52 protein-coding genes, 1 other RNA gene and 2 pseudogenes (1 of these 55 only partly in view) are annotated in these 55,457 nt (G+C 70.1%); 29 read left to right on the top strand and 26 right to left on the bottom strand.

The window, feature by feature from the left end; genetic code table 11:
- From ACWEPL_RS19585 to ACWEPL_RS19570, 4 genes are all read right to left on the bottom strand, one after another.
- Positions 1-698: the 5' portion of a cytochrome P450 gene (locus ACWEPL_RS19585; protein WP_452437008.1), read on the bottom strand. Its footprint begins 502 nt before the window's first position; the window shows 698 of its 1,200 coding nt (coding positions 1-698); the start codon lies at positions 696-698; its stop codon lies beyond the left edge, outside the window.
- A gap of 764 nt (positions 699-1,462) precedes the next feature.
- Positions 1,463-2,533 (bottom strand): M20 family metallopeptidase, encoded by a 1,071-nt coding sequence (locus ACWEPL_RS19580; protein ID WP_452437007.1) that lies wholly within the window; start codon positions 2,531-2,533, stop codon positions 1,463-1,465.
- 635 nt (positions 2,534-3,168) lie between these two features.
- Entirely contained in the window at positions 3,169-4,197 is a 1,029-nt protein-coding gene (locus tag ACWEPL_RS19575; protein WP_452437006.1) for a dipeptidase, read from the bottom strand.
- A gap of 464 nt (positions 4,198-4,661) precedes the next feature.
- Positions 4,662-5,240: a TetR/AcrR family transcriptional regulator gene (locus ACWEPL_RS19570; protein WP_452437018.1), complete on the bottom strand. Its 579-nt coding sequence runs from the start codon at positions 5,238-5,240 to the stop codon at positions 4,662-4,664.
- Between the two features lie 99 nt (positions 5,241-5,339).
- On the opposite strand from ACWEPL_RS19570, the gene ACWEPL_RS19565 reads away from it, so the two are divergent.
- Positions 5,340-6,278: an SDR family NAD(P)-dependent oxidoreductase gene (locus tag ACWEPL_RS19565; protein ID WP_452437005.1), complete on the top strand. Its 939-nt coding sequence runs from the start codon at positions 5,340-5,342 to the stop codon at positions 6,276-6,278.
- Between the two features lie 123 nt (positions 6,279-6,401).
- Positions 6,402-6,863 (top strand): DUF2871 domain-containing protein, encoded by a 462-nt coding sequence (locus tag ACWEPL_RS19560; RefSeq protein WP_452437004.1) that lies wholly within the window; start codon positions 6,402-6,404, stop codon positions 6,861-6,863.
- Positions 6,864-6,870: 7 nt separating this feature from the next.
- Here ACWEPL_RS19560 and ACWEPL_RS19555 read toward each other — a convergent pair whose 3' ends face one another.
- Complete coding sequence (locus ACWEPL_RS19555) at positions 6,871-7,815, bottom strand: TetR/AcrR family transcriptional regulator C-terminal domain-containing protein (protein ID WP_452437003.1); 945 nt, start codon at positions 7,813-7,815, stop codon at positions 6,871-6,873.
- Between the two features lie 108 nt (positions 7,816-7,923).
- Here ACWEPL_RS19555 and ACWEPL_RS19550 point away from each other — a divergent pair, with 108 nt between their 5' ends.
- Positions 7,924-8,520 carry a GNAT family N-acetyltransferase gene (locus tag ACWEPL_RS19550; protein WP_452437002.1) on the top strand — a complete coding sequence of 199 codons (597 nt, stop codon included), beginning with the start codon at positions 7,924-7,926 and terminating at the stop codon, positions 8,518-8,520.
- Between the two features lie 68 nt (positions 8,521-8,588).
- Positions 8,589-9,458 (top strand): alpha/beta fold hydrolase, encoded by an 870-nt coding sequence (locus ACWEPL_RS19545; RefSeq protein ID WP_452437001.1) that lies wholly within the window; start codon positions 8,589-8,591, stop codon positions 9,456-9,458.
- Positions 9,459-9,476: 18 nt separating this feature from the next.
- On the opposite strand, the gene ACWEPL_RS19540 is transcribed toward ACWEPL_RS19545, so the two are convergent.
- From ACWEPL_RS19540 to ACWEPL_RS19530, 3 genes are all read right to left on the bottom strand, one after another.
- The gene (locus ACWEPL_RS19540) at positions 9,477-10,397 is read right to left on the bottom strand and encodes an RNA polymerase sigma-70 factor (RefSeq protein ID WP_397365068.1); all 921 of its coding nucleotides are present in this window, start codon (positions 10,395-10,397) and stop codon (positions 9,477-9,479) included.
- Positions 10,394-11,566: an NAD(P)/FAD-dependent oxidoreductase gene (locus ACWEPL_RS19535; protein ID WP_452437000.1), complete on the bottom strand. Its 1,173-nt coding sequence runs from the start codon at positions 11,564-11,566 to the stop codon at positions 10,394-10,396. Before ACWEPL_RS19535 ends, ACWEPL_RS19540 begins: the two co-directional genes overlap by 4 nt.
- A gap of 157 nt (positions 11,567-11,723) precedes the next feature.
- Positions 11,724-12,446 carry a VOC family protein gene (locus ACWEPL_RS19530; protein WP_452436999.1) on the bottom strand — a complete coding sequence of 241 codons (723 nt, stop codon included), beginning with the start codon at positions 12,444-12,446 and terminating at the stop codon, positions 11,724-11,726.
- 289 nt (positions 12,447-12,735) lie between these two features.
- Here ACWEPL_RS19530 and ACWEPL_RS19525 point away from each other — a divergent pair, with 289 nt between their 5' ends.
- The 3 genes from ACWEPL_RS19525 to ACWEPL_RS19515 all read left to right on the top strand — a co-directional run bounded on the left by ACWEPL_RS19525 (position 12,736) and on the right by ACWEPL_RS19515 (position 15,296).
- On the top strand, positions 12,736-13,140 hold the full coding sequence (locus ACWEPL_RS19525) for a hypothetical protein (protein ID WP_452436998.1): 405 nt from the start codon (positions 12,736-12,738) through the stop codon (positions 13,138-13,140).
- 213 nt (positions 13,141-13,353) lie between these two features.
- Complete coding sequence (locus tag ACWEPL_RS19520) at positions 13,354-13,986, top strand: hypothetical protein (protein WP_452436997.1); 633 nt, start codon at positions 13,354-13,356, stop codon at positions 13,984-13,986.
- A gap of 521 nt (positions 13,987-14,507) precedes the next feature.
- Positions 14,508-15,296 carry a hypothetical protein gene (locus tag ACWEPL_RS19515; RefSeq protein WP_452436996.1) on the top strand — a complete coding sequence of 263 codons (789 nt, stop codon included), beginning with the start codon at positions 14,508-14,510 and terminating at the stop codon, positions 15,294-15,296.
- A 702-nt stretch (positions 15,297-15,998) separates the two neighbouring features.
- On the opposite strand, the gene rnpB is transcribed toward ACWEPL_RS19515, so the two are convergent.
- From rnpB to ACWEPL_RS19495, 4 genes are all read right to left on the bottom strand, one after another.
- Positions 15,999-16,386, bottom strand: an RNA gene (rnpB, locus tag ACWEPL_RS19510) — RNase P RNA component class A.
- A gap of 36 nt (positions 16,387-16,422) precedes the next feature.
- Complete coding sequence (locus ACWEPL_RS19505) at positions 16,423-17,730, bottom strand: bifunctional RNase H/acid phosphatase (protein WP_452436995.1); 1,308 nt, start codon at positions 17,728-17,730, stop codon at positions 16,423-16,425.
- The gene (locus ACWEPL_RS19500; protein WP_363966010.1) at positions 17,727-18,467 is read right to left on the bottom strand and encodes a zinc ribbon domain-containing protein; all 741 of its coding nucleotides are present in this window, start codon (positions 18,465-18,467) and stop codon (positions 17,727-17,729) included. The genes ACWEPL_RS19505 and ACWEPL_RS19500 overlap by 4 nt, the downstream gene beginning before the upstream one ends.
- Positions 18,468-18,469: 2 nt before the next feature.
- Positions 18,470-19,270: a Nif3-like dinuclear metal center hexameric protein gene (locus tag ACWEPL_RS19495; RefSeq protein WP_363966012.1), complete on the bottom strand. Its 801-nt coding sequence runs from the start codon at positions 19,268-19,270 to the stop codon at positions 18,470-18,472.
- A 94-nt stretch (positions 19,271-19,364) separates the two neighbouring features.
- Here ACWEPL_RS19495 and ACWEPL_RS19490 point away from each other — a divergent pair, with 94 nt between their 5' ends.
- From ACWEPL_RS19490 to ACWEPL_RS19460, 7 genes and pseudogenes are all read left to right on the top strand, one after another.
- A complete protein-coding gene (locus ACWEPL_RS19490; protein ID WP_452436994.1) occupies positions 19,365-20,810 on the top strand; it encodes a flavin-containing monooxygenase in 1,446 nt (481 codons plus the stop codon).
- Positions 20,811-20,980: 170 nt separating this feature from the next.
- Entirely contained in the window at positions 20,981-21,730 is a 750-nt protein-coding gene (locus ACWEPL_RS19485; RefSeq protein ID WP_452436993.1) for a GNAT family N-acetyltransferase, read from the top strand.
- Between the two features lie 66 nt (positions 21,731-21,796).
- Positions 21,797-23,227 carry an Nramp family divalent metal transporter gene (locus ACWEPL_RS19480; protein ID WP_363966016.1) on the top strand — a complete coding sequence of 477 codons (1,431 nt, stop codon included), beginning with the start codon at positions 21,797-21,799 and terminating at the stop codon, positions 23,225-23,227.
- Positions 23,228-23,292: 65 nt separating this feature from the next.
- Positions 23,293-24,186, top strand: a pseudogene (locus ACWEPL_RS19475) (zinc-binding dehydrogenase); the annotation flags it as partial.
- A gap of 12 nt (positions 24,187-24,198) precedes the next feature.
- Positions 24,199-25,092, top strand: coding sequence for an NADP-dependent oxidoreductase (locus ACWEPL_RS19470; RefSeq protein ID WP_350723247.1), 894 nt, complete (start codon positions 24,199-24,201; stop codon positions 25,090-25,092).
- 17 nt (positions 25,093-25,109) lie between these two features.
- Complete coding sequence (locus ACWEPL_RS19465; protein WP_452436992.1) at positions 25,110-26,078, top strand: helix-turn-helix transcriptional regulator; 969 nt, start codon at positions 25,110-25,112, stop codon at positions 26,076-26,078.
- 35 nt (positions 26,079-26,113) lie between these two features.
- Entirely contained in the window at positions 26,114-27,235 is a 1,122-nt protein-coding gene (locus ACWEPL_RS19460; RefSeq protein WP_452436991.1) for a C45 family autoproteolytic acyltransferase/hydolase, read from the top strand.
- On the opposite strand, the gene ACWEPL_RS19455 is transcribed toward ACWEPL_RS19460, so the two are convergent.
- Genes ACWEPL_RS19455 through ACWEPL_RS19445 form a run of 3 tightly spaced genes read right to left on the bottom strand, consistent with a single transcriptional unit; the run spans position 27,217 to position 30,884 of the window.
- Positions 27,217-28,704 (bottom strand): AMP-binding protein, encoded by a 1,488-nt coding sequence (locus tag ACWEPL_RS19455; protein ID WP_452436990.1) that lies wholly within the window; start codon positions 28,702-28,704, stop codon positions 27,217-27,219. The genes ACWEPL_RS19460 and ACWEPL_RS19455 overlap by 19 nt on opposite strands.
- Positions 28,705-29,721 carry an acyl-CoA dehydrogenase family protein gene (locus tag ACWEPL_RS19450; protein WP_452436989.1) on the bottom strand — a complete coding sequence of 339 codons (1,017 nt, stop codon included), beginning with the start codon at positions 29,719-29,721 and terminating at the stop codon, positions 28,705-28,707. It abuts the gene before it with no gap.
- Positions 29,718-30,884, bottom strand: a complete 1,167-nt coding sequence (locus tag ACWEPL_RS19445; RefSeq protein ID WP_355194287.1) for an acyl-CoA dehydrogenase family protein — start codon at positions 30,882-30,884, stop codon at positions 29,718-29,720. Before ACWEPL_RS19445 ends, ACWEPL_RS19450 begins: the two co-directional genes overlap by 4 nt.
- A gap of 159 nt (positions 30,885-31,043) precedes the next feature.
- Between ACWEPL_RS19445 and ACWEPL_RS19440 the strand changes: the two genes are divergently transcribed.
- The 3 genes from ACWEPL_RS19440 to ACWEPL_RS19430 all read left to right on the top strand — a co-directional run bounded on the left by ACWEPL_RS19440 (position 31,044) and on the right by ACWEPL_RS19430 (position 34,086).
- Complete coding sequence (locus tag ACWEPL_RS19440) at positions 31,044-32,381, top strand: sensor histidine kinase (RefSeq protein ID WP_363966026.1); 1,338 nt, start codon at positions 31,044-31,046, stop codon at positions 32,379-32,381.
- Positions 32,382-32,463: 82 nt separating this feature from the next.
- On the top strand, positions 32,464-33,063 hold the full coding sequence (locus ACWEPL_RS19435) for a TetR/AcrR family transcriptional regulator (RefSeq protein ID WP_452436988.1): 600 nt from the start codon (positions 32,464-32,466) through the stop codon (positions 33,061-33,063).
- A 63-nt stretch (positions 33,064-33,126) separates the two neighbouring features.
- A complete protein-coding gene (locus ACWEPL_RS19430; RefSeq protein ID WP_355194281.1) occupies positions 33,127-34,086 on the top strand; it encodes an AurF N-oxygenase family protein in 960 nt (319 codons plus the stop codon).
- Here the strand turns inward: ACWEPL_RS19430 and ACWEPL_RS19425 are convergent.
- The gene (locus ACWEPL_RS19425) at positions 34,083-34,847 is read right to left on the bottom strand and encodes a class I SAM-dependent methyltransferase (protein WP_452436987.1); all 765 of its coding nucleotides are present in this window, start codon (positions 34,845-34,847) and stop codon (positions 34,083-34,085) included. The genes ACWEPL_RS19430 and ACWEPL_RS19425 overlap by 4 nt on opposite strands.
- A 51-nt stretch (positions 34,848-34,898) precedes the next feature.
- Here ACWEPL_RS19425 and ACWEPL_RS19420 point away from each other — a divergent pair, with 51 nt between their 5' ends.
- Positions 34,899-35,522, top strand: coding sequence for a copper resistance CopC family protein (locus ACWEPL_RS19420; protein WP_452436986.1), 624 nt, complete (start codon positions 34,899-34,901; stop codon positions 35,520-35,522).
- Positions 35,519-36,550 (top strand): CopD family protein, encoded by a 1,032-nt coding sequence (locus tag ACWEPL_RS19415; protein ID WP_452436985.1) that lies wholly within the window; start codon positions 35,519-35,521, stop codon positions 36,548-36,550. Before ACWEPL_RS19420 ends, ACWEPL_RS19415 begins: the two co-directional genes overlap by 4 nt.
- Here ACWEPL_RS19415 and ACWEPL_RS19410 read toward each other — a convergent pair.
- The 3 genes and pseudogenes from ACWEPL_RS19410 to ACWEPL_RS19400 all read right to left on the bottom strand — a co-directional run.
- Positions 36,508-37,698 (bottom strand): hypothetical protein, encoded by a 1,191-nt coding sequence (locus ACWEPL_RS19410; RefSeq protein ID WP_452436984.1) that lies wholly within the window; start codon positions 37,696-37,698, stop codon positions 36,508-36,510. The two genes, ACWEPL_RS19415 and ACWEPL_RS19410, sit on opposite strands and share 43 nt — an antisense overlap.
- Positions 37,699-37,766: 68 nt before the next feature.
- A complete protein-coding gene (locus ACWEPL_RS19405) occupies positions 37,767-38,561 on the bottom strand; it encodes a class I SAM-dependent methyltransferase (protein WP_452436983.1) in 795 nt (264 codons plus the stop codon).
- A 61-nt stretch (positions 38,562-38,622) separates the two neighbouring features.
- Positions 38,623-38,841, bottom strand: a pseudogene (locus ACWEPL_RS19400) (cytochrome P450); the annotation flags it as partial.
- A gap of 43 nt (positions 38,842-38,884) precedes the next feature.
- Between ACWEPL_RS19400 and ACWEPL_RS19395 the strand changes: the two are divergent.
- Genes ACWEPL_RS19395 through ACWEPL_RS19385 form a run of 3 tightly spaced genes read left to right on the top strand, consistent with a single transcriptional unit; the run spans position 38,885 to position 42,795 of the window.
- Positions 38,885-39,292, top strand: coding sequence for a PaaI family thioesterase (locus ACWEPL_RS19395; RefSeq protein WP_452436982.1), 408 nt, complete (start codon positions 38,885-38,887; stop codon positions 39,290-39,292).
- Between the two features lie 60 nt (positions 39,293-39,352).
- On the top strand, positions 39,353-41,947 hold the full coding sequence (locus ACWEPL_RS19390) for a CocE/NonD family hydrolase (RefSeq protein ID WP_452436981.1): 2,595 nt from the start codon (positions 39,353-39,355) through the stop codon (positions 41,945-41,947).
- Positions 41,944-42,795, top strand: coding sequence for an ABC transporter permease (locus ACWEPL_RS19385; RefSeq protein WP_192786611.1), 852 nt, complete (start codon positions 41,944-41,946; stop codon positions 42,793-42,795). Before ACWEPL_RS19390 ends, ACWEPL_RS19385 begins: the two co-directional genes overlap by 4 nt.
- On the opposite strand, the gene glpK is transcribed toward ACWEPL_RS19385, so the two are convergent.
- The 5 genes from glpK to ACWEPL_RS19360 all read right to left on the bottom strand — a co-directional run bounded on the left by glpK (position 42,792) and on the right by ACWEPL_RS19360 (position 46,821).
- On the bottom strand, positions 42,792-44,300 hold the full coding sequence (gene glpK, locus ACWEPL_RS19380; RefSeq protein WP_363966046.1) for a glycerol kinase GlpK: 1,509 nt from the start codon (positions 44,298-44,300) through the stop codon (positions 42,792-42,794). The two genes, ACWEPL_RS19385 and glpK, sit on opposite strands and share 4 nt — an antisense overlap.
- Positions 44,301-44,324: 24 nt before the next feature.
- Positions 44,325-45,134, bottom strand: a complete 810-nt coding sequence (locus tag ACWEPL_RS19375) for an MIP/aquaporin family protein (protein ID WP_363966048.1) — start codon at positions 45,132-45,134, stop codon at positions 44,325-44,327.
- Positions 45,135-45,261: 127 nt separating this feature from the next.
- Positions 45,262-45,726: a GNAT family N-acetyltransferase gene (locus ACWEPL_RS19370; protein WP_363966050.1), complete on the bottom strand. Its 465-nt coding sequence runs from the start codon at positions 45,724-45,726 to the stop codon at positions 45,262-45,264.
- Between the two features lie 8 nt (positions 45,727-45,734).
- Positions 45,735-46,268 carry a chloramphenicol phosphotransferase CPT gene (cpt, locus tag ACWEPL_RS19365; protein ID WP_452436980.1) on the bottom strand — a complete coding sequence of 178 codons (534 nt, stop codon included), beginning with the start codon at positions 46,266-46,268 and terminating at the stop codon, positions 45,735-45,737.
- A 79-nt stretch (positions 46,269-46,347) separates the two neighbouring features.
- On the bottom strand, positions 46,348-46,821 hold the full coding sequence (locus tag ACWEPL_RS19360) for a MarR family winged helix-turn-helix transcriptional regulator (RefSeq protein WP_452436979.1): 474 nt from the start codon (positions 46,819-46,821) through the stop codon (positions 46,348-46,350).
- A gap of 105 nt (positions 46,822-46,926) precedes the next feature.
- Between ACWEPL_RS19360 and ACWEPL_RS19355 the strand changes: the two genes are divergently transcribed.
- Both ACWEPL_RS19355 and ACWEPL_RS19350 read left to right on the top strand, forming a co-directional pair.
- A complete protein-coding gene (locus ACWEPL_RS19355; RefSeq protein ID WP_452436978.1) occupies positions 46,927-47,769 on the top strand; it encodes an NAD(P)H-binding protein in 843 nt (280 codons plus the stop codon).
- 70 nt (positions 47,770-47,839) lie between these two features.
- A complete protein-coding gene (locus ACWEPL_RS19350) occupies positions 47,840-49,201 on the top strand; it encodes an MFS transporter (RefSeq protein WP_452436977.1) in 1,362 nt (453 codons plus the stop codon).
- Between the two features lie 419 nt (positions 49,202-49,620).
- Here the strand turns inward: ACWEPL_RS19350 and ACWEPL_RS19345 are convergent, their stop codons facing one another.
- Positions 49,621-50,265: a TetR/AcrR family transcriptional regulator gene (locus ACWEPL_RS19345; protein ID WP_452436976.1), complete on the bottom strand. Its 645-nt coding sequence runs from the start codon at positions 50,263-50,265 to the stop codon at positions 49,621-49,623.
- A gap of 60 nt (positions 50,266-50,325) precedes the next feature.
- Here ACWEPL_RS19345 and ACWEPL_RS19340 point away from each other — a divergent pair, with 60 nt between their 5' ends.
- From ACWEPL_RS19340 to ACWEPL_RS19320, 5 genes are all read left to right on the top strand, one after another.
- Positions 50,326-50,616 carry an antibiotic biosynthesis monooxygenase gene (locus ACWEPL_RS19340; RefSeq protein WP_452436975.1) on the top strand — a complete coding sequence of 97 codons (291 nt, stop codon included), beginning with the start codon at positions 50,326-50,328 and terminating at the stop codon, positions 50,614-50,616.
- Positions 50,617-50,684: 68 nt separating this feature from the next.
- Positions 50,685-51,602: an ABC transporter ATP-binding protein gene (locus ACWEPL_RS19335; protein ID WP_350723000.1), complete on the top strand. Its 918-nt coding sequence runs from the start codon at positions 50,685-50,687 to the stop codon at positions 51,600-51,602.
- Entirely contained in the window at positions 51,592-52,362 is a 771-nt protein-coding gene (locus ACWEPL_RS19330; RefSeq protein WP_363966064.1) for an ABC transporter permease, read from the top strand. The genes ACWEPL_RS19335 and ACWEPL_RS19330 overlap by 11 nt, the downstream gene beginning before the upstream one ends.
- On the top strand, positions 52,359-53,156 hold the full coding sequence (locus ACWEPL_RS19325) for an ABC transporter permease (protein ID WP_363966065.1): 798 nt from the start codon (positions 52,359-52,361) through the stop codon (positions 53,154-53,156). The genes ACWEPL_RS19330 and ACWEPL_RS19325 overlap by 4 nt, the downstream gene beginning before the upstream one ends.
- Before the next feature lie 29 nt (positions 53,157-53,185).
- On the top strand, positions 53,186-53,542 hold the full coding sequence (locus tag ACWEPL_RS19320; protein WP_452436974.1) for a DoxX family protein: 357 nt from the start codon (positions 53,186-53,188) through the stop codon (positions 53,540-53,542).
- A gap of 158 nt (positions 53,543-53,700) precedes the next feature.
- Here the strand turns inward: ACWEPL_RS19320 and ACWEPL_RS19315 are convergent, their stop codons facing one another.
- Positions 53,701-55,386: a hypothetical protein gene (locus ACWEPL_RS19315; protein WP_452436973.1), complete on the bottom strand. Its 1,686-nt coding sequence runs from the start codon at positions 55,384-55,386 to the stop codon at positions 53,701-53,703.
- Positions 55,387-55,457 lie beyond the last annotated feature (71 nt).

The raw sequence follows: 55,457 nt of genomic DNA, 5'->3' as shown, positions 1-55,457 counted from the left end.
AGCAGGATCAGGGCCATCCCCCGCAGCTCCTCATCGGTCAGGTCGCCGTCCATGAGGTCGCTGAGCACGTCGTCGGTGGGATTGGCGCGCTTGGCGACCACCAGCTCCGCGAGGTACTGCTGGACCGCGGTGTAGGCGGCGATCAGTTCCTCGTCGCTGACCTCCCCGCCGAGGAACTTGTCGATGTTGTCCTGAAAGCGGCCCCGGTCCTCGTACGGCACGCCCAGCAGCTCGCAGATGATGATGGCGGGGATGGGCTTGGCGAACGCGGTCACCAGGTCCGCCGACGGTCCGGCCTTCTCCATGGCGTCCAGGTGCTCGGCGGTGACCTGCTCGACGCGCTCGGTGAGCAGCCGCATCCGCCGGACGGTGAACTTGCCCACCAGCGGTTTGCGGTAGCGGCTGTGCTGGGGCTCGTCCATGAGCAGGAACTCGCCGGGCGGCGCCGGAGGGACCTCGATGTCGCCGTAGTCGATGGTCGGGTGGTGGCGCATGAGCTCCTTGCGCGAGCTGAACCGCGGGTCGGCCAGGACCGATCGGGCCAGGTCGTATCCGGTGATCAGCCAGCCCTGGTGTCCGCTGGGGAAGGGGTAGGGGGTGATCGGGCTGTGCTCGCGGGTCCGGATCAGCTCCTTGGGCGGGTCGAAGGGGCAGCCGGGCTGACGCGCGGTCGGCATCTTGGTGAGGGGGATTTCCATGGTCATTCCTCTCATCGGCCTAGGTTCAAGTCGGGACATCGCGATCAGGGCTGAACGGAAGCGATGACGCTGGGTGCCATCAGCAGCCGGTTTTCCTCGCCGGTGAGCCGGTCGTGTGGGCGCAGCGGCGCGGGTCAACACGTTCGCTGCCGCGGACTTCCCAGCGCCGTCGGATCCGAGCCGTGCCGGTCCGGGCATCGGGGTCGATGCCGTCGAGGACGGGGCCGTGATGGCTGAGCCGTTCATGGGACCCACCATCGCCGACCGCGCTGATATCGGACCGTCGCCGAGCTGACACGGTCTCTGAACACGTCACCGCATCAGACCTGATCGCCGCCGGGACCTCCACTGCGGCACATGCGCGTACAAGACAGCAGAGCCACCGTCACCTCGGCGGCATCCCAAGCCTCGGCAGTATCTCCGGCCCCAGCAGCCTCGACGCATCCACCGGCCTGGACGGCATCTTCCGCCTCAACGGCCCCGATACGGCATCCACCGCCGCCTTGTCGGCCTCCACAGCGTCTCCCGCCCCAACAGCCTCGGCGGCATCCGGGCCTCAGCTCGGCTGCATCCCGGCCTCAGCTGCCTTGGCGGCATCTCCGGCCGTGCCTCCAACCACGCCGACGCCAAAGCCAACCAGCCCATCAACCAACCGGCTCGGCGCCGCCGAGGAGATCGCCCAAGCCGCCCTACGGCCACCGGGACGAACAGTCCTACGGCCGCCGGGACGAACACCTCGGGTCACACGGCAAGGACACCCACGCTCACGCCCCGCCACGGACGGCTTCGATCAGGGCGCGGAGGAGGGCGGTGCGCCGGGGCATCTCGGCGACGATGACGTGCTCGTCGTCCGCGTGCGCCCCGCCGCCCACGGCACCCAGCCCGTCGAGGGTCGGGCAGCCGACTCCCGCCGTGAAGTTGCCGTCCGAGGCGCCGCCCACCGAGGCCGAGATCAGCGGCCCCACTCCCAGGTCCGATGCCAGCTCCTGCGCCAACGTGTACAACGAGGCCGACATCGCGCTCTCGAGCGGCGGCCGGTTGGGGCCGCCCAGGACCTCCAGGCGGGTGCCGGGCAGGACCGGCCGGAGCGCGCGGAAGGCCGCGTCCACCCGATCCTGCTCCGACATCTCAGCCACTCGCACGTCCACCGAGACCGAGGCCGCGGCGGGGACGGTGTTGCGTGCCGTGCCGGCCGACAAGACCGTCGGCGTGACAGTGGTGGCCCCCGCGCCCATGGCGGCGATGGCCAGGACCTGGTGAGCCAGCTCTATCGCGGAGTTCAGCCCCTTCTCGGGCTCCAGCCCGGCGTGCGCGGCCCGGCCGCGGACGTTGACGGTGTAGAGGGCGGTGCCCTTGCGGGACGTCTTCAGCGCGCCGCCGTCGGCGCTCGCCTCCATGACGAACGCGGCGGCCAGCCCGCGGGCGGTCTCCTTGATCAGCTCGGCCGACGTACGGGAACCGCACTCCTCATCACCGTTGATCAGCAGAGTGATGCCGTCGAGCGAGTCGAGCCCGGCCAACGCGTGGAACGTCTGCACCAGCCCCGCCTTCATGTCGAACACCCCGGGTCCCCGTGCGACGCCGTCCACCACGGACCAGGGGTGGGTGGCGAGGGTGCCGATCGGCCAGACGGTGTCGTGGTGGCACAGCAGGAACACCTTGGGGGTGCCGAACGTCCAGCGCAGGTGCGTGACGCCGTCGATCACGAGGAACTCGGGCTGCGTGCCCAGGTAGCGGGCTCCCATCGCCGCCACGACCTTCGCGCTGCGGGCAACGGCTTCCAGGTCGTGGGTGAAGGACTCGCACAACACCAGCTCTTCGAGATCCTCGATCATGCCGTCCCTCCGTAGAGCTCGTGCTTCATTCCGTTTCCTCTCCGCAGCCGTCAGCTCGCACCGGCCCGATCGCCGTCCGAGAAGGGGTGATGAAGGGGGTCATGCGCATGCCGCGCACTTAGATCCTCTGAAAGCGGTGCATGCTGCCGCCGACCGAACCGGCTCCCGCCCAGGAACCGGCGCACGCTGCCGCCAACGCCGTCAATTGCTCACTCAGGAGATCGCGAACGCCGCCGCCCACTCCACCGACCACTCGCCCAAGCAGCACGCCCGCTGCCACCGACCCAACCAGTTCCCCACCCAGGAACCAGCACACCTTGCCGCCAACGCCATCAATCGCTCACCCAGGAGGCGGCGCCGGCCGCCGCCCCCCACTCCACCTGCTACTTACCCGGAAAACGGTGCACGCTGCCGCCAACCGGCCCAGCTATTTGCCGGAAAAGCGTGCGCGCGGTCGTTAACCGACCGAGTTACCTGGCCGGAGAGCGGTGCTCGCCGGCGTTAGCCGACCCGGCTATTTCCCGGAAGGCGGTGCACGCCGGCGTTGACCAGCTCAGCTGTTGCCCGAAGGCGATGCACCCTGCCGCTGACCGGACCACGCCTGCCGCTGACAGACCTCTACCGCATGTCGCCGATCACGCCAGTTGCTCGCTCAGGAAGCGGTGCACGTTGCCACCGATGATCTTCGTGACGTCCTTCTCCGGGAGGCCGCGGGCGAGCAGGCCCTCGGTGACCATGGGCAGGCCGGAGGGACCCGCCAACCCCGGGACGGCCGACTTCGGGTTGACGCCTCTCGTGTTGAGGCCCTCGCAGCACGGCGGCGTCAGATCGTCCATGACCTCGCGGATGAAGTCGGGGCCGAGCCCGACGTGGTCGATCCCGGCGACGGACACGATGTGCTCGATGTGGTCGAGCAGGCGGTCGAGGGTCATGTCCTCCTCGCGCTCGGCGAGGAAGGGGGCGAAGAAGTTGACGCAGATCACGCCGCCCGTGGCGGCCACCGCGCGGAGCTGGTCGTCGGTGAGGTTGCGGTGGTGGTCGCGCAGCGCCCTGGCGGCGGAGTGAGTGGCGATGACCGGTCTGGTGGCCAGCTCCAGGACGTGCGCCACGCCGGAGGCGCCCAGGTGGGAGACGTCGAAGACGATGCCGAGCCGCTCCATCTCCTCCAGCGCCGCGATGCCGTGGGAGGTCAGGCCGCTGCCCGTGGCGTCCTCACCGCTGCCGTCGGCCAACGCCGTGCGCCCGAAATGCGCGATGGACGCCACCCGTACGCCAAGGCGGTGAACGGTCGAGATCAGCTCGACGTCGGCGTCGATGCCCGGCATGCTCTCCAGCGCGATCACCAGCGCGATCTTGCCCTCTTCGAGCGTGCTGTCGATGTCGGCCGCGTTCAGACAGATCCGGACATGGTCGGGATTTCCCTCGGCCAGCACGTGCGCACACTCGATCACGCGCAACGTCTGCCTCAGCGCGCCCTCCGGCCGATATTGGTCGTCGATGAAGACCGGCAGGACCTGCAGATCGACCCCGCCCTCGACGAGCTGGGGCAGCCATCTCTCCCGGAAGAACGAGGCCCACTGCTCAGGCGGCCGCGCGGAGACGGCCATGAGCAGATCGTTGTGTGTGTCGGCCACGACTGCGCGTCGGTGGAGGGAAAGCGTCATGCGATGGACGTTATCGCGAGGGCTGGACCTGCTCCAATGCGCCCTGAGTCCGATTTTTTGGATCACTTGTACGACTGTGGGTTGAGTTTCAAGTGTGCCCTGTGGGGAAACGCGTGCACCCGGTCAGGCACCCACCGCGCGCGGCGGGTAGCGGCGACGGGTAACGGCCGAGTCCGTGGTGGTGGCCGAAGGCACGCGGCCAGGCTGAGCGGTGACGACGCCTCGGGCTGAGCCGAGTCGCCCGGGCCACGACGGGATGGGGACGCCGTGCTGGAGGGGCCCGCGAGGCGGGCGCCATGCTTGGGGAGCAACGGGGGTGGGCGGCGACGGGGTGGGGGCACCGTGCTGCAGCTGTGGCACCGGGAGTGGCCTCGCCGCTGGAAGTAGCCTCGCCGTCCAGAGCGGCCTCGCCGTCGGGAATGGCGTCGCCGTCGGGAGTTCACCCCCAGGATCGGGTGAGCCGGTCAGGCGTCCTCGTGCGACGCCGGCCAGCCGGATTCGAGCAGGTCGAAGATGGCGTTCATCGCGGCCAGGGGGTCGGCCTCCACACCCGCGAGCTCAGGAATCTCCAGGACATAGCGGGCGAGCGCGCGGACGGTCATGTCGGACGGGTCGCGGCCGCTCTCGGCGGCGATCGCCTCGGCCAGGGGCCCCTCACCGGCTATCCAGAGCCTGCGCGAGTACTCCCGCAGGGCGGGCGTACTGACGATCAGGTCACGCTTGGCCCGCAGCTCGGGTGGGAGATCGTCGGTGAACGGCCCTCGGCCCGCCAGGCACCGACGCAGGGCTTCCAGGACGGACTGACCGGCGGGCCGGTCGCGGACCGCGGCGGCCAGCCAGACGTGCCGTTCCGCGCCATCGTCGAAGATCAGCGCTTCCTTGCCATCCGGCACGTGCGCGAACAGCGTGGCGATGGAGACGTCCGCCTCGTCGGCGATCTGGGCGACGGTGACGCCGTCGTACCCGTGCTCGGCGAACAGCCGCAACGCGGCGTCCGACAACGCCCGGCGGGTCTGTGCCTTCTTGCGCTCCCGGCGCCCCATCTCCACGCCCTCATCGTAGCGAAACCTGGAACGCCTACGAATCCATAATGACTATAGTTTCAGAGTCAGTTCAGAAATCATCGAGCCAAGGAGCCGACCATGTCCCCCTGGGACGTACGACGCCTGCCGCCCGCCGAGGGCAAGCACTTCCTCGTCACCGGCGGCAACGCCGGCATCGGATACTTCGTCGCCGAACAACTCTCCGGCACCGGCGCCACCGTCATCCTCGGCAGCCGCGACACCGCCAAGGCCGAAGCCGCGCGGGCCTCGATCCGCGCCCGCGTCCCCGGCGCCGACGTACGGCACATCCGCCTGGACCTCGCCGACCTCTCCTCGCTCAAAGCCTCCGTGGACGCCCTGAGCCTGGAGAGGCTGGACGCGGTCGTCTGCAACGCCGGAGTGCTGCTCGACCAGCCGCAACGGCGGGTCACCGAGGAAGGAAACGAGCTGATGTTCGCCACCAACCACCTGGGGCACTTCGCGCTGATCCACTGGCTCTCGCCCCTGCTCACGGCCACGCCCGCGAGCCGCGTCGTCACCACCGGCAGCTTCACCGCCAAGTCCGGGAGCCTGGACCTCGACGATCTCCAGAGCACGCGCGACTACCGGCCCAAACGCACCTACGCGCGATCCAAGCTCGCGCAGATGCTCGTCGGCTTCGAACTCGACCGCCGCCTGCGCGCCGCCGGCAGCACGACACTGAGCGTGGTCACCCACCCCGGCGGCGCACTCGACTCCCTCACACCGGCCCGCCCGCCGGTCCACCTGCCCACCACCGGCGAACGGCTGCGCGGCCTGCCCGCCGGCCTCCTCCTCCAGGGCAAGGAAGCCGCCGCCTGGCCCGCCGTCCGGGCCGTCCTCGACCCGTCCGTACGCGGCGGCCAGCTATGGGGACCCCGGGTCTTCGGGATCCGCGGCCTGCCCACCCTCGAACACGTACGCGGCCACCTGGCCGACACCGAACTCGCGGCCCGCGTGTGGACCGCCAGCTCCGCTCTGACCGGCCTCGACCCGAGCCCTCCGGCGGCATTGCGATAGCGGACCACAGTCCGATAATGTCCTCCCGGCACCGACCGGCACCAGAAGAACGCCCCTCCAGCGAACCTCACCCGGCGAGGGCCGCACCGTTTCCCCCCGCGCGAGAGTGAAGGTCAGCTCCCCATGAGGAAAATCCTCAACGTCGCTCACGTCTACATGATCCTTGGGCTGGTCAGCGGCCTGTACTACCGCGAGCTGACCAAGCTGACGGGCTTCACCGGCGACACGCAGCTGGGCGTCGTCCACACGCACCTGCTCGCGCTCGGGATGCTGTTCTTTCTCGTGGTCCTCGCTCTGGAGAAGCTGTTCGCGCTGACCTCCGTCCGGCTCTTCGGCTGGTTCTTCTGGATCTACAACGCCGGCCTGGCGGTGACCGTCGCCACGATGACCCTCCACGGCACCCTGACCGTCCTGGGCCGCCCCAGCGGTGAAGCCATCGCGTTGATCTCCGGACTGGGTCACGTCCTGCTGACCGTGGGCCTGATTCTGCTGTTCGTCACCTTGGGCAAGCGCATCCCCGCCAAGCCCGCTCCCGCGACCCACCCCGTCCCGGCCGACGCGGCACCGCGGAACGCCGAAGCCTGACGAGGGCTCATGGTCGCGCCCGGGCCTGATCCTCGACCAGGGCTGCGAAGCCGTCGAGATGGCGCGCCAGGCTGTACTCGAACAGCCCGTCCAGGTCCGACACCGTCTCCTCCGGGATCGTGGCCAACAGCGGAAATCGTCCGCTGTCGAGGAGTTCGTCGGCGCGGTTCCGTTGCGCGAGCCACCACCGGTCGAGGGTCACGCCGGTCTCCTGCTCGGCCTCGACCTCGTCCGCCATCGACAGGGCGACGGTGATGACCAGTCCGTGCAGCGCGAGCGCCTCACGGATGCAGGTCTCCATGGGCAGGCCGAGCCCGTCGAGCGCGCGCAGGGTCCATTCGGTGTGGGCCATCATGTTGGGCACGAGCAGCGGGCGCGTGAACGAGACGGCCCTGGGCAGCCAGAGGTGCCGCCGTACCAGCTGCCATTGCGCGCGGGAGATCAGTTCGAGCTTGGCCCGCCAGCCGTCCGGCCCGGGCACGGGGAGCTCCGGCTCGCCGAAGACCTCGTCGACCATCTGCGTCACCAGCTCGTCCTTGTTCTCCACGTGCCGGTAGAGCGACATCGGGCCGGCGCCGAGTTCGGCCGCGAGCCGCCGCATGGACACGGCGTCGAGCCCTTCGGCGTCGGCGATCTTGATGGCGGTGCGGAGCATCTGCTCGCGATTGAGCGCCTGCTTGGGGACACCGGCCTGCCGCGGCCTCGGCGGCACGACCGGCTGCTTGAGGGTCGTACGTGAGCTGACCACCGCGCCGGAGCCGACCTTCGTCTCGACCAGCCCCTCGTCGCGCAGCGCCGCCATCACCTTGGTCGCGGTGGCGAGCGCGACGCCCCATCGCTGGGCGATCTGCCGGATGGACGGCATCCGGTCGCCGGGCCGCAGGGCGCCGCTCAGGATCCGGGCACGGATCTCCGCGACGATCCGCTGGTATGGCGGATCCGTTCGCTGCATGGGGACCTCCGATCCATCGACAAGTGCACTAGTTCACTCTATACAGTACTAGTTCACTTCTTTCCCTTAAAACCGCGAGAAAGGCGGCTATCTGAATACTCTGTACGCATGACAGTTGATACGCCGTACGCATCCGTGCGGAAGACGGATGGAGCAGACGAGCAGGCGGTGCTGGACGTCCTCACCGAGGCGTTCATGAACGACCCCCTCGCCTGCTGGCTCTTCCCCGAGGCGAGCGAACGAGGTCGGCTCCAGTCGTACTTCTACCGCTCCCTGCTGGCCCATCCCACCGCCGAGGCGTACCTGATCGGCGGTCGCGAAGGCGCCTCGTTGTGGCTGGCGCCGGCCCCGGGCCGGACGTCCCACGAGGAGCCTCCGGGGGCCGACCAGGTCTTCGGCGAGAACGGAGCACGGCTGCAGGCCGTGGGCGAGGCGCTGGCCCAACGGCACCCCGGCCACGAACCGCACCTCTACCTCGCGTGCATGGGAGTGGTCGGCGGGCGGCAGGGCGCCGGACTCGGTACGGCGATGCTGCGGCACCGGCTGGAGCGGGCGGACGCCGACGGGCTCGCCGCGTACCTCGAGGCGAGTTCGCCCCGCAGCCGCGACCTCTACCTGCGGCACGGCTTCGAGGATCTCGGCGAACCGGTACGCGTGGCCGACAGCCCGCTCTTGTGGCCGATGTGGCGCCGGCCACGGCCTTGACCACCCACACAAACCCGCCGCGGCCTTGACCACCCACACAAACCCAACGAACAAGGAAGAGAGCGACCATGACCAACCATGAAGCAGGACGCGCGCCGACCCTGGTGTTCGTCCACGGGACCAACTCCTCCTCGGCCCTGGGCACGGGGCTGATCCGCGAACTCACCCTGCGCGGGCACCGAGCCCTGATGGTCGACCTTCCGGGACACGGCGACGAGGCGTTCTACCCCCGCGCGTACCAGGCCCCGCAGGACCTCCATGCGCTGGCGACCGAGCCGTCGCCGCTCGCCAAGATCACCATTGACGACTACGTCGAACGCGTCGTGGACGTGGTCCGCCGCGCCCACCGCCTCGGGCCCGTGATCCTGGCCGGCGCCAGCCAGGGCGGCGTCACCGTGAGCAGGGTCGGCAACGCCATCCCCGAGCTGCTCGACCGGGTCGTCTATGTCGCCGCGTACTGCTGCGTGGACCTGCCGAACCTGACCGCCTACCTCTCCACCCCCGAGAACAGCGACAGCCTGCTCCCCCAAGTGACCCAGGCGCTGGTCGCCGACCCCGCGGTCCTCGGGGTGACCCGGCTCAACTGGCGCTCGGCCGACCCGGCGGTGTTCCGCGGCGTCAGGGAGGCCCTGGCCGGCGACTTCACCGACGAGGGGGTGAGCCGGCTGCTCAACCTGCTCGAACCGGATGAGACCGCCGGCATTCCCATGGCCGACGCCCGGGGCGAGGCGCACACGTGGGGCCGCATTCCCCGGACGTACGTACGTTTCACCCTCGACCGGCTGATCCCGCCGGCGCTGCAGGACCGGTTCATCCAGGAGGCCGACCGCCTCACGCCGGACAACCCGACCGACGTGCGAAGCGTCGCGGCGCCCCACGTCGGCCCCTTCGACCGGCCCGAAGTGGTGGAGATCTTCAGCGAGCTCCTCAGCCGTTAGTCCCGCGCGCGCGAGGTCTCAGGGGGTACGGACGTCGCGCGTGGTGCCGTCCGCGATGGCCTGGAGTTTGTCCGGGTTGGCGATGTTGTGGATGGTGAAGATGCGGCCCTCGGCGTCGAAATCGAACGTGACGGTGGCGATCACCCGGCCCAGGCCGCTGAACACCACGCCCGGGCCGCCGTTGATCTCGACCAGTGCGGCGTTCATGTCGGCGGGCTCGACGCCCTGGTAGGTGACCTCACCGATGGCGGCGAACCAGGCGGCCACCGTCTCCGCGCCCACCACCGGCCGCAGCGCCTGGCGAACCTTGCCGCCGCCGTCGGTCCACAGGGTGACGTCCGGGGACAGCAGTTCCATGAGGGTGTTGATGTCGCCGCCGGTCGCGGCGGCGAGGAAGCGTTCGGTGACGTCGCGTTGCCGCGACCGGTCCGCGGTGAACCGGGGCCGCCGGGCCCGTACGTGCTCGCGAGCACGGTGCGCGGCCTGGCGCACCGCGGACTCGGAGCGCTCCACCGCCTCCGCGATCTCGGCGTGGCTGAAGCCGAAGACCTCCTTCAGCACGAAGACCGCGCGTTCGAGCGGGCTCAGGGTCTCCAGCACCACCAGCATCGCCGTCGACACCGACTCGGCGTTCGTGACGTCGTCGGCGGTGTCGCCGCTGGTCAGGATCGGCTCCGGAAGCCACGGCCCGACGTAGGTCTCGCGCTGGTGCTGCGTGGAGCGCAGCCGTTGCAGCGCCAGGTTCGACACGATCCGCGCCAGATAGGCCTTGGGGTCGGCCACCTGTGAACGGTCGGCGGCCGACCATTTGATCCAGGCCTCCTGGACCGCGTCCTCGGCGTCCGCCACGGTGCCGAGGATGCGGTAGGCCACGGAGAACAGCAGGTTGCGATGCTGGTTGAAGACCTGCTGGTCGCGATCGGAGTACGGCTGCGTCACCGCACGCCCCTGGTGAAGCGGCCGCCGCGGGGCCAGAACGCGCCCGAGGCGGGCAGCTTCTTCATGCGGCCATAGGTCGGCCAGGGCGAGGCGGTCACCGTCTCCTTATACCGTGCCGCCGTCCGGCCGGTGAGATAGACCCGTCGGGGGCTGTCGTCGGGGTGGGTGAACTGGACGACGGCATCGTGCCGCCCCAGGCTCACCGGCGTGTGGTAGTAGCCGAAGCGGAACGGCTTGGGCCGCCTGCCGTCCAGCGTGCGGACGATCGACACCGCGGCGTGCACACCGGTCGGCATGCCGCCCTGGCACGTGCCGTGCATGACGCCGTACCGCTGCCGGATCGCGGCCGCGTCGCCCACGGCGTACACGTCCGGGTGCGACACCGACCGCAGCGCGGCATCGGTGACGATCCGGCCACGCTCGTCGACGGTCAGCCCGGCCGCGGCCGCCAGCGGCGACACCCGCGTACCGCTCGTCCACAGCACGACGTCGGCGGCGACGAGCTCCCCGCCCGCCAGCTCCACCGCGTCCGGCAGCACCTTCACCACCTCGGCCCCACTGAGCACCCGGACGCCCAGGCGCGCGAGCGCGGCCTGCAGGTACGCCCTCGGCTTGGGACTCATGGCCGCGCCGGGCTCCTGCCGGCCCAGCAGCACGACGTCCAGCTCCGGGTACTGCTCGGCGATCTCCGCGGCCGACTCGACGCCGGTCAGCCCGCTGCCGCCGACCACGACCGTGCCACGGCCCAGCCGAGCCAGCCGATCGGCCAGCAGCTCGGCGTCCTGCGCGCTGTTGAGCGTGTACGCGTGATCCTCCACGCCCGGCACCGCCGACGTGTCGGCCACGCTGCCCAGCCCGTACACCAGCGTGTCGTAGTGCAGCACCCGGTCGTCGTCGATCCGTACGAGCTTCGCGTCCGCGTCCACCGCCGTCGCCCAGCCCCGCACGAACCGCGCGCCCGTGCCCTCCAGCAGCTCCGGGATGCTCAGCTCGGCGACCCGCTGCCCGGTCGCCGACATGTGCAACCGCAGCCGCTCGGTGAACCGCTCCTGCGCGTTCACCAGGGTCACCTGCACGTCCTCGCGCCGCGTACCCCGAGCCGCGAGCTGGATCGCCGCGGCCATGCCCGCGTACCCCGCCCCCAGAATCAGAACCCGATGTTCGGTCATCTTTGCGCCCTTCTCCTCGCACTGACGACCACGTGATGCAAGCTGCTCGCCGATACGTGACACGGGCCAGGTGTGACGTGCGCCACACCCCACCTCACGAACGGACTACGGAGACTTTCGCCTGGTCAGCGGCCACGAGAGGGCACGAACGAGGGCGCTATCGCGGGCTCAGAACACAGAACTCATGGCCATCGGGATCGGCCATGACCACCCAGTCGACCTCGCCCTGACCGATGTCGACGCGCGTCGCCCCGAGGGCGACGAGCCGCTCGACCTCCGCTTGCTGATCGCCGCCGGCGGGCGGAGCGAGGTCGAAATGCAGCCGGTACTTCCCGGTCTTCGGGTCCAGCGGCGGACCGCCCCAGGTGATCTTCGGGCCGCCCTGCGGCGAGCGGATCGCGGTCTCCTGGTCCTGATCCCAGACCAGCGGCCAGCCCAGCGCCTCGCTCCAGAAGTAGCCGACCTCCTGCGAACCGTCGCACGCGAGCGCCCCGACGAATCCGCATTCGGCGAGGAAGTTGTTGCCCGGCTCGATCACGCAGAACTCGTTGCCTTCGGGGTCCGCGAGCACGACATGCTCATCCTCCGGACCTTGACCGACGTCGATGTGCCGGGCGCCGAGCCGGAGCGACCTCGCCACCGTCTCCTGCTGATCCTCGAGGGACTTGCTCGTCAGGTCGAAGTGCATCTGGTTCTGGCTGATCTTCTGCGCCTGGGACGGCAGGAACCGGATCCGGAACCCGGTGTCATCGCTCGGCAGGAGCGCGACGCCGTCCCGGGGGTCGTCGGCCAGCTTCCAGTCCAGGACACCGGCCCAGAAGCGCGCGAGACGGAGCGGGTCGTGTGCGTCGAAGCAGAGCGCGTGGAGGCGACAAGCCATTCCGCTCCGCACCTCCGATCTGCTGATTCAAAGCCGCAGAAAAGGCACGTCCGCCGCGCCCATGGAGAAAATAACGTCTGGCACACGGGCCCCGCCACGCATTTTCTCCCGCGCCCGTCGCCCCACCACGGAGCGGCGGATCGCGCGCAACCTCGTTTGAACTGCAGAAACACTATGGTCGCTAGTGGTGCGATATGCCCTGGAAGTGCCCTGCGAGGAGGCGCGGTTCTGCCCCGGCCACGTGCCCGGTGCCCGGTGCGTGATGGAGTCGTCTGCTTTGATCCCAGCCATGGAATATGAAGCGGCAGCCTACGAGCCGATGACTCCGGCGCATCATGCGGTCGAGCACGGCGACCTGGCGGAGCTGACTCGGTTACTCGACGCCGGTACCGATCCAAATGAGGTGTGGTCCAACATGACCTTGCTCTTGCATGCGATCGACGTGGAAGCCGATGGAGCAGCCCAGACCGGGCAGTCACTGGACGCTGCATGTACCGCAGTGCTTTTGGCCTACGGCGCTGATCCCGAACGTCCGGGCCGTGACGGGGACGTCCCGCAGCTCTTCGCCTTCCACTACGGTCACGGACCAGCCGTTCGGCTGCTTGAGGCTCATATCGCTCGTCTTCACGGCGGCACGGTGCCGATCCTCTGTCCCGAGCTTCCTCCGGCGGAACCACGTCCGTGGCCAATGTGAACCTGCGACTTCTTGCTCCCAAAGCAGCCCTCGCGATCGGGAGGAGCGGTCTTTGCCGAAGTCGATGGACTGGCTAGTGTGCCGCACTGTGCACTGACGGGCCGGAGAATGCCTTCCGATGTCACTCAGTTCGTCGCTGAGGCGTGGAACCAGAGCGGAACTGAGGATCTGTGCTGAGATGTGGTGAGACCGGACCGGACGAAGGGATCCTCCATGAGCGATCGGGGCACGGCTTCGTTCGAGGACAATGTGGCCCACAAAGAGGTTGAGCAGTTCTCGGACGAGGCTCGGGAGCGGTTACGAGAGGCGGCCGAAGCGTTCGCGGCAGAGGTGCTTCAGCACACCGAGACCTTGTGTGGGATGGAGGGGCGCCAACGGGAAATTGCGGAGATCTTCGCGATGGACAGCCCGCTCTCGGAGGCAGCTCGTCGCTTCGGCGATGCCCAGTTCGATCTCACCGGGATCTCCCCGTCCCTCGATTACCGCATTGAGGACGACGAAGAAGAGGAGCCTGTGGAAACGGGGGCCGCGGAAACGGAGTCCGCGGAGCGGATCGCCGTACTCATTCGCCACGACTTCCTGATCAACGACCGGGAGGCGCTGATGGCTGCCGGCCGGGCTGCCTACCTGCATGTGTGGCCGGACGACGTCGAGGATGACGCCGAATTTGACGTGCAGACCGTGAGCCGGGCCGTCTACCAGCTCATGCACGCCTCGGGTGAGGACACTATCCTCGATGATGTCCCGGGTCTTAGGCCCACCAGAAGCATTCAGCTCACGCTTGACGTGAACGAACCCCTCGACTTCGACGACCCCTTCTCCATCTACTACGGCGACGACAAGTGACTCATGCTCGTCGCTCGGCCTGGAACTGTGTATCGCTCAGCTTTATCAAGCCGGTGATACGACTCCAACCAGAATCCCATGGTTTCGATCAGCCCTCGGCGATTCGGCGGCAGCGCCGGCCAGTCAAGCGGGTTCACCTTCGTTCAGCCCAGTTCATCCAGCGTGGCTCCTGATCTGGCTCCCTTTCAGGCTGTCACCGATCACGTCCTTCCCGCCACACGGGAGAGGTGGTTTGCTTGGTTCCCGCACGTTGCACACCGCCGGAAGAGGGACTGATGAGGTCAGCGAGGCGTGCCTCCCGGAACGGGCTGGCCGCTTTCTTCATCATGGTCATGCTTACTGCCTGTGCTCCTGCGGTTGCTGTATCGAAGGTTCCATCTCCAGAGCCGACCTGGTACGGAACGGGAACGAACGAGAAGGTGGCAGCTGATGAGATATGCCCTGAGGGCGACGGGCCCAGAGGGCTGGACTGCCGCAAGACAGATTCCACATACAAGGCAGCTCCTAGATTCGACGCATGCATGGAGCAGCACCAAGTCAAGAACGCGAACATCCTGTGCCATCGCACTTTGATCGCCTGGTTCGAATGCAAATATGGCGCACAGTCGAACGGCGTTACTTCTAGGATGTGCGACGCTTCGGCCGACTCCTATCTGTCCTGCCGTACACGAACTCCTGCCCGTTCTGACCATGTCTGTGCGGCCGGCGAACGAGAGCACCTGCGGTGCCCCGGATCGTATGGTGACCCCTTCGTCGACTGTGGAGACTTACGGCGTTCCTATTATGAATGTCGCGATGATCCCAGAGGGAGTGACCCGTTCTGTGCCACGTATCTTGAGGTTCTGAGCGTCTGCCGCACACTAAAGGTCGGGTGTGCCGACCTGCTCGACAAGTTCCTCACCTGCACAGACGTGCAACTATCCCCCAATGAATGCGCTTTCGGCCAGCGGATGAGGATCTATTGCCTCCGCGACATCAATGAAGGCGTTTTCCACAAGGCGGACACATGTGACGGCCAATGGCGTCAGGCGATGACTGAATGCCTGGATGAGGACCAACGCACTGTTCTGTGTTCGATGGGTGCGGGCTGGCGAGATGCGAGCTATTCGATCTGCGAGGGTCAGACAGGTGTCGCCTATCTGAAAGGTCGAGCGACAGAGACGCACATTTGTTGGACGGGTGGCGATGCCGCCGAACTCATGGATGAGGTGGCGGCAGGCATCTCGGAAGACACGTACCTGCGCGTGGTCCACTTGAATGGCGAAATCAGCTACGAGGTCATGCACCCTAAAGTCCAAGGAACCCTGTAGAAGTCTTACGCTCGTCAAGCGACGTCCTGCTCTTTGGTCTGCGGTAACACCCTGAACCACCAACCTCGGTGCACCCCTTGCCTGAACATCCCGCCCGCCATCGACCCACTACGGAGCGGCAGCGAGCCGGATGGATCCCATGACCCGCATATGTCCGGGCGCCATCCCGGAGCCGGAGCGCCCCCGCCTGCACATCCCCATATGCAGGCGGGAACCGGCGGCTGTTCCCAGTCCAGCCCGGCGCCTGCTGAGCGGAATCGTACTGTCGCGCGGCGCGGGCCCGTTCGACTCGTCCGCGCCAGCCGTCCGGCGTCGTTCTCAGCCGGCCGCCGGGAGGGTCAGCGGGAGGCGGGGGCGTGCCGTGACGGCGGCGCGTGCGGCCCGGTTGACGCGTTGTTTCGTACGGCCCTGCGTGACAACCTGATCCGCCGCGATTACGTCAACGCGAAGATCTGGAAGCCCTCCATTACGGCGGCGGGCCTGCTTCCTGACACGACCTGCGTCACACCTTCGCCAGTACGCCTCCGGCGTCCCCATTTCGGAGGTCTCCAGGTGGCTCGGTCATGAGTCGATTGCCACCACCGTGGATCTGTACGGTCACCTCGTACCGGATCCGCTAGAGCCAGAGAAGCGCTGGACAGGGTGTTTGGCGCCCCTGGCCTTGGGGCATCCCCGTTCCCTCCCAGGTCAGAGAGGGATTGGGTGACGAGTCGGCCTGTAGGCCGGGTTCTGTCCTTCGTGAGAAGGGGCGACCATCCATCTAGGGCCGCCGTTGCCGGCGGCCTCGAGCGGTCTACCCGCGCGGCTCGGGCGGGCAGCCCTCGAACGTCGCGCGCGGGACGCTCCGGAGAGCGTCCCTTCTTGACCTTGCTCCGGGTGGGGTTTACCTAGCCGCCCACGTCACCGTGGGCGCTGGTGGTCTCTTACACCACCCTTTCACCCTTACCTCCCGTCAACCGGGAGGCGGTCTGCTTTCTGTGGCACTGTCCCGCGGGTCACCCCGGGTCGGTGTTACCGACCACCCTGCCCTGTGGAGCCCGGACCTTCCTCGGCGGGCCGGATGGCCCGACGCGGTCGCCCGGCCGACTCGTCTGCAGCATTTTACCAAGCTCCGGGGCGTTCCCGGTCAACGCCGCAGGTGTGAGGTGTCGTTGAACGACTTCACCACGGCCGGGCCGTCCGCGTAGTACTCGATCAGCGACAGGCAGGCCACGTCGAGGTGCATGCGGTAGAGGGACTCCAGCGGGGCCATCAGGGCCAGCCGCAGCAGCATCTTGATGGGTGTGACGTGGGAGACCGCGAGGACGGTCTTGCCCTCGTAGCGCTCCACCAGCCGCTCCCCCGCCGCCTGGACGCGCCGGGCGACCGTGGCGAAGCTCTCGCCGCCGGGCGGGGCGGTCTCCGGGTCGGCGAGCCAGGTGGAGAGCTCGGCGGGCCAGCGGCGCTGGACCTCCGTGAACGTGTGGCCCTCCCAGTCGCCGAAATCGAGCTCCCTGAGGTCCTCGTCCACCTCGACGTCGAGCCCGGTCCGCCGCGCGACCGCCTCCGCGGTCTGCCTGGCGCGCTTGAGGGGCGAGCTGACGATCACATCCAGCCGGTACGGCTCGCGCGACAGCCGTTCGGCGGCCGCCGCGGCCTGGGCCAGGCCGTTCGCTGTGAGCTCGGCGTCGCCCCTGCCCGAGAACCTGCGCTCCACGGACAGCGCGGTCTCGCCGTGCCTGAGCAGGAGCAAGGACGTGGCCACGCGGGTGGGCGGGGCCCAGCCGGTGCCCTTGGCGGGCGCCTTGGCCGTGCGTTGCTGGGCCGCGGCGGTGGAGGCGGTTGGGGCGGATATTTCGGAGATGGTGCCCGTGGCGCCGATAGCGCCTATGTCCAGGAGGTCTGTCTGCTGGGCGATGGCAGGCGGTGTGGTGGTGGGTGCCGTGGCGCGGGCCGTGGAGGGCTCTCCCGCTCCCGCTGCGGTCGGGGGCTCTTCCTGGAGCTCCGGTTGAGTGGTGCCGCCGGCCTTCCAGGTCAGGCCCTTGGCGGCCGCGTCCATGGCCTCGTTGGCCAGGCGGTCGGCGTGCTTGTTGCGCTCGCGGGGGATCCAGGTCCACTCCGTCACCCGCAGCCGTCTGACCAGGGATCCGGCTTCCATCGCGAGCGGCCGCAGCCCCTCGTTCTTGATCTTCCAGCGGCCCGCCATCTGCTCGATGACCAGCTTCGAGTCCATCCGGACGGCCACCGGCGCGCCCTCGCCGCCGAGCCGGAGCACGGCCTGCAGGCCGGCGATCAGGCCGCGGTATTCGGCGACGTTGTTGGTCGTGACGCCGATGGCCTCGGCCGCCTCCGCCAGCACCTGGCCGTCGGAGGCGTCCATGACCACCGCGCCGTAGCCGGCGGGCCCCGGGTTGCCGCGGGATCCGCCGTCCGCCTCGATGACGTAGGAGGTCACAGGCCTGACTCTGCCGTACGTACGAGGATGCGCCGGCACTCCTCACAACGGAGGACGTCGTCGTGGGGCGCGGCCTTGATGCGGTTCATCTCGGCGATGGACAGGGCCACCTTGCACCCCTGGCACCGGCCGCCCCGCAGCATCGCGGCGCCCACGCCGTACTGGTCCTTGAGCTTCTCGTAGAGCGCCAGCAGGTCGGCGGGGATCTCGCCGGAGACGCCGCCCCGGCGGCCCTGGACCTCCGAAGCCTCCTTGTCGATCCCCTGGAGCCCCTCGTCGCGGCGGGCCTCGGCGGTGGACAGGGCGGCGGCGAGCTCGTCACGCTGCGCGATCAGGTCGGTGACCTTGGTGTCGGCGGCCTCCCTGCGCTCCATGATCTCCAGCACGACCTCTTCCAGGTCGCCCTGGCGCTTGTGCAGCGAGGCGATCTCGGACTGCAGGCTGGAAAGGTCGCGCGGCGAGGTCACGGCGCCGGAGTCGAGGCGCTTCTGGTCACGGTCGGCACGCGTGCGCACGGCGTCGACGTCGCTCTCCGCCTTGGCCTGCTCGCGGGCCAGGTCGCCCGCCTCGGTCTCGGCCTCGATCACCTGGGTGGCGACCTTGGCGAACAACTTCGACCGCTCGTCGATCTCGGCCAGCTCGGGCAGAGTGCGGCGGCGGTGGGCCAGCCGGTCAATCACGGAGTCGAGCTCTGCCAGGTCGAGCAGTCTCTTCTGTGCCTCAGGGGCTGCTTTCATGATCAATATCCTTTTGTCCAAGCATCGGTGACCGTGGCGGAGACGCGCGTTTCAACGGTAACGCCACTCGAGTGCAGGATGGACGCCGCGCTGTCCAGCCAGGGCCACTCGGTCGCCCAGTGCGCGGCGTCGATGAGCGCGGGCCCGCCCGACTCCACGAACTCACTCGCCGGATGATGCCGCAGATCCGCCGTCAGGAACACATCGACCTCGGCCGCCTTGGCCGTGCCGAGCAGGGAGTCGCCGGCGCCGCCGCTGACCGCGACGCGGGTGACGGGCCGGTCGAGGTCGCCTGCCACGCGGATCCCCCAGGACGTACGGGGCAGGCCCTTGGACGCCTGCGCCGCGAAGTCGCCCAGCGTCATCGCCGAGGGCAACTCGCCGATGCGGCCCAGACCCCGCCACGGGTCGTCCGGGAACGGCTGGAGCGGCACCAGGTCGCCCACCAGGCCCACGACCCTGGCCAGGGCGTCCGACACGCCGGGGTTGGCCACGTCGGCGTTCGTGTGGGCGGTGTAAAGCGATATGTCGTTCTTTATCAGGGTGTGGATCAGGCGGCCCTTCGGCGTGGTCGCGGCCACGCTGGTGGTGCCGCGCAAGTACAGGGGGTGATGGGTGACGATCAGGTCGGCCCGCCACTCCAGGGCCTCCTCGGCCACGGCCGCCACCGGGTCGACCGCGAACAGCACCCGGCGCACCTCCTGCGCCGGATCCCCGCAGACCAGCCCCACGGCGTCCCACGACTCGGCCCGGGCGGGCGGGTAGGCCGCCTCGAGCACCTCGATCACGTTCTTCAACGACACAGCAGCCACCTGCGCAGACTATCGGCACGGGAGAGGGTGTCGGTGGTACGGCGTTCGGCGTAATGTAAGTGAATCCTGACCTGCGGAGGGCGGCATGTCACCAAGCGTCGCAATCGTCGGAGCGGGGTTCGGCGGGCTGTGCATGGCGATCCGGCTCGAACGGGCCGGGATCCGCTCGTACACGGTCTTCGAGAAGGCGGACGACCTCGGGGGCACCTGGCGCGACAACAGCTATCCCGGGGCGGGGTGCGACATTCCCTCGCATCTTTACTCGTACTCATTCGAGAAGTACGCGAGCTGGACCCGCCGTTACCCAGAACAGCCCGAAATTCTTGGATATCTTGAACATTGCGCCGATAAATACGACGTCAGGCGAAAAATCCGGTTCGGCGCGGAAGTCCAGCGTGCCGACTTCGACGGCACCAGGTGGCAGGTGACGAGCGGCGGCCGCACCGAGCCGTTCGACATGGTCGTCACCGGCGCGGGCCAGCTCAACCGCCCCCTCCTACCCGATATTCCGGGAATGCCGGACTTCGGGGGCGTCTCCTTCCACTCCGCCCGCTGGAACCACACCCACGACCTCACCGGCCGCCGCGTCGCCGTGATCGGGAACGGGTCGTCGGCGGCCCAGCTCATCCCGCGCATCGCGGAGCAGGTCGAGCGCCTGTACGTCTTCCAGCGCACCCCGAACTGGGTCATCCCCAAGCCGGACACCACCTTCGGACCGCTGGCCAGGCTGGGGTTCCACTACGTGCCCGGCCTCCAGCGCGCCTACCGCGAGTGGCTCTACCGGTACGCCGAGGCCACCCTCTATCCCGCGCTCGCCCAGGGTTGGAGCGCGGACCTGCTCAGGAAACGCGCCCTGCGGCACCTGCACGACCAGGTGCCCGACCCGGCGCTGCGGGCCAAGCTCACGCCCGACTACCCGCCGGGCTGCAAGCGGGTCGTCATCGACAGCTCCTTCTATCCCGCGCTGACCAGGCCCAACGTCGACGTGGTGACGGACAAGATCGTACGGATCACGCCCACGGGCGTCGAGACCACCGAGGGCCCGCACGAGGTGGACACGATCGTCTACGCCACCGGCTTCCGGACCACCGAGTTCCTGGCCCCGATGGAGATCACCGGGCGCGACGGCCGCACGCTGGACGAGCAGTGGAAGGGAGGGCCCGAGGCGTACCTGGGCATCTCCGTGCCGAACTTCCCCAACCTCTTCCTCCTGTACGGCCCCAACACCAACCTCGGCCACAACTCCATCGTCTTCATGATCGAGTGCCAGGTGGAGCACATCATGTCCTGCCTGCCGTACCTGTCCGCCAACGGGCCGATCGAGGTGCGGCCCGAGGTGATGGCGGCCTGGCGCGGGCAGCTCGACGCGGCGATGGCGCGGATGGTGTGGGGCGGCGGCTGCCGGAGCTGGTACAAGACGGCCGAGGGCCGCGTGACGAACAACTGGCCGGGCCCCACCACCCTCTACCGCCGCCTCACCGCCAGACCCCCGGCCCCCGCCTACCGCCCCGTCGGCCTGAGGACGCCGTAGCCGCGACAGTGCGGGCCCGGATCTGCGGTCCCGGATCCGAGGCCCCGGGCTCCCACGACGCCAGACGCCGAGCACGCGGTACCGCGGAGCGCGCCGCGCCGTGGGACGACGATCCGGCGATCCCGCCGGGGACGTCCGGCGGGGCCGCGCAGGCGTGCGTAAATGGAGGGGTGAACGGTGGTGTGAAGATCAGGGAGTTGCGGGAGATCGACGAGTTCGAGGAGGTCTACCGGCTCTTCGACGACATCTGGCACCCGGCGCCGCACAACCCGCCCGTGACGATGGAGCTGATGATCGGGTTCGCGCACACGGGCAACTACGTGGCGGGCGCGTACGACGAGGGCGGCACGCTCGTGGGCGCCTCGGTCGGGTTCAGGGCGGCGGAGCGGACGCTGCACTCGCACGTGACCGGCGCGGTCATCGGCAGGGGCATCGGCCACGCGCTCAAGTCGCACCAGCGCGAGTGGTGCCTGGGTCAGGGGCTGGAGCGGATCACCTGGACGTTCGACCCCCTCGTACGCAGGAACGCGCGGTTCAACCTGGTCAAGCTGGGCGCCATGCCGGAGGAGTACCTGGAGGACTTCTACGGGAAGATGGCCGACGCGATCAACGAGGGTGACGCGTCCGACCGGCTGCTGGCCGCGTGGCGCCTCACAGAAACGGCGAAACCCGGCGAACCGCCCGCCGCCGAGGCGCTCCTGTCGGACGAGGGCGGGTGGCCCGTGGCCAAGGAGGCGCGGGGCGGCACGGTGCTCGTGGGGACGCCGGCGGACGTCGAGCGGTTGCGGCGCGAGAACCCGGCGGCGGCCGCGGCGTGGCGGCTGGCCGTGCGTGACGCGCTCGGCCGGCGTATGAAAGCGGGCTGGCGCGTCGTGGGTTTCACCGAACGCGGAGAATACGTGGTCAAGCAGGCTAACTAGGTATTCCACCAGAGTTTGCGGTCTCTGTAATGTGGCGGCTAGGCAACGCTTAGCAAGGAGATTCGCATGGCGGAGTTCACCCCGACCGTTCCCGCGCGAGTCCTACCGTCCGTCACCGTCCGCGACCTGCCCGACCCTCCCCGATCGACCTGGCGCATCATCGGCCCGGGGCTGGTCGGCGCGGGTGTGGGGCTGGCGTCGGGCGAATTCATTCTCTGGCCGTACATCGCCTCCCAAGTCGGGCTCATTTTCGTCTGGGGAGCCGCGATCGGCATCATCACGCAGTGGTTCCTGAACATGGAGATCGAGCGTTACACGCTGGCCACCGGCGAGACCGCGCTCACCGGCTTCAGCCGGATGTGGAAACACTGGGGCCTGGTCTTCGTGGTGATGACGCTCTGCTCGAACCTCTGGCCCGGCTGGGTCACCACGTCCGCGACGATGGTGACGTACCTGACCGGGTCGGGCGCGGGCAGCGTGCGGTGGATCGCGATCGGCATGCTCGTCGTGATCGCGCTCGGCCTGACGCTGGCGCCGGTGATCTACACCGCGCTCGAACGGGTCATCTTCGTGAAGATCATCCTGGTGGCCACGCTGATCCTGGTCGCCGTCCTGTTCGCGATCAACGCGGAGAGCTGGGTCCAGCTGGGCAAGGGCCTGACCGTCGGCGCCCGGATCCCGGTGCCGCCGCTGGAGTTCTCGCTGCTGATGGGCGCCATCGCCTACGCCGGCGCGGGCGGCGGCCAGAACCTCTGCCAGAGCAACTGGATCCGCGACAAGGGCTTCGGCATGGGCCAGTACGTGCCGCGCCTGGTCAGCCCGGTGACCGGCCAGGAGGAGGCGGCCGCCTCGACCGGCTTCCAGTTCGCGCCCACCAAGGAGAACCTGGCGCGCTGGCGGCAGTGGTGGCGCTTCGCGAACATCGAGCAGGCCTGGACCTTCGCCGTGGTGTCGTTCCTGACGATCGCGTTCATGTCGATGCTGGCCTACTCCACCGTGTTCGGCCGGGAGGGGCTGGCCAACGGCATCCAGTTCCTCAAGGTCGAGGGCGAGGTGCTGCAGGAGGTCGTCGGGCCGTGGTTCGGCGTGCTGTTCTGGGTGATCGGGGCGCTGGCGCTGTTCGCCTCCGCCATGGGCATCGTCGACTACACCTCGCGGCTGGCCTCCGACACGATCAAGACGGTCTACCTGCGTGACAAGCCCGTCTCGGTGAACCGCGTCTACTTCTACACCGTCTGGGCGATGGCGCTGATCGGGATCGCCTTCCTGCTGGCGGGCTTCGACCAGCCGCTCATCCTGCTGGTGCTCTCGGCGTGCTTCGCGGCCGTGATGATGTTCGTGTACTCGATCCTGCTGATCATCCTCAACCGGCGGTCGCTGCCCGAGCCCATCAAGGTGCGCTCGTACCGGCTCGGCGCGCTGATCTGGTCGGTGGCGTTCTTCGGCACGCTGACCGTGATGGTCCTCATCCAGCAGGCGGACAAGCTGTTCGGCTGATCGTCAGGGAGTGACCTGCCCCGGAATTTGACCTCAACCTCGCTTGAGGTTACAGACTCGGCCGCATGAACGTGATCGAGGTGACGAGGTTCGGCGGCCCCGAGGTGCTGGAAGTCCGGCAGGCGCCGGAGCCGGAGGCCGGCCCGGGGCAGGTGCTCATCGGCGTGTCGGTGGTGGACGTGATGTCGCTCGACGCGCAGCTGCGGGCCGGGTGGGGACGGGAGTGGTTCCCCGGCGAGCCGCCGTTCGTGCCCGGCACCGGCGTGGCCGGGCGGGTGCTGTCGGTGGGTGACGGGGTGGACGGCGCGTGGGCGGGGCGGCGGGTGGCCGCGTTCCTGCCCGGTGGCGGCGCGTACGCCGAGCGGGTCGTGGCCGACGCCGAGACGGTGGTCGCGGTGCCCGACGAGGTGCCTCTGTGGTGGGCGGCCGCGCTGATCCAGGTCGGGCCCGCGGCCCTGAGCCTGGTGGAGGCGGCCGAGCTGAAGCCGGGGACGCGGGTGCTGGTCACGGGGGCCGGTGGCGCGCTGGGGCTGCCGATCGTGGGGCTGGCGAGTGCGGCGGGGGCCCGGGTGACGGCCGCCGCCCGCGGCGCGGCGAAGCGGGCCGCGGCGCTGGGGATGGGCGCGGCGGAGGCCGTCGGCTACGACGAGCTCGGCGGGCCCTTCGACGTGGTGTTCGACGGGGTCGGCGGGGAGGTCGGCGGCGCCGCGTACGAGCTGGTCGAGCCCGGCGGCACGTTCTTCGCCTACGGCGTGCCCAGCGGCTCGACCGCCCGGATCGAGCCCGGGGCCGCGCGGGTGGTGGGCATGGAGCAGGTCCAGTTCGCCCCGGACGAGTTCCGGCGGCTGGCCGGGCGGGCCCTGGAGCACGACATCCTGACGACCGTCGTGGGGCTGGCCGTGCCGCTGGAACGCGCGCACGAGGCCCACGCCGCCCTGGGGAGCCGCGAACTGGTCGGCAAGGCGGTCCTGCTGGTCACCGCCCAGGCCGCCCGCTACCGCGCCCACGGCGGTCCGGAGGTGCTGGCGCTGGAGGAGATCCCGCTCCCCCAGCCCGGCCCGGGACAGGTGCGGATCGCGGTCAGGGCGGCCGGGGTCAACCCCATCGACTGGAAAATCCGCCGCGGCCTCATGGGCGCGCCCCTCGGCGAGCCTCAGGGCACAGGGCTCGAACTGGCCGGGACGATCGACGCCCTCGGCCCCGGGGTGACCGGGTGGCGGCTGGGTGACCCCGTGTTCGGTCAGGTCGAGGGAGGTGCCGCCGCCACGCACGCGATCGCGGACGCGGGCCTGCTGGCGGCCAAGCCGGACGATCTGACGTACGAGGAGGCCGCCGCGCTGCCCGTCGCCGTCGAGACGGCCCGGCGCGCGCTGGGCGGGCTGGGCCTGGAGAAGGGCCAGACGCTGCTGATCCACGCGGTAGCGGGCGGCGTCGGACTGGCCGCCGCGCAGCTCGCCCTCGCCGCGGGCGCCCGGGTCGTCGGGACGGCCGGCGAGCGCCACCACGCCTTCCTGCGCGGCCTCGGCGTCCACCCGGTCACGTACGGGGAAGGCCTGGAGGAGCGCCTGCCCGGCCCCGTCGACCGGGTGCTGGACGCCTCCGGCAGAGGCGAGCTGGAGCTGTCGGTGAAGCTGGCCGGCGACCCCGCCAACGTGATCACCATCGCCGACCGGGCGGGCGCGGCCGAGCTCGGCGTGCGCTTCTCGTCCGGCGGCGCGAAGGGGCCGGTGGACCACCAGAACGTACGGATCCCCATCGCGGAGGCGTTCCCCCTGGAGCGGATCGCCGACGCGCACCGGCTCAGCGAGGACGGCCACTTCCTGGGCAAGATCGTGGTGAACACGGAAGGGACCTTGCCGCGATAGCGCGGCACACTGGTCTCATGCTGGAAACCTCGGCCCGCCTGCTGAAGCTCCTGTCCCTGCTCCAAGCGCGCCGTGACTGGACCGGCCCCGAGTTGTCGTCCCGGCTCGGGGTATCCACCAGGACGGTCCGCAACGACGTCGAGCGCCTGCGCACGCTCGGCTACCCCGTGCACGCCACGCCCGGGGTCGCGGGCGGCTACCGGCTGGGCGCCGGGGCCTCCCTGCCGCCGCTGCTGCTCGACGACGAGGAGGCCGTCGCGGTGGCGGTCGGGCTCGGCCGGGCGGCCGGGGGCGGCGTCGAGGGCATCGAGGAGACCTCCGTTCGGGCCCTGGCCAAGCTGGAGCAGGTGCTCCCGTCCCGGCTGCGCCGCCGGGTGAACGCGCTCAACACCTACACCGTGCAAATACCGGGGCAAGTACCGGGCGACGTGCCCGCCGTACCCCCCGAGGTGCTGACCACGATCGCGAACGCGGCCCGCGACCACGAGCGGCTGCGCTTCGACTACACCGGCCACGACGGTGTGACGGCGGTGCGGAACGTGGAGCCGCTCCGCCTGGCGCACCGGCGCGGCCGCTGGTACCTCGTGGGGTACGACGTCGAGCGGCAGGGCTGGCGCACGTTCCGGGTGGACCGGGTGCGCCCGCGCACCCCGGCCGGGCCCAGGTTCACCCCGCGCGAGCCGCCGGAGGGCGGCGACGTGGCGGCGTACGTGGAGAAGGGCGTCAACACGGCGACGTGGCGCCACCGGGGCACGGTGCTGGCGCACGCCCCGGCCGACCGGCTGCCCCGCCTGCCGCTGGGGCTGGAGGTGGAGCCGGTGGACGAGGCCACCTGCCTGGTCAGGCTGGGCGGCGACGACCCGGACAGCATGGCCAGGTGGATCGGGTTGATGGGCGTGGACTTCGAGGTGCTCGACCCGCCCGAGCTGGCCGAGGCCGTGCTGAGGCTCTCCGAGCGCTACCGGCGGGCGGTCAGCGAACGGTAGGGCTCCGGTCAGCGGGCGGCCCCAGGCTCGGCGGCATGAAGAACATGACGCGGGTGGCGGGCGGCAAGGACGATTTCCAGCTCGTGCACCACCTCACGCTCACGGGCAGCCAGTTCGAGATCGGCAGGGCGCTCACCGAGGAGGCCCGCCGGCTGGGCTGGGCTCCCATGCCGGCCGACCCGGCGGTGAACCGGGCCCGCAGGACGTGGTTCGAGCGGCACTGGCCGCAGCACCACGCCCGCATGGACGGCGCGGCGGCGGTCCTCGGCCTCGACCCCGACCAGGACGATCTGGCCCTCGACGGGCTGAACTACGTCCCCGAGGGCACCGGCTGCTCGGCCCTGTGGATCCCGCCGTCGGCCGCCGCGGACGGCCACGGCCGGGTGGGCCGCAACTACGACTTCTTCCCGATGACCAGCAGCGAGGTGATGGGCACCGCGCCCAGGCCGGGCGAGCTGCCGATGGCCTCGCGGCCCTACGTGATCACGACGGTGCCCGACGAGGGGCTGGCCTCCACCGTGATCACCATGTCGGACCTCGACGGCTGCATGGACGGCATCAACTCGGCCGGCCTGGCGGTCGTGCTGCTGGTGGCCGACTTCGAGCGCGCCGCGCCGCCGGAGCACGTCGCGCCGCAGGTCGGGGTGGGGAGCGTGCAGCTGCCCAGGTTCCTGGTCGACACCTGCGAGAACGTGGAGCAGGCCAAGCAGGCGCTCCTGGGCGCCAAGCAGTACGACCACGGCACCTCCCTGCACTACCTGGTGGCCGACGCCCACGGGCAGGCGTTCGTGTGGGAGCGCGGCAGGGACGGCAGCGAGCACATCGTCCAGCTCGGCGACGGCCCGCTCTGCGTCACCAACCACCTGCTGCACCGCCACCCCGATCCGATGAACCTGCCCGAGGACACCCCGGGCAGCTTCCGGACGTACGAGCGGCTGCGCACGCTGTACGAGCGCAGCACGGGCGCCGCCGTGTCACCGCGGGAGCTGCGCGACCACCTGCGCGCGGTCCGGCAGTCCGAGGACCCGGCCCTGCCGTTCCGCACGTTGTGGACGACCGTCTTCGACACCGCCGACCGCACCCTGTCGGCCCGCTTCTACCTGGGAGACGGCCGGAGCTACAGCGAGGAGCTGGTCTTTCACCCCTCCGACAGGTAGTCCTCGCGCACCTTGGAGCGCGACAGCTTGCCCGTGGGCGTGCGCGGCAGCAGGGAGCGGTATTCGATCTCCTTCGGGTGCTTGAACCTGGCGATGCGCGGCCCGCAGTGCTCCAGCAGCTCGGCGGTGAGTCCGGGGCCGGGCGTGACCCCTTCGGCGGGCTGGACGAGGGCCACCACGTGGTGGCCCCACTCCTCGTCCGGCACCCCGATGACGGCCACGTCCGCCACCGCCGGGTGCTCGAGCAGGGCGGCCTCGATCTCGGCGGGGTAGATGTTGACCCCGCCGGAGACGATCAGGTCGGTCCGCCGGTCGCACAGGAACAGGTAGCCGTCCTCGTCCAGGTAGCCGATGTCGCCCGGCGAGTACCACTCCCCCAGCATGCTGGCGGCCGTCTTCGCCGGGTCCTTGCGGTACTCGAACGTGCCCATGGCCGACTTGACGTAGATCAGACCGGGCTCGCCGGCCGGCAGCTCGGCGCCGTCCTCGTCCACGATCTTGGCCTCGAACGTGGGCACCGGCCGCCCCACCGTGCCGGGCCTGGCCAGCCAGTCGTGCGGCTTGACCGCGAACGCGATCGTCGACTCGGTGGAGCCGTAGTACTCGTACAGCACCGGCCCCCACCAGTCCATGATCTGCTGCTTGACCGCGACGGGGCAGGCGGCGGCGGTGTGGATGACCTGGCGCAGGCTCGACACGTCGTACTTGCCCCTGACTTCCTCCGGCAGCTGCAGCATGCGGTGGAACATGGTCGGCACCATCATCGCGTTGGTGACCCGGTATCGCTCGACGAGCTCCAGGATCGTCACCGGCTCGAACTTCGGGGCGACGACCACGGTGTGCCCGAGGTGCAGCGCGAACTGGGTGTGCGCGCACGGCGCCGAGTGGTACATCGGCGAGGTCACCAGATGGACGTCGTCGCCCGGCCTGAGGTCCACGACCTCGCCGAGGAACCAATGGTAGGCGGGCACCATCTGCTCGGGCGCGACGCCCGGCAGTGGCCGCTGCACGCCCTTGGGGAAGCCGGTGGTGCCGGAGGTGTACCACATGACCGCCCCGGACGTCCGCTCGCCGGGCGCGTCGGAGGGCTGCCCTTCGGCCAGCCCCGCCGTGCCGATCTCCCCGCCGGGTACGGCGTGGTCAGGCCCGGTGACCACGACCTTGGCGTCGCAGTCGGCCAGGATGTATGCCACCTCGGACGCCGTCAGGTGCCAGTTGATCGGCACGTAGTAGAGCCCGATCTGCGCGGTCGCCATGACCATGACTATGGCGTCGATGCCGTTGGGCAGCACGCCCGCCACCACGTCGCCGGTGCCGAGCCCGCGGGCCCTGAGACCGTGCGACACCTGGTTGACCCGGGCGAGCAGCTCGCCGTAGGACGTCCTCGTGCCGTCGGCGTCGATCACCGCGAGGCGGTCCGGGTCGGCGGCGGCGATGGCGTAGAAGCCGGGCAGCTGGCTGACGTCCATTTAGAGCTCCAGCAGTTGAGCCAGGCGGGCGCGGTGGATGCGGGGCGGGCCGAGCAGCACCTCGTCCGCCTTGGCCCGTTTGTAGAACAGATGCGCGTCGTGCTCCCAGGTGAAGCCGATGCCGCCGTAGAGCAGCAGGTGGTCGCGGGCCACCTCGAAGCAGGCGCGGCCGACGTACGCCTGGGCGAGGGCGGCGGCGCCGGGCAGTTCCTCCGGCGACTCGTCGGCGGCCCAGGCGGCGTACCTGACGATGGACTCGGCCTGTTCGAGCTTGCAGTGCATGTCGGCCAGCTTGTGCTTGACGCCCTGGTAGGAGCCGATGTACCGGCCGAAGGTGACGCGGATCTTGGCGTAGGCCACGATGGCGTCCAGCGCCGCCCGCATCACGCCGAGCTGCTCGGCCGCCAGCGCCACGCACAGGCGGTCGCCGACCTCCGGCGCCGGCCCCAGCACGCGGGCGGGCGCGCCTTCCAGGACCACCCGCGCCTGGCCGCGCGTCAGGTCGAGCGTCTCCAGCGGGGTCCTGGTGACGCCGGGCCCGGCCAGCTCGACGGCGACCAGGAGCTCGCCGTCGCCGCCGCGCGCGGGTGCCACCAGCACGTCGGCCTCCATGCCGCTGAGCACCTGCGCCAGCGTGCCGCGCACGGCCCCGCCGTCGAGGTCGACGGGGGCCTGGGCGAGCGTGGCCGTGGTGCGGCCCTCCGCGACGGCGGCGAGCAGCTCCTTGTCGGGGGTGCGGGTCAGGGCGATCGTGGCGAACGCGGTGGCCAGGAACGGCCCGGGCAGCAGGGCCGCGCCCGTCTCCTCCAGCGCGACCGCCAGCTCGGCCAGGCCCGCGCCCGCGCCGCCGTACTCGTCCGGAATGATCAGGCCCGCCAGGCCCAGCTCGCCGTTGAGCCTGGCGTACACCTGCGGGTCGTAGCCCTGCCGCGCCTTGGACAGCGGCGAGGCGGCGCCCAGGAAGGCGCGTACGGCCTCGCGCAGCTGCCGCTGCTCCTCATCGAGTACGAGCTTCACCCCTGCGTCCCCACCTTCAGGTCCTTGAACGGCACGGTCTTGTCCATCCGGGGCTCCGGCGGCAGGTTGAGCACGCGGTCGCCCACGATGTTACGCATGATCTCGTTGGTGCCGCCGCCCAGCGACATGGCCGGGGCCATCGAGATCGCCTGCGCGAGCGGGGAGTCGCCCAGGACGGCCTCCGGGCCGGCGAGCCGCGTGGCCAGGTCGGCCTGGAACATGGTCAGCTCGGCCAGCAGCAGCTTGGCGGCGCTGCCCCGGGCGCCGGGGAAGATCCCCGCCTCGGTCTCCTGGGCCAGCCGCTGGTTGAACAGCGCCAGGGCGCGGCTGCGGATGTGCAGCTCGACCAGCTCGTCGCGGACCAGCGGGTCGCCGGTGTCGACCACCCGGCGCAGCGCCTCCAGCGAGGTCGGGTCCTCCTTCTGGCCGCTCATTCCGACGCCCGCCGAGATCGACAGCCGCTCGTGCAGCAGGGTCGTGACGGCCACGCTCCAGCCGTCGTTGACCTCGCCGACGCGGTGCTCGTCGGGGATGGGGACGTCGTCGAAGAAGATCTCGTTGAAGTTGGACCTGCCGGTCATGTCCTTCAACGGCCTGACCGTGACCCCGGGGTGGCGCATGTCCACCACGAACATGGTCAGCCCCTTGTGCTTGGGCACCTCCACGTCGGTGCGGGCCAGCAGCAGGCCCCAGTCGGCGTGGTGGGCGACCGAGGTCCACACCTTCTGGCCGTTGACGATCCAGTGGTCGCCGTCGCGCTCGGCCCTCGTCTGCAGGCTGGCCACGTCACTGCCCGCGCCCGGCTCGGAGAAGAGCTGGCACCAGATCTCCTCGCCGCGCAGCAGCGGCCGGACGAAACGCTCGCGCTGGGCGTCAGTGCCCCGGTCGACCAGCGTGGGCCCGGTCATGCCGAGGCCGATCGAGAAGACGTACGTGGGGAGGGTGAAACCGCGGGCCTCGGCGGCGAACGCGCGCTCCTCCGCCTGCGTCAGCCCCTGGCCGCCCCACTGCCGCGGCCACGTGATGCCGGAGTAGCCGGCGTCGTGGAGCTTGGCCATGAATTCCTTGGCCCGGGCGATCGGGTCTCCCCCGGGCCGGTCGTCCGCCGGGACATTTTCCTGCAGCCAGGTCCTGGCGGACCGCCGATAGTCAGCAAGGTTCACATCGACTCCTTGGCATCAGTGCTCACTTACTCTAGTCAGGCGACCGGATGCCGCATAGAGCACTGTTCTGCAGGTCTTTTAGCGTGATTTGTCACTGAATCTCCGTTAATTGGATGCAGGGGCACGTACTGTGATCATCTGGTCACGGGGGGATTGGGTGTGATCGAACGGCTGGGCCGGTCCATTCGCGCGCGCCTGGCGCTGTTCGCCAGCGTCGCCATGGCACTGCTGTGCCTGGCGGCGGGCTCGTTCTTCCTGTGGGTGGGGCACAACACCGCCGTCGACATCCGCACGAGGGAGGTGACCACCGCGGCGCTGCACGTGGGCCACGACATCCAGCGCGATCACCGGCGCTCCCTGACCAACTTCGATCTGAAGGGCATCCAGGTCATCGACGCGACCGGTCGCGTGGTGGCCTCGACGCCGAACCTGGAGGGCAAGCCGCGCCTGACCGCCGTGGTGCCCGACCCGAACAGCCCCAGCCGCACCGACCTGCTGTGCGAGCTGCCCGAGCTCGGCGACGAGTGCCACATCACGGCCGCCGTCCGGGTCTACGACGAGGCCGGCGACTGGTTCGTCTACGCCTACGACTCCACGGTGCCCTGGTACATCCACCCCTCCGTGATCGCCGCGCTGATCGTGCTGACCGTGCTGCTGGTCGCGATCACCTGGTTCGGCGTGTCCAAGGTGGTGGCCAGGACGCTCGCGCCGGTGAACCAGATCACCCGGCGGCTGACCGACATCAACTACGGCGACGAGATCATGCGCGTGCCCGTGCCGGAGAAGGCCGAGGAGATCAAGGCGCTCGCGGATGCCGCCAACTTCATGCTCGCCCGGCTGGAGGCCGCGATGGAGCAGCAGCGCCGGTTCGCCTCCGACGCCTCGCACGATCTGCGCAGCCCGATCACCGCCATGCGCGCCGAGCTCGAGGCGGCGATGCTCGCACCCGAGGAGACCGACTGGTGCGAGACCGGCGGCAAGCTGATGGCCAGCCTCGACCGGCTGCAGAACATCGTCGGCGACCTGCTGACGCTGGCCAAGCTCGAAGCGGGCGCCCCGTCGCGGCTCGAGTCCGTCGACCTGGCCGAGCTGGTCGCCGCCGAGACCACCAGGCCGCGGTCGAAGAAGATCGTCACCGCGCTGCAGCCCGGCGTGGTCGTCACGGGCAACCGGCTCAAGCTGGCCCGCCTCCTGACGAACCTGCTGGACAACGCCGAACGGCACGCCGAGAGCACGATCATCGTGACCCTGCGCCGGAACGAGCAGGCCCTGCTCGAAGTGCTCGACGACGGCGCGGGCATCGCGCCGGACCAGCGCGAGGTGGTCTTCAGGCGGTTCACCCGGCTGGACGCCTCGCGCAGCCGCGACGCCGGCGGCACCGGACTGGGCCTGCCCATCGCCCGCGAGATCGCCCAGGCCCACAACGGCACCCTCACGATCGAGGACTCCGACATCGGCGCGCGCTTCGTGCTGCGATTGCCGATACGAAAGGAGTGAATGTGGGTATGAGAAATTTTCCGCCCCTTGATGGATCTCTGGGCGCACACGATTACTATGCATCGGAGGTGAGTTACTCGCTGTGACTTCAGGGTTCAGCCGATTACGGCGCGAGGATTTGCTGAAGACGGCCTGCGAGGTCATCGCGGAGCGCGGGTTCGGGCATACCCGGACCATTGACATCGCCAGGGCCGCCGGGGTGAGTCAGGCGCTGCTGTTCTACCACTTCGAGACCAAGGATCGGCTGTTCGCGCAGGCCTTCACCTACGCCGCCCGCCAGCATCTCCACTCGCTCGAACACATCGAGGAGTCCAAGGGCACGCCGCTCGAACGGCTGCGCACCCTGCTCAGGCTCTCCTCCCCGGCGATCCCCACCGAGGGATGGCGGCTGTGGATCGACGCGTGGTCCGAGGCGATGCGCAACCAGGAACTGGAGGAGATCTCGCGCCGCCTCGACTCCCGGGGCCGGCTGGTCATGCGCGCGATCATCGAGGCGGGCGTGTCGTGCGGCGAGTTCAAGTGCGACGACCCCGACGCATCCACGTGGCGGATTCTCGCGCTCGTGGACGGGCTCGCGATCCAGACGCACGCGCATCCCAAGGTGCTGACCAGGCGCAAGGTGAACACGCTGATCCGTACGGCCGCCGCGGCCGAGCTCGGGCTCTCTGCGGAAACCCTGTGACCCTCCCCTCTTCCGACGCTATTGGATGCTCCGTACAATTAGCGGCGAGGAGAGGAGCACGTGATGGCATCCGCACCGAGCTCTGCCGCCGCCCGCGAACGCGACGAGCAGGTCGCCAGCAGGAGCGCCTACCGAGCGGTCATCGAACGGCTCTCGAAGGCGTCGGTCGACAAGCACTGGGAGCCGTACCGGGACATCCCGTGGGATGACCCGGAGTTCGCCGTGGACCCGGCAGACCCCCGCTGGGAGCTGCCGGAGGTCGACAAACTGGGCGGACACCCGTGGTACCGCAGCCGCCCGCCCGAGGTGCGGGCGGCGATCGGGCTGTGGCGGGTGGCCACCGCGATGAAGGTCGGGCTGCAGTTCGAGAACCTGCTCAAGCGCGGGCTGCTCAACTACGCCTACCGGCTGCCGAACGGGTCGCCGGAGTTCCGGTACGTCTACCACGAGACCATCGAAGAGGGACATCACGGGATGATGTTCCAGGAGTTCGTGAACCGCACCGGCTTACCGATCCGCGGGATGCCCGGGCCGCTGTCGCTGATCGCTCAGGTGGCGCCGTGGATCCCGCTGATCTCGACGGAGCTGTTCTTCGTGTTCGTGCTCGGCGGCGAGGACCCGATCGACCACGTGCAGCGCAAGGTGCTGAAGGACGAGCGGGCGCATCATCCGCTGGAAGAGACGATCATGCGGATCCACATCGCGGAGGAGGCCAGGCACATCTCCTTCGCCCGGCACTACCTGCGCAACCGGGTGCCCCGGATGCCCGCGTACCGGCGGCTCCTGCTGGGGGTCATCTCCCCCGTCATCCTGGGCGTGATGGCCCGGATCATGCTGGCGCCCCCGGGGCCGATGATCCGGCGCTTCCGCATCCCGGCCCACGTGGTCGCCGACATCTACCTGCGCAATCCCGCCGCCAAGCAGGAGATCCGCGACTCGGTGGGCAGGACGCGGGAGCTGTGCACGGAGATCGGCCTGATCAACCCGGTCACCCGGCGGATCTGGCGGGCGATGGGCATCTAGCCGGTCGGCCGCCGGGCGATCAGCACCTCGGTGACCTCGGTGTGCTCCCATGTCCCCGAGGGGTCGAGGTCGAGCAGCGCCTTCCTGGCCGCCTCCTTGAACGGCTCCAGCCGGTCGCCGAGGCGGGCCGGGGAGCTGTAGGAGTAGGACAGCTGCAGGCCGATCACGGCGTCCACGTCGTACGTCAGGCGGTGCTCGTACGTGGCGGACTCCAGGTCGCTGAACGGCGTGGTGACCAGCACGTCGTGGGGGTGCTCGCCGCTGACCTGGAAGGAGCCGGTGGCCGTGAACGTGTTCGCGTCGAACTCCTCGCGCACCCGGCGCATCGTCGGCTCCCAGGGCTCCTCCTGGGGCTCGCGGCCCGGGCCGAGGAGGGCCACGACCCCGCCGGGCGGCAGCAGCTCGTCCAGGTCGGCCAGCACCGCGCGGCGGTCCATCCAGTGGAACGACCTGCCCATGACGATGTGGTCGAACGCCGGGAGCTCGCGCAGCCTCGTCGAGTCGCCGCGCAGCCACCGGATGTTCCGCACCTCCGCCGCCAGCCCTCTGCCCGTCTCCAGCATCTCCTCGTCGGGATCGACGGCCAGGATCTCGCGCACGGCGGGCGCCAGCGGGATCGCCACCGTGCCGGGACCGCAGCCGAGGTCGAGCACGGTGCCGTCCGGGCCGAACGTCCTCGCCAGGTGCCCGATCGCCTGATCCCCGTGGTCGGGCCGGTACTTCGCGTAGTAGGGGGCCGTGCCGGCAAACAGGTCTGTCATGGATGGGACCATATACGGGTTCGTTTCGTCGTTGCTGGAAGGTTTTGATCTTTGAGGCGGCTACTCACGGTCCTGCTGCTCGCCTTCGCCGCCGCCGGGATCGCCCCTCCCGCGGCACAGGCGCACAACGTGCTTCTCAGCAGCGACCCCAAGGACGGTGCCACGTTGCCGGCCGCGCCCGCGCGGGTGACGCTGGTGTTCGACCAGGCGGTGCGGCAGGGCTACGCGCAGGTGGGCGTGACGGGCCCGGACGGGTCCTCGTGGGCGGACGGGTCCGCGGAGGTCGCCGCGGAGCGGGTGTCGGTACGCGTCAAGCCGCTGCCGTCCGGGGGCGCGTACACGGTGGGCTACCGGATCCTGTCGGCCGACGGCCACCCGGTCACCGGAAAGATCACCTTCACCCTCGCGGCCGGGACCGGTGGCCCGGCCCAGAACACGGGCCAGGGCGCCACCGGGCAGGCGCCGCAGGACGCGAGTGCGCAGGCCGCCGAGGCGGCCGCCAACGGCGGCGCGGGCATGGCCGTGGTGTGGATCGTGGGCGCGCTGCTGCTGCTCGCCGCCGGCACGGCGGTGGCGCTGCGCCGCCCCCGCCCGGCCGCGCCCGCCCCGGGCTCCGCCGGAGAGGCCCAGCCGGATGCCGGGCACGATGCCGCCGGCGAAGAGGCCCGGGCATGACCGTCACCGCGCCTCCCCTCCCCCGGCAGCGGGTCGGCGGCCGGCTGGTGGCCGGGGCGTTCGGCGTCTGCGCGGTCGTCGCCGCGGTGGCGGCGAGCACGTTCACCGCCCAGGAGGCCGTCCCCGGCATCCCCATGCCCGGCCCGCTGGTGTCCTTCGGGCTGCCCGTCGTGCGAGTGCTGCTCGACCTGGCCGCCGTGGCCGTGGTCGGGCTGAGCCTGCTGCCCAAGCTGCTCGGCTTCGATGCCCCCGAGCGGACCGAGCCCGTCATGCTCAGGGTGCGGCCGCTGGCCGTGCTGGCCGCCTGGGCGTGGGCGATCTGCGCGCTGCTCACCATCGTGTTCCAGACGGCCGAGCTCAATCCCGGCAGCGTGCCCACGTTCGGGATGATCGCCGGCTACGTCGAGACCGTCGGCACCGGTCAGGGGCTGCTGTTCAGCGCGGCGTGCGCGCTGGCGGCGGCCGGCATCGGGCTCATGGCGGTGCGGTTCGGCGAGAAGGTGCCGGCCGAGCTGCGGGTGATCGTGGCGCTGTTCGGGCTGCTGCCCATCCCCGTCACCGGGCACGCCGTCAACTCGGTCTGGCACGACCCCATCATGGTCTCGATGGAGATCCACGTGATGGGCGCTGCCGCGTGGGCGGGCGGGCTGGCGGCCACGGCCGTGTTCGTGGCGCCGCATCGGGAACTGCTGGCCGTGGTGCTGCCCAGGTTCTCCAGGATCGCCACGGTGTGCCTGCTCCTGGTCGGGCTGTCAGGGCTGGTCAACGGGCTCGGCACGATGGCCCTCACCCCCGGCGTGACGCTGCCCGACGCCCTGCTGACCAGCCACTACGGCGTGCTGGTGGTGATCAAGACGGTCCTGGTGGCGGCGCTGGTGCCGCTGGCCGCCCACATCCGCTTCCGCCTGATGCCCGCCATCCGCAAAGGCCGGGCCACCGCCCTGGTGGGCTGGGCGGCGGCCGAGGTGGGCGTGATGGGGCTGGCCTACGGCGTGGCGGTGGCGATCACCCGGGCCTCGATCGGCTGAGACCCGCGCCGCCTGGCGGCCAGCCACTCGACCGCCAGCCAGACGGCCAGCAGGCCGAGCCCCGCCCAGACGGCCGACGACGTGGCCAGTGGAGGCGCTCCGAGCAGCCCCTTCTGGCCCTTGATCGCGCTGTACACGCCGCCCATGATCGCGCTCTGCGCCGCCAGCGCGCCGTAGGCCGCGGCCGTGACGCCGACGCTCCCGAGCACGGCCCGTACGTACGGCATGCGCACCAGGAACGCGAGGTCCACCACCAGCCCCGCCACGACCAGGAAGAACGGCACCGCCGACGGCGGGAACCCGGTGAACGTCAGCAGCGGCCAGAGCAGCGTGCGGACCCCCACGTAGGCGCCCGCCACCAGCGTCGCGGCCCCGAACCTGCCGATCAGCAGCCTGGCCACGACCAGCACCGACAGGCCGACGACCACCGCGTAGACCGGATAGAGGAAGTCGGGGACGGGCAGCGAGAACGCGACCATCATCGGCCGGTCCACCGGCCGCCCCATCTGGTCGGCCGCGAACTGGAGCAGGATCTGCTCGGCGTAGGTCGCGTGGTTGTCCCAGGCGCCGATCGACAGGATGCCGTACTCCTGGTGCTGCTCGGGGAAGTGCACGTTCTCCAGGAAGAACGCGAAGAACGCGCCCAGCACGACGGTCCGCTCCCGCCCCGGCGGCCGAGCTCCGGCGCCCATGAACCAGCCGCGGAGCACGCCCGCGATCATGAAAAACGTTCCAAGATAGAGCATGATGTGCGACGGGCTCCACGAGGTGATGTCGAGCCCGTTGACCCGGTGGTTGATCAGGTCGAGCGGGACCGCGACCAGGAAGATCCCGGTGCCCCACTGGATCAGCCGCAGCGCCGCCTTGTCCACGCCGTAGCCGGTGTAACCGTGGATGATGGTCAGCGCGACGGCGATGGCCGTGCCGGCGGAGTTGAGCAGGTGGGGCGGGGCGAGGTCGTCCCGCAGCCACTTGAAGTGCCATGAAACGTCCCACGCCGAGCCGAGCAGCTTGAGCGTGAACGCCACCAGCCAGCCGAAATAGAGCACCCTGAACAGATCCTGCGGCGTCTCACGCCCCGCCTGGCCCCTGGTCCAGTACGGCAGGGCCCACTCGGCGGCCCTCTTGAGAGATGCTGGAGACTTCACGGGAGTGAATCTTACGGTTCCCTGCGTTGAGCTGTTGCTGGGGTAATGCCAGGCAATGTCTTGGCAGGTCAGACTACCGCCGAGGCCCGCAGGGAGTACAGGAGCGGGATCCTGGGGGCACCCTCCGGGAGCCGGAAGCCCTCCTGGCAGTCGACCAGCGTGCCGAAGCGGCGGAAGTACGTGCGGTCGTGCTCGCGCAGGAACTCGACCCGCAGGCCCGCCGCCGCGATCGCGCTGACGACCTCACCGAGGCCGTGCTGGAACTGCACGGAGGTCTGGTGCTCCAGGATTTCGCTGCCGGTGTAGGTGTGCGGGTACTCCCAGACGTGGGGGCCTCGGTCGAAGTAGTCGGTGGTGACGGTGGTGCCCGTCTCGTCGTCCATGGTGTTGGCGAACGGATGGAATTCGGCGAGATAGAGGAATCCGCCCGGCTTGAGCAGCGCGGCGACCGTCCGCGCCCAGTTCTCGAGGTCGGCCAGCCACACCAGCGCGCCGAGGCCGGTGTAGACGATGTCGTACGTGGCCCCGCCGAGCGCCTCGACCGCGTCGTAGACGTCGGCGGTGACGAACTCCGCCGGGATGCCGCATTCGGCGGCGATGGCCCGGGCCTGCTCGATGGCGGCCGCGGAGAAGTCGAGGCCGGTCACCTCGGCGCCGAGCCTGGCCCAGGACAGGGTGTCCAGGCCGAAGTGGCACTGCAGGTGCAGCAGGCGGCGGCCGGTCACGTCGCCGACCTCGTCCCGTTCGAACGACCGCAGCGGGCTCCGGCCCGCCTTGAAGCCCTCGACGTCGTAGAAGTCGCTGGCGACGTGGATGGGGACCCGTCCGTCCCAGTTGGCCCTGTTGACGTCCACATAGTCCATGGGGGCAGCGTAGGCGAGCCCTTGATCGCGGCGCCGCTGGTTTTCGGTGGGCCGGGGCCGGTCAGGGGCGCCTTCTCGTCAGCCGTACCGGGAGGTGCTTGAGGCCGTTCTGGAAGTTGGACGTCAGCCGTCGCGGGCTGCCCGCCGGCTCGACGTCCCACTCGCGCAGCAGCTCCGTGAACACCGAGCGGAACTGCGCGCGGGCCAGGTGGGCGCCGAGGCAGACGTGGGGTCCGAACCCGAAGCTGACGTGGTCGTTCGGGGTGCGGGCGATGTCGAAGCGGTCGGGGTCGGCGCGGCGCTCCGGCGGGCATCATGAGCGCGTGACTCCAGCAGACGCAGAGGCGATCCTCCAGGAATACTTCGCCCCCTGGATCCAGCGGCTCGGGTTGCGCGTGGAGGAGGTGGGCGAGCGCCACGCCGTCGTACGGCTCCCGTGGTCCGACGACCTGGCCCGGGAGGGCGGCGGCCTGTGCGGCCAGGCGATGATGGCGGCAGCCGACACCGCCACCGTCATCGCCATCTCCTCGGCGCGCGGCGGGTTCGTGCCGATGACCACGGTGCAGCAGTCGACGACGTTCCAGCGGCCGGTGATGGGCAAGGACGTCCTGATCGACGTCCGCATCACGAAACTGGGCCGCACCCTGGCCTTCTCCGACGTCACCCTCATGGCCGCGGGCAGCGCCGAGACCGCCGCCCACGCGACGACCGTCTACGCCATCCTGGCCTGATCCCGCAGCTCAGGCCTTGATCTCAGGGATCTCTCAGGTGCGGAAAGTAGGCTCACCGTCATGAAGCGTGTGGCCGCGCTGGTAGCGGCGCTCGCCCTCATCGGGGTGACGACGTGGCTCGTGTGGCCGTCGGCTCCTGGGGTGCGGGGCCAGGACCAGACAATCAGCGTCGTCGACGGACCCGGCGACGACCAACGGGTGGAGCTCGATACGACCTTCTTCCCGCCGCCCGACGGCGGGAAGGCTCCAGCCGTACTTATCGGGCACGGCTTCGGCGGCAGCAAGCAGAGCGTGCGGGACCAGGCCGTCCGGATCGCCCAGCAGGGCTACGCCGTGCTGACCTGGTCGGCGCGCGGGTTCGGGCGCTCGACCGGCGAGATCGCGCTCAACTCGCCCGACTACGAGGTCAAGGACGTCAAGCAGCTGATCGACTGGCTGGCCAAGCGGCCGGAGGTCCAGCTCGACGCGGCGAACGACCCGCGCGTGGGCATCGCGGGCGGCTCGTACGGCGGCGCCATCTCCCTGATGACGGCCGCCTACGACCACCGGGTCGACGCCATCGTCCCCCAGATCACCTGGGCCGACCTGGCCGACGCGCTCTTCCCCAACGCCGCCGCGCAGGGCGCCGGTCCCGCCGCCATCGGCCAGGACGCCGCGCACGGGGTCTTCAAGCGCATGTGGGCCGGCATCTTCTTCGGCCAGGGCGTCTCCCTGGACAGCTTCGCGGGGCGGGGCGAGCGGCAGGCAGCCGCCGGCCCGCTGACGCCCGAGCAGGCGCGGTGCGGCAGGTTCCTGCCCGCGATCTGCGACGTCTACCAGCAGGTCGCCAAGGACGGCAAGGCCACGCCGGAGGCCGTCGCCCTGCTGCGCAAGTCGAGCCCGATCACCGTGGCCGGCCAGATCAAGGCGCCGACCCTGCTCATCCAGGGCCAGCGCGACTCGCTCTTCCCGCTCGGCCACGCCGACGCCAACGCCAAGGCGATCGCCGCCGCCGGCACGCCGGTGAGCCTGGCCTGGTTCGACGGCGGGCACGACGGCGGCAACGGCGAGGCGGACTGGGTGTTCGAGCAGTCCACGGCCTGGTTCGCCCGCTACCTGAAGGGTGACGAGTCCGCCCCGGCGGTGAGCGCGTTCACGGTGACGCGCGACGGCGGACGCGACCCCGGCACCCGCCAGCGCATCCGCCTGCACCCGGAGGCCGCCTCCTACCCCGGCCTGACCGGCACCGACACCACCACGGTCCAGCTGAACGGCCCCGCCCAGAACATCGTCAACCCGCCCGGCGGCGCGCCCGCCTCCATCTCGACGGTGCCCGGCATCGGCGGCCTGCTGGGCGGCAGCCAGGCCGGCGCCGGCGTGTCCATCGACATGCCGGGCCAGAGCGCCGCGTTCGAGTCCCGTCCGCTCACCGCCCCGCTCCAGCTCACCGGCAGTTCCACGGTCAGGGTCAAGGTGTCGGGCAAGGGCGAGGCGACGCTGTTCGCCAAGCTGTACGACGTGGCCGACGGCACCCAGCCGCCCGCCCTGCCCGCCGGGCTGGTGGCGCCGGTCCGGGTGACGATCCCGGAGGGCGCGGGCAGCGCGGAGGTCACCGTCACCCTGCCCGCCGTGGATTACCGCTTCGCCGCGGGCCACCGGCTCCGGCTGGTCCTGACCACGACGGACATGGGCTTCGCCACCGCCGCCGAGCCCGCCTCGTACCAGGTGTCCCTGGCCTCCCCCGCGCTCGCCGTGCCGACGGTGCGCACGCTCGCCGCTCCGCCGACCGGGGTGGCGTGGTGGGTGTGGGCGATGCCGCTGGCCGCCGTGGTCGTCGCCGCCGTGCTGCTGGCGACGGGGCGCGTCCCGTCCCGCCGCCGGACCGCACCCGCCGTCCTGGAGAGCGGCGAACGGCAGGACGGGGCCGGCGACAAGGACGTGCCGCTGGAGATCAGCGGGCTGACCAAGGCGTACCGGAACGGCGAGCTGGCCGTGGACGGGCTGTCGTTCCGCGTCGAGCGGGGCCAGGTCCTGGGCCTGCTCGGACCGAACGGCGCGGGCAAGACGACCACGATGCGCATGATGATGGGCCTCATCCAGCCGGACGGCGGCGAGATCCGGATCTTCGGTGACCGCGTCACGCCCGGGGCTCCCGTGCTGTCCAGGCTCGGGTCGTTCGTCGAGGGGCCGGGGTTCCTGCCGCACCTGTCCGGGCGGGACAACATCGAGCTGTACTGGGCCGCCACCGGGCGGCCCGCCGCCGACGCGCACTTCGACGAGGCGCTGGAGATCGCCGGCCTGGGCAAGGCCCTGGACCGGGCCGTCCGCACCTACTCGCAGGGCATGCGCCAGCGGCTCGCCATCGCCCAGGCCATGCTCGGGCTTCCTGACCTGCTGGTGCTCGACGAGCCCACGAACGGTCTCGACCCGCCCCAGATCCGGGAGATGCGCGAGGTGCTCAAGCGCTACGCGCAGGACGGCCGTACCGTGATCGTCTCCAGCCACATGCTGGCCGAGGTCGAGCAGACCTGCAGCCACGTCGTGGTCATGCACCGGGGCCGCCTGGTCTCGGCCGGGCCGGTGTCGCTGCTGCTCACCTCGGCCACCGTCCCCTCCAACGGGCACGGGCCGCGCCTGGAAGACGTGTTCCTCGACCTCATCGGAGACAAGTCATGACCGTCGCCGCGCCGGGCTACGCGCCCCGTCGCACGCTGCCGCTGCGCGTGGAGATCGTCAGGCAGTTCAAGCGGCGGCGCACGCTGGTCATGTTCGGGCTGCTGCTGGCGCTGCCGTGGATCCTGGTGATCGCGTTCCAGTTCGGGCCGCAGCCGAGCGGGCAGGGGCAGTCGTCGCTGCGCATCTCGGACCTGGCGACGGCGAGCGGCCTGAACTTCGCCGCCTTCGCCCTGTCGGTGTCGGCCAGCTTCCTGCTGGTGGTGGCGGTCGCGCTGTTCTGCGGCGACACTGTCGCCAGCGAGGCCAACTGGTCGTCGCTGCGCTACCTGCTGGCCGCGCCGGTCCCCCGCGACCGGCTGCTGCGCCAGAAGCTGATCGTGGCGCTGGGCTACTCGGCGGCGGCGGTGATCTGCCTGCCGCTGATGGCGCTGCTCGCGGGCACGCTGGCGTTCGGCTGGAACGACATCCAGGTGCCCGGCACGGGCGAGACGATCCCGGCCCTGGACGTGCTGCCGCGCTTCGGCATCGTGATCGGGTACGCGCTGGTCAGCCAGCTGGTGGTGGCCGCGCTCGCGTTCCTCGTCTCCACCATGACCGACTCCCCGCTCGGCGCGGTCGGCGGGGCGGTCGGGCTCTGGATCGTCTGCAACATCCTGCAGGCGGTGGAGGCGCTGGGCTCGCTGCGCGAGTTCCTGCCCACGTTCTGGAACAACGCCTGGCTCGACGCGCTGATGCCGGAGCTGGACTGGAGCGGCATGGCGAAGGGGGCGTCGGTGTCGGTCACGTACGCGGCCCTCCTGATCGCGCTCGCGTTCCGGCGCTTCCGGCGCAAGGACGTCGTGAGCTAGACCCAGTCGAACGACCTGGTCACGGCCTTCTTCCAGCCCGCGTACGCCTCCTCCCGCCGCTCCTCGCTCCACCGGGGCTCCCAGCGGCGGTCCTCCGCCCAGTGCGCCCGCAGCTCCGAGATGTCCTTCCAGTATCCGGAGGCGAGCCCGGCGGCGTACGCGGCCCCGAGCGCGGTGGTCTCCGACACGACCGGGCGGCTGACCGGGACACCGAGGATGTCGGACTGGAGCTGCATGCACAGGTCGTTCATGGTGATGCCGCCGTCCACCTTGAGCACGTCCAGGACCACCCCGGAGTCCTGCTGCATCGCCTCCACGACGTCGCGGCTCTGGTAGCAGATCGCCTCCAGAGCGGCCCTGGCGAGGTGGGCGTCGGTGTTGAAGCGCGACAGGCCGACGATCACGCCGCGGGCGTCGGCGCGCCAGTAGGGGGCGAACAGCCCGGAGAACGCCGGCACGAAGTACATCCCCCCGGAGTCCTCCACCTGCCGGGCCAGGGCCTCGCTCTGCTCCGCGGAGGTGATGACGTGGAGCTGGTCGCGCAGCCACTGCACCGCCGAGCCGGTCACCGCGATGGACCCCTCCAGCGCGAACACGGCCGGCTGGTCCCCGAACTTGTAGGCCGGCGTGGTGAGCAGCCCGCTGCGCGAGCGCACGCGGTCGGTGCCGGTGTTGAGCAGCAGGAAGTTGCCGGTGCCGTAGGTGTTCTTGGCCTCGCCGGGCGCGAAGCAGACCTGGCCGACGGTGGCCGCCTGCTGGTCCCCCAGGATCGCGCTGATCGGCACCTCCCCGCCGAGCGGCCCGTACGGGAGCGTGGTCCCGTACATCGCGGGGTCGGCCGACGGCCGGATCTCGGGCAGCATCCGGCGCGGAATCCCGAAGAACGACAGCAGCTCGTCGTCCCAGTCGAGCGTCTCCAGGTCCATCAGCATCGTCCGGCTGGCGTTGGTCACGTCGGTGATGTGCACGCCGCCCTTGACGCCGCCGGTGAGGTTCCACAGGGTCCAGGTGTCGGTGTTGCCGAAGACGGCCTCGCCCCGCTCCGCGTCCGCGCGGACGCCCTCCACGTTCTCCAGGATCCACTGGATCTTGCCGCCGGAGAAGTACGCCTCCGGCCGCAGGCCCGTCCTGTCGCGGATGACCTCCCCGCGCCCGTCCCGCTCCAGCGCGGCGGCGATCCGGTCGGTACGGGTGTCCTGCCACACGATCGCGTTGTAGTACGGGCGGCCGGTCCGCCGGTTCCAGACGACCGTGGTCTCGCGCTGGTTCGTGACGCCCAAGGCCGCCAGATCCTTGGCGTGCAGCCCGGCACGCTGGATCGTCGTCTGGATCACGGCCGCCGTCACGGTCCAGATCTCTATCGGGTTGTGCTCGACCCAGCCCGCCTTCGGCAGGATCTGCTCGTGTTCGAGCTGGTATTTGGCGACCTCGGCGCCGTCATGATCGAAGAGCATGAATCGGGTGCTGGTGGTGCCCTGGTCGACGGCTCCCACGAACTCGGGCATGTCTTTCTCCTCTGCAAGATTCCGTCAGATCTCCACCGGCTGCACGATCCCGCGCTCCTCGCTCGGCGGCAGGAACCGGGCGATGCCCGCCTGGTAGAGGCCGGCGCCGATGAGACCGCCGATCAGCGGGGCGACGATCGGCACCCAGAAGTACAGATCGCCGTACTGATCTCGCCAGGCGGTGGCGTAGCCGGTGAGGTAGCTCGCCAGGCGCGGCCCGAAGTCGCGCGCGGGGTTGATCGCGTAGCCGGCGTCGGTGCCGAAGGACATGCCGATCCCCACGATGAGCAGGCCGACGACGACGGGCCCGAGGTTCGCGCTGGGGGCCATGTTGGCGACGTCGGACACGGCGAAGATGACGAAGAGCAGGATGGCGGTGCCGATGATCTGGTCGCGGAACCCGCCCCACATGTCCACCGGCAGCACCCCGTTGCCGGGCAGGGTCGAGAAGACGCCCTGGGTCTTGATCGTGTGCCCGGGGTCCACCATGGCCAGCACCTCGGTGTAGTTCCAGCGCACGATGAGCGCCGCGATGAAGGCCCCGGCCGTCTGCGCCAGCGCGTACGGCAGGACCTTGCCCCAGGCGAAGCCGCGGAAGACCGCGAACGCCAGCGTGACCGCCGGGTTGAGGTGCGCGCCCGTGGTCCGGCCTGCGACGTAGACGCCCAGCGTGACACCGATGCCCCACGCCCAGGCGATGCTGTCGTGGTCGCCGAGCTTGCCCGCGACCACCTGGGCGACCACGCCGACGCCGAACAGAATGAGCACCATCGTGCCGGCGAACTCGGCGATCAGCTCACCGGTCAGCCCTATCCGGTCGCGACGTCCGGCCACCGCTCCTCCTTGCGCATGAGATCGTCGTGTGCCATTCCCGATTTCGGGACATGCATACGGTACGCACGCTATGCGTCACGCAAAGTGACATCGGAGGCTGATCGCGGTCACCGGTCCCGTGGAGCGCCTACTGATCAGAGATGCTTCGCCTGAAGGTCACCAGGGCGGTTCCCGGGCCGTTGTAGCCGGGGACGGGCTCGCTGACCTCGAACCCCATGCGCCGGTGGAACGCCATGGACGTCTGGTTGACGGGCGAGGTGATGGCCTTCACGACGCGGCGGTCGTGGCGGCGGGCCAGGTCGAAGAAGCGTTCGTACATGGCGCGGGCCACGCCGCCCGTCCTGGCCTCCGGGGAGACGCCGACGAAGTGGATGTACGCCTCGTCGGGCTCGGACGGGGAGATGAAGCCGATCAGGAACCCCGCCATGCCCGCGGGGCCCTCCGCGATCAGGCTCGTGCGGTGGAAGTGGTCGAGGAAGAGCCTGGGCAGGGAGGGCAGGACCGGCCGGCCCCACCACTCGTCGACGACGGCGGCTATGGGGTCGTAGTCGGCGGGGGTGGCGGGGCGCAGCTCGTACGCGGGGGACGTCATGGGCTCCGTCACCTGACCCGCGCGGCGATGGTCCGCGCGCACTCCAGGGATTCGGTACGCGTGGTGTCCACCTCCAGGTCATAGGTCACACCCTGGTGGACCACCTCCGCCTGCAACTCCGCCATCCCCCGGACCCGGTCTCCCCGGGCGATCTCCCGGCCCGCGGCGACCGCGCTCTCGCACTTGACGCCGACCCACAGCACGTCCAGCCCGGCAAGAGCCTTCTGCCACCGCTCCTGGGAGGCGGCTCCGCCGAGGAAGACGTCGTCGATGATGACCCGGGCGCCCGCACGGACCATCGCGGCGACCCCTTCCGCCCACGCCCGGTCGAGCATCATGAACTGCGGCCCGACACTGACCCCGCCGTCCGGAGCGAACTCGATGCCCGCGTCCGATCCCTGCATGGACGCCGGCATCGCCTCGACCAGCGTGTCGACCCCGAGGGCGAGCCACGGATCCGGCAGGACCGCCTGCAGACACCGGACGATCCCGGACTTGCCCGAGCTGGAGCCGCCGTTCAACACGATCACCTGAGTAGTCACCGGCCCACGATAGGGGTGCTCCCCACCAGGCCCAAAGGCATTTTCGGGCAGAGGGCCGCCCGGACCCGGGCCCCGATGCCTACCTGCTCGTGCGGTCGCGGAGCTGGGCCAGGGAATCGACGTACTTGAGCATCAGCCGGGCGAACTCGAGCCGGTCGCCCTCGTTCCACTCGGCGGTGATGTACTCGAACGCCTCACGCTGGTGGCGGCGGAAGCGCTCCATGAGCTCCACCCCCGCCGGACTCAGCTCCAGCACGGTGCGCCGGCCGTCCTGCTGGGAAGCGGTGCGGATCAGGTAGCCCGCCTTGATGTTGTCGCTCACCATGCGGCTGGCGACCGAGGGGTCCACTGCCAGCAGCTCCGCTATCGCGCCGACGGTCACCTCCTTGTCCTGACCGGTGGTGTGCTCCAGGACCAGGTTCAGCACGAGCGTCCTGCTCAGATCCTTGGCCGAGATGGCGTTCTCGACCTCCAGCAACGAGGTGCGGCGCAACTTGGAGAAGGCCGGTCCCACGGCGTTGAGCAGGTCCTCGGCTGTCGCTGTCTCATCCATGCCCTCATCGTATCTCTGTGCAACCAGCAAGACATGTGTTGACACGAATTTATGTGCATGTCAGCATGCATGTGTCTTCACGCACCAACTACCTTCGGAGTCACCATGACCATCCTCATCACCGGCGCCCGCGGCAAGGTCGGCCAGGCCGTCATCCACCGCCTGGTCACCGCGGGCCTGCCCACCCGCGCCGGCAGCGCCGACCCCACCGGCCTGACCGCCCCGGCCGGCGTCGAGATCGCCGAGCTCAAGCTCGACCAGCCCGGCACCTTCCCCGCCGCGCTGGACGGCGTCCGCCAGGTCTTCCTCTACCCCGAGCCCGCCGGTGTCGACGCCTTCGTCAAGACCGCCCAGGCCGCCGGCGTCGAGCACGTCGTACTGCTGTCGTCCTCCTCCGTCACGGCCCCCGGCGCCGAGACCGACCCGCTGGCCTCCCACAGCCTCCAGGTCGAACGCGCCCTGACCGCCTCCGGCCTGACCTGCACCTTCCTGCGGCCGGACGCCTTCGCCAGCAACGCGCTCGGCTGGTCCTACCTCATCGGCCAGAACCAGCCGATCCAGCTCGCCTACCCCGACGCGCACATAGCGCCCATCCACTCCGACGACCTCGCCGACCTCGCCGTGGCCGCCCTGACCGGCGACGCGCTCACCGGCCGTCAGTTCACCCTCACCGGGCCGCAATCGCTCACCTTCCGCGAGCAACTGGTCATCCTGTCCGGCGCGATCGGCCGCGAGATCCCCCTCCTGCAGATCACCCGCGCCGAGGCCGAGCAGCAGATGACCCGCTGGATGTCCGCCCCCTACGCCGGCTCGCTGCTGGACCTGTGGGCCGCCGCCACCGCCGGTCCCGCCCCGATCGCCGAGACCACCCAGACGCTCCTCGGCACTCCCGCCCGCACCTTCGCCCAGTGGGCCGCGGAGAACGTCGCCGCCTTCGACGCCCGATGAGCGTCATCCACCCACGCCCCGCCCTGCTCGGGCCGGGGCTCATCCCCCTTCACCCTCATAGGAAGTCCTCATGCGCACCCCTGTGGCCCCCGCGCCTGCATCCACCTCCGCGCGCCGGCGCTGGGCCGTCCTCGCCGTCGTGCTGTTCGCCGCCATCCTCGACCTGCTGGATTCGACCATCACCAACATCGCCGCCCCCGCCATCGCCGCCGACCTGAACGGCGGACAGGCTCTCATCCAGTGGCTCGGCGCCGCCTACGCCCTGGCCATGGGGGTGCTGCTGGTGGTCGGCGGACGGCTCGGCGACAAGTACGGCCGGCGCCGCCTGTTCCTGATCGGCATCACCGGCTTCACCCTGGCCTCCATCGCCTGCGGCCTGGCCTTCGACCCGACCTCCATGGTGGCGTTCCGGCTGCTCCAAGGAGCGTTCGGCGCCCTGCTCATCCCGCAGGGCTTCGGCATCCTCGGCGCCGTCTTCCCTCGCGACCAGATCGGCACGGCCTTCAGCGTCTTCGCCCCCGCCCTGGGCCTGTCCGCCATCGGCGGCCCCATCCTCGCCGGCTTCCTCATAGACGCCGACCTGCTCGGCCTCGGCTGGCGTGCCATGTTCCTCATCAACATCGCCCTCGGCGGCCTGGCGATCGGCTGTGCCGTACGGCTGCTGCCCCCGGATCCCGGCGACCGTGCCGTCACCGTCGACGGACCCGGCTCAGCCCTGCTCGCCGTCACCATGCTCACCCTGCTGTACGGCCTGATCGACGGCTCCAGTCACGGCTGGGGCCTGCCACCGGTCATCTGCCTGGGCGCCGGGCTGGTGTCCTTCGCCCTGTTCTGCCGCCGCCAGCGCACCGCACCTCAGCCGCTCATCAAACCCTCGCTGCTGACCAACCGCGGCTTCACCTCCGGGCTGATCCTCGGCCTGGCCTTCAACGCCGCCGTCGCCGGCCTGCTGCTGGTGCTCTCCCTTCACCTGCAGAACGACCTCGGCCGCACCCCCACCGGAGCCTCCCTCGGGCTGGCGCCCGTCGCCGCCGGCATCGTGGTCGCCTCGATCACCGCGCACCGGTTCATCGCCCGGCTGGGCCGCAGGCTCATCCTCATCGGCCTGCTGCTCACCCTGACCGGCGTCCTGATACTCCTCACCGGCATCGCGCTCATCCTGCCGGTGTTCGTGATCGGCCTGGGTCTGGGCACCTGCTTCGGCACCGTCTACCAGATCACTCTCGGCGACGTCGACGCGGCCGAGTCCGGCAGCGCCAGCGGCTCGCTGTCGGCCACCCAGCAACTGGCCAACAGCCTCGGCGCCGCCGCCCTCACCACCGTCTACTTCCACGCCGGCCCGACGGTCAGCCTCGGCGTGGTGGCGGCCCTTCTGCTGGCCTCCTGCGTCCTGGTACGGCTGCTGCCACACCACGCCCAACCCCACCACTAGCTCTGCCGAGGACGGTGTGACCCGGTATGGGGCACACCGTCCTACCCATAGGTCATGCGCCGCGATGGCCCCTGCTCGTCCGCGCCCGAAGGGTTGCCCGTTGCCCGTTGCCCGTGCGGCCCGGCTGTGGATCTCGTGTCGGTGCCACGGAAACCCTCGAGCCGTCGGCACCCGCACCTTCGCCCTGACCAGCGACACCTCACGCCGCCACTGCGGCGCGGCGTGCGCGGCCCGCGCCAAGAACACCGCTCATCGCAGTCGCGGCCACACCCGATCAAGCCTTGCAGTACCGGCGCAGACCGGTCGCCGGACCTGGCCGGTGGGCGCGAATTCGACCAGGTACGGCCCTGTATGTCCGCTTCGTCGATCCGGTCGAACCGGAAGACGCCCGCCGAGGACGTGGGCGACGGGACGGATGATCACCCGTCCCCGCCCATGGTGCAGAGCTGGGCGCGGAGGGTCTCGCCGACCCACTGTTCCCAGCGCTCGCGCGTCCAGCCGCGCTCGTGCACGAACAGCAGGTACAGCTCGGGGCTGAGCAGGCCGTACAGCAGGTCGGCGGCCTCCTCCACCGACACCTCGGCCCGCGCCCCGGGTTTGCCGGCAAGCGCCCTGGCCGCGCCCTGCTGGACGACGTGCCGGGGATCGACGTCGTGCGGCCACAGCGCGGCAACCTCGGGGTCGCTCGCGACCGCCGCCTCCAGGACCCGGCCGATCGGCGCGACGCGTTCCAGGACCGAGGTCGTGCCGGCGACGTAGGCGCGCAGCATGTCCTGGGCGGTGCCCGCGGCCAGCGCCGCCACGTACCACGGCCGGTCCATCGTGGCCACCGGCTCGTCATCGCCCGCGATCGTGACGTCGACCAGCTCCTTGAGCAGCGCCCGCTTGTTGCCGAAGACGAAGTAGATCGTCTGCACCGCGACCCCGGCCTTCTCGGCGACGTCCTGCAGGTTTGTCGCGCCATATCCGTCCTGCACGAACAACTCCGATGCTGCCGCGAGGATGCGCCGGCGCGTCTCCTTCGCCTTCTCAGCCCGCTTGTTCGTCCGCTTGACATCACTCATGGCTAGAGTCTATCTCTAGATTCAGCAACTAGAAGTCAACTCTAGAGAGCAGGTACAGTCATGACGGTCATCAGCGTCACCCGCTTCCGGGCCGATCCCGCGGACGCCGAGCAGGTTCAGGCCCGGCACGCCGCCCTGGTCACCGCCATCAGAGCCACTCAGCCCGGCCTCACCGAAGCGCGCCTCGGCCGGCTGAACGACGAGACGTGGGTCGGCGTCTGGCGCTGGGACTCGGCCGCCAGCCTGCAGGCCGCCCGCCAGGCCGCGCCCGGCACCCCCGCTGCCGTCGCGGCGTTCGCAGTCGCCCGCGACGTCATGGCGGAGGACATCGAGGTTCTGGCCGAGCTCTGACCGCCTGCCCCGGCCCTCCTGCCCCGCAGCCCGGGGGGGCCGGGGTTCCCCGAACCAAGGAGGATGACATGATCGAAATCGACGCGTTGACCAAGGTCTACGGCTCGGCGCAGGTCAGGGCGGTCGACGAGGTGTCCCTGCGCATCCCCGCCGGGTCGGTCTTCGGCTTCCTGGGCCCCAACGGCGCCGGCAAGACCACCACCATCAAGATGCTGGCCGGCCTGCTGACCCCCACCTCCGGCCAGGTCCGGCTGGGCGGCTTCGACGTGACCCGGCAGCGCTCGGCCGCGATGGCACAGTTCGGCGCCGTGCTGGAAGGCTCGCGCAACGTCTACTGGAGCCTGTCGGCCTGGCAGAACCTCATGTACTTCGGCCGGCTCAAAGGCCTGCGCAAGGCCCAGGTCGCCGAGCGCGCCCGTGACCTGCTGACCGACCTGGAGCTGTGGGAGCGCCGCGACGACAAGGTCGGCGGCTTCTCGCGCGGCATGCAGCAGAAGGTCGCGATCGCCGCCGCTCTCATCGCCGACCCGCCGATCGTGCTGCTCGACGAGCCGACCCTCGGCCTCGACGTCGAGGCCACCCGCACCGTCAAGAACTGGATCACCGAGCAGGCCCGCGAGCTCGGCACCACCATCCTGATCACCACGCACCAGCTCGACGTGGCCCAGGAGCTGTGCGACCGGGTGGCCGTCATGCGCAAAGGACGGCTCATCGCCGACCTGCCCACGTACCAGCTGCTGGCGAGCTTCCGCGAACGGGACAGGTACGAGATCCGCGTCGAGGGCGCGGCGCCACCCGGGTTCGACGCCGTCACCCGAGACGGCGTCACCACGATCAGCGTGCGGGTGAGCCACCCGCACGAGGTGTACGACGTGGTCGAGCGCCTGCGCGCCCAGGGTGCCGTCCTGGAGTCGCTGACCCAGGTCCAGCCCGACCTGGAGGATGTGTTCCTCGCCCTGGTGAACGAGGCGTCCCATGCTGCTTGACGTCCTGCGCGCGGAGATCGGCAAGGGCCTGCGCATACAGCTGGCCCACCCGATCGGCCACGTCATCACCCTGCTGATCAGCACCACCATGTACCTCGGCCTGCAGTTCGTGCTCGGCCAGGGCGAGCTGCGCCAAGAGCTCCTGCCACGGACCCTGGTCGCGATCGGCGCCTACTGGTTCCTGCAGTACGCCGCATTGGTGATGGTGGCCGACCTCATCGAGGAGAAACGCGCCGGCACCTTCGCCCAGGCGCAGATGACCCCGGCGCCGCCCTGGCTGCCGATGCTCGGCCGGCTGCTCACCGCCTCGGTGTTCGGCCTGGCCGTGGCCGCGGTCGCCGCGCTCGTCCCCATACTGGTGGCCGGCATCGCGATCCCGATGCGCTGGGCGGCGCTGGTGCCGGCCCTGCTGCTCGGAGCGAACGTGCTGGCCTTCACGTTCCTGCTGGCGGCCCTCGCACTGGTCTCCCCGATGATCGGGGCGCTGCAGTCGCTGTTCACCGCACTGGTGCTGCTGCTCAACGGGTCGTTCCTGCCGCTGGCCTTCTATCCGGACTGGCTGGCGGCCCTGGCCAGGGTCCTGCCCACCACGCTGGGCATCGAGGCGCTCACCCAGACGCTGTTCCAGGACCGGACCCTGGCCGAAGCGTGGAACGGAGGCGCCCTGCCCTGGCTGCTCGCCCATACGGTCGCGCTCACCGCCGCCGGCGGGCTGCTGTTCGTCCGCAACCACCGCCGTGCCCTGCAGGAGACGGCATGATCTTCGCTCGCGGATTCGCCGCGGAAGTACGCAAGGGCCTGCTCAACCTCGTCGCCGGATGGCGCGAAGTCCTCATCCAGATGGCCACGTTCCCGCTGTTCTACCTGCTCATCGTGCTGTTCATGGGACGTGGGCAACTGCGCGCGGACCTCCTGCTCCCGGTCCTGCTCGGCATGGTGGCGCTGACCTTCATCCACGAGCAGGTCAACCGCGTGTTCTGGAGCTATCTGGGCGACATCCAGTCCGGTGTGCTGGAACAGACCTACCTGACCCCGCTGCCCTCGGCCGCGCTCATCCTCGGCCGCCAGGTCGCCGCCGTGATCTCCGCCCTGCCCACCGCTCTGGCCGTCCTGGCCACCGGCGCGGTCACCATCACCCTCCAGGGCGGGCGACTGCCCTTCGACGCGCAGGTGATCGTGCCGCTGGCCGCCATCACGCTGGGCACCTGCGGCCTGGCCCTCATCCTGTGCGGGCTGACACTGGTGCTCAAACGTATCGAGATCATCACCCAGCTGTCCGTGGCCGTCTACGCCATCGCCGGCGGCACCCTGGTCCCCCTGGCCGCCATGCCCGACCCGGTCGCCTTCCTCAGCCGGCTCGCGGTCCCCATCGCGCCCGGCATCGAGGCGATGCGGGACATCCTGCTCGGCGGGCATTCCCTGGCCGCCCTCCCGACCGGCTGGGGTCTTGGCTGGCTGCTGGTCCAGCCGCTGCTCATCACCGTCGCCGGGGTGATCCTGTTCAACCGGCTCGAGCACCTCGCCCGACGCCGCGGCACCCTCGGCCGCTACTAGGCCAAGAACCTGCGAAAGGAGCAACTGACGTGAACGTGTTCTTGTGGGTACCGCAGGCCGTCCTGGCCGCTGTCTTCGGACTGGCGGGGGTCATGCATTCCACCCTGCCCAAGGAGAGACTGCGCCCCATGCTGCCCTGGGTGGAGGACTTCACTCCCACCCGGATCCGCCTGATCGGCGTGGCCGAACTTCTCGGCGCCCTCGGCCTGATCCTGCCCGCCGCCACCGGCATCGCCCCGATCCTCACCCCGCTGGCTGCCGCCGGCCTGGCGATCACCATGCTCGGCGCCGCCGCCACCCACGTTCGCCGCGAAGAGCCTGCGGCCGTCGCCGTCAACGTCGTACTGCTCGCGCTGACCGCCTTGATCGCCTGGGGCCGCTTCTGACCGTCCATCCCACTCGAGGTCGTGAACGTCTTTCGCCGGGGCTGTTCGCCCACGATGGTCAAGATCGGCGAATGTGGTCAACCGGCTTCGCAGCGTCGCTCCGCTCCGTTCGCGACGGCCCCGCTGTCCAGGTCGGCAGTGCGATGGTGGTGAGTGCGTCAGGTCTCTTCGAGGACGTGCACCTGGGGGAGATCGCGGTGGCGGTGGTGGGCTTGGGCGATCGCGGCGAGGTTGTCGCGTCCCAGAGCGCGGTAGGCCATGGTGAGCAGCTCGTTCGCATGGTGTTCGAGTTCGGGGTCTCCCGCGCTGATCCAGTGCAGGTCACGGCCGAGGGTGAGAGCGTCGGCGGGGTGTCCGGCGGCGCAGCGGTGCCGTGCCTCGGTGAGGCGGGCTTCCCGGACGGCCGGGTCGTCGGTCAGCTCCTTCTGCAGGGTTGTGCAGAAGTCGTAGTCGTCCCATGGTCTCTGTCGGCCGCGCCTGATCGCGGTGTCACCGTCGACGAGCGCGCCGCCGCCGTCCAGGGTTTCGATCCGATCCGGGTCTCCGTGCTCGAGCAGTTCTGGGGAGTGTCCATAGGCGTTGTGGTAGTCCTCGCCCTGCTCGTCGCGGTCGCCGGTCTCGAAGGTCATCAGGATCTCGCGCAGGAGCCGTAGCCGGTGCCGTCGTGCGACCACCTCGGGGTCCATGGGATCGGCCGGCTCATCATCCTGGTCTCCGAGGTGGCGCCATCCCCATTCGAGCGTGTACCTGACCGCCTCGAGAGGGGTACGCGACGGGATGCCCACGCCGCCACCGTCGTTGTTGTAGTAGGAGGCGACTCCGGTGCAGGTGCGGCCGTCGTCGTACCAGAGCCCGAAATGCAGCCCGTCGGTGCCGCCGTGCATGAACGTGAGGAACTCGGGCGGGTCACGGTAGTAGCGGCCGTGTACTCGCACATCGATGCCGGGCCGGGAACCGCGTTCGGGATCATCGAACAGGTCCATGATCCCGTACGGGCACAGTTCCAGGTCGTCGAGGGCCTGCTTTTCGGCCGGGCCCAGGGACAGCAGGAACGCCCGAAACCGGAAGATCGAGTCGGGCAGCTGGAATCCCCAGTCGCGAGCAAGGCGCTCCTCGATCGCGGCGCGTTCCTGCTCCACCTGGGCCGCAGCAGCCGACCTCACCTGCTCCTGCGGTCGGTTCGCCGCCTTCCACACCGCGTAGTCCCGCAGTCCGGCGGCGGAACGCGATGCGGCCCGCCGACGGTCGGCCCGTTCCCACAGCGTCAGCGGCGGATCGGGCTCCCCTAATATCGCCGCCCGCAACCGCTCTTCGGTATTGGAGCGGTCGATGCCCGGGTAGCGCGACCGGCGCTCCTCCCGGGCGGCCGCAGCCGGCAGCCAGCGGCTGGGGTCGGCCGCCACTCGCCTTCTCGCCTCACCGGCCGGCAGCGGCGCGATCTCCTGATCGAACGCGCGCAACGCCACCGCCTTGCGCCGTTGCACATCGGCGTCAATCTCGGTGCACAACGCGGTGTAAGCGTCCCACTCCTGGGCCAGGTCCTCCTCCGGAAGGTCGGCACGCTCGAGGAAGAACTCGAACCTCCTCCCATACCTGAGGTCGTCGTATTGCGCCGCTATCTGCTCCCGCAGCCCCGCGAGGACCTGCCCGTCGTCCTCCTTCTCGCCGTACCACAGCACCGGTATGTCCTCGGGATGCTCTATCTGGTCCCGGTGGAGTTCCACCGCTGTTTCCCGACCGAAGATCGTCACACGCGCGGTCAACCTTTGACCGTCCACAGAGACGATCTCCGCATCAAGGCCGGCGAACGGGCCATCGACAATCCTCGCGAAGTGACGCTCCATGGTGGGACCCCAATCGGCACGGATGATCTCTGGGGCAGCATGATAGAGATCGCCACTGACATGCCGTCCCA

It is taken from the genome of Nonomuraea sp. NPDC004186, assembly GCF_053603495.1.
Note: the sequence above shows the minus strand (reverse complement) of the source record. Positions and strands in the feature narration are given on the sequence as shown.

What these genes read in the sequence shown, in the direction of transcription:
- ACWEPL_RS19490 (WP_452436994.1), top strand. Translation starts at nt 19,365, where the DNA reads ATGTCACCAAGCGTCGCAATCGTCGGAGCGGGGTTCGGCGGGCTGTGC.
- ACWEPL_RS19575 (WP_452437006.1), bottom strand. Translation starts at nt 4,197, where the DNA reads ATGACGCTTTCCCTCCACCGACGCGCAGTCGTGGCCGACACACACAAC.
- glpK (WP_363966046.1), bottom strand. Translation starts at nt 44,300, where the DNA reads ATGCCCGAGTTCGTGGGAGCCGTCGACCAGGGCACCACCAGCACCCGA.
- ACWEPL_RS19390 (WP_452436981.1), top strand. Translation starts at nt 39,353, where the DNA reads ATGAAGCGTGTGGCCGCGCTGGTAGCGGCGCTCGCCCTCATCGGGGTG.
- ACWEPL_RS19350 (WP_452436977.1), top strand. Translation starts at nt 47,840, where the DNA reads ATGCGCACCCCTGTGGCCCCCGCGCCTGCATCCACCTCCGCGCGCCGG.
- ACWEPL_RS19355 (WP_452436978.1), top strand. Translation starts at nt 46,927, where the DNA reads ATGACCATCCTCATCACCGGCGCCCGCGGCAAGGTCGGCCAGGCCGTC.
- ACWEPL_RS19560 (WP_452437004.1), top strand. Translation starts at nt 6,402, where the DNA reads ATGAGGAAAATCCTCAACGTCGCTCACGTCTACATGATCCTTGGGCTG.
- ACWEPL_RS19550 (WP_452437002.1), top strand. Translation starts at nt 7,924, where the DNA reads ATGACAGTTGATACGCCGTACGCATCCGTGCGGAAGACGGATGGAGCA.
- ACWEPL_RS19370 (WP_363966050.1), bottom strand. Translation starts at nt 45,726, where the DNA reads ATGACGTCCCCCGCGTACGAGCTGCGCCCCGCCACCCCCGCCGACTAC.
- ACWEPL_RS19335 (WP_350723000.1), top strand. Translation starts at nt 50,685, where the DNA reads ATGATCGAAATCGACGCGTTGACCAAGGTCTACGGCTCGGCGCAGGTC.
- ACWEPL_RS19325 (WP_363966065.1), top strand. Translation starts at nt 52,359, where the DNA reads ATGATCTTCGCTCGCGGATTCGCCGCGGAAGTACGCAAGGGCCTGCTC.
- ACWEPL_RS19555 (WP_452437003.1), bottom strand. Translation starts at nt 7,815, where the DNA reads ATGCAGCGAACGGATCCGCCATACCAGCGGATCGTCGCGGAGATCCGT.
- ACWEPL_RS19405 (WP_452436983.1), bottom strand. Translation starts at nt 38,561, where the DNA reads ATGGACTATGTGGACGTCAACAGGGCCAACTGGGACGGACGGGTCCCC.
- ACWEPL_RS19345 (WP_452436976.1), bottom strand. Translation starts at nt 50,265, where the DNA reads ATGAGTGATGTCAAGCGGACGAACAAGCGGGCTGAGAAGGCGAAGGAG.
- ACWEPL_RS19465 (WP_452436992.1), top strand. Translation starts at nt 25,110, where the DNA reads ATGCTGGAAACCTCGGCCCGCCTGCTGAAGCTCCTGTCCCTGCTCCAA.
- ACWEPL_RS19500 (WP_363966010.1), bottom strand. Translation starts at nt 18,467, where the DNA reads ATGAAAGCAGCCCCTGAGGCACAGAAGAGACTGCTCGACCTGGCAGAG.
- ACWEPL_RS19455 (WP_452436990.1), bottom strand. Translation starts at nt 28,704, where the DNA reads ATGGACGTCAGCCAGCTGCCCGGCTTCTACGCCATCGCCGCCGCCGAC.
- ACWEPL_RS19545 (WP_452437001.1), top strand. Translation starts at nt 8,589, where the DNA reads ATGACCAACCATGAAGCAGGACGCGCGCCGACCCTGGTGTTCGTCCAC.
- ACWEPL_RS19460 (WP_452436991.1), top strand. Translation starts at nt 26,114, where the DNA reads ATGAAGAACATGACGCGGGTGGCGGGCGGCAAGGACGATTTCCAGCTC.
- ACWEPL_RS19330 (WP_363966064.1), top strand. Translation starts at nt 51,592, where the DNA reads ATGCTGCTTGACGTCCTGCGCGCGGAGATCGGCAAGGGCCTGCGCATA.
- ACWEPL_RS19315 (WP_452436973.1), bottom strand. Translation starts at nt 55,386, where the DNA reads ATGGAGCGTCACTTCGCGAGGATTGTCGATGGCCCGTTCGCCGGCCTT.
- ACWEPL_RS19425 (WP_452436987.1), bottom strand. Translation starts at nt 34,847, where the DNA reads ATGACAGACCTGTTTGCCGGCACGGCCCCCTACTACGCGAAGTACCGG.
- ACWEPL_RS19415 (WP_452436985.1), top strand. Translation starts at nt 35,519, where the DNA reads ATGACCGTCACCGCGCCTCCCCTCCCCCGGCAGCGGGTCGGCGGCCGG.
- ACWEPL_RS19385 (WP_192786611.1), top strand. Translation starts at nt 41,944, where the DNA reads ATGACCGTCGCCGCGCCGGGCTACGCGCCCCGTCGCACGCTGCCGCTG.
- ACWEPL_RS19565 (WP_452437005.1), top strand. Translation starts at nt 5,340, where the DNA reads ATGTCCCCCTGGGACGTACGACGCCTGCCGCCCGCCGAGGGCAAGCAC.
- ACWEPL_RS19570 (WP_452437018.1), bottom strand. Translation starts at nt 5,240, where the DNA reads ATGGGGCGCCGGGAGCGCAAGAAGGCACAGACCCGCCGGGCGTTGTCG.
- ACWEPL_RS19360 (WP_452436979.1), bottom strand. Translation starts at nt 46,821, where the DNA reads ATGGATGAGACAGCGACAGCCGAGGACCTGCTCAACGCCGTGGGACCG.
- ACWEPL_RS19340 (WP_452436975.1), top strand. Translation starts at nt 50,326, where the DNA reads ATGACGGTCATCAGCGTCACCCGCTTCCGGGCCGATCCCGCGGACGCC.
- ACWEPL_RS19580 (WP_452437007.1), bottom strand. Translation starts at nt 2,533, where the DNA reads ATGATCGAGGATCTCGAAGAGCTGGTGTTGTGCGAGTCCTTCACCCAC.
- ACWEPL_RS19525 (WP_452436998.1), top strand. Translation starts at nt 12,736, where the DNA reads ATGGAATATGAAGCGGCAGCCTACGAGCCGATGACTCCGGCGCATCAT.
- ACWEPL_RS19430 (WP_355194281.1), top strand. Translation starts at nt 33,127, where the DNA reads ATGGCATCCGCACCGAGCTCTGCCGCCGCCCGCGAACGCGACGAGCAG.
- ACWEPL_RS19515 (WP_452436996.1), top strand. Translation starts at nt 14,508, where the DNA reads ATGGAGCAGCACCAAGTCAAGAACGCGAACATCCTGTGCCATCGCACT.
- ACWEPL_RS19480 (WP_363966016.1), top strand. Translation starts at nt 21,797, where the DNA reads ATGGCGGAGTTCACCCCGACCGTTCCCGCGCGAGTCCTACCGTCCGTC.
- ACWEPL_RS19530 (WP_452436999.1), bottom strand. Translation starts at nt 12,446, where the DNA reads ATGGCTTGTCGCCTCCACGCGCTCTGCTTCGACGCACACGACCCGCTC.
- ACWEPL_RS19520 (WP_452436997.1), top strand. Translation starts at nt 13,354, where the DNA reads ATGAGCGATCGGGGCACGGCTTCGTTCGAGGACAATGTGGCCCACAAA.
- ACWEPL_RS19535 (WP_452437000.1), bottom strand. Translation starts at nt 11,566, where the DNA reads ATGACCGAACATCGGGTTCTGATTCTGGGGGCGGGGTACGCGGGCATG.